The organism is Luoshenia tenuis (genome assembly GCF_014384745.1).
Classification (GTDB): Bacteria; Bacillota; Clostridia; order Christensenellales.
Genome location: NZ_JACRSO010000001.1, coordinates 688,595 through 746,265, shown reverse-complemented (window position 1 = coordinate 746,265; position 57,671 = coordinate 688,595). Strand labels below are relative to the sequence as shown.

General features: G+C 56.1%; 52 protein-coding genes and 1 riboswitch (1 of these 53 cut by a window edge). Of the genes, 48 read left to right on the top strand and 4 right to left on the bottom strand.

The window, feature by feature from the left end; all coding sequences use genetic code 11:
• The first annotated feature begins 31 nt into the window (after positions 1–31).
• The 17 genes from H8699_RS03575 to H8699_RS03495 all read left to right on the top strand — a co-directional run bounded on the left by H8699_RS03575 (position 32) and on the right by H8699_RS03495 (position 15,349).
• The gene (locus H8699_RS03575; RefSeq protein WP_249284511.1) at positions 32–763 is read left to right on the top strand and encodes a M48 family metallopeptidase; all 732 of its coding nucleotides are present in this window, start codon (positions 32–34) and stop codon (positions 761–763) included.
• A 178-nt stretch (positions 764–941) separates the two neighbouring features.
• Positions 942–1,727 (top strand): alpha/beta hydrolase, encoded by a 786-nt coding sequence (locus tag H8699_RS03570; protein WP_147518466.1) that lies wholly within the window; start codon positions 942–944, stop codon positions 1,725–1,727.
• A 3-nt stretch (positions 1,728–1,730) separates the two neighbouring features.
• Positions 1,731–2,270, top strand: coding sequence for a nitroreductase family protein (locus H8699_RS03565; RefSeq protein WP_249284510.1), 540 nt, complete (start codon positions 1,731–1,733; stop codon positions 2,268–2,270).
• 48 nt (positions 2,271–2,318) lie between these two features.
• The gene (locus H8699_RS03560) at positions 2,319–3,335 is read left to right on the top strand and encodes a zinc-binding alcohol dehydrogenase family protein (protein ID WP_249284509.1); all 1,017 of its coding nucleotides are present in this window, start codon (positions 2,319–2,321) and stop codon (positions 3,333–3,335) included.
• Between the two features lie 135 nt (positions 3,336–3,470).
• Positions 3,471–4,073 carry a helix-turn-helix domain-containing protein gene (locus H8699_RS03555; RefSeq protein ID WP_249284508.1) on the top strand — a complete coding sequence of 201 codons (603 nt, stop codon included), beginning with the start codon at positions 3,471–3,473 and terminating at the stop codon, positions 4,071–4,073.
• A 216-nt stretch (positions 4,074–4,289) separates the two neighbouring features.
• Positions 4,290–5,105 carry an amino acid ABC transporter substrate-binding protein gene (locus H8699_RS03550; protein WP_249284507.1) on the top strand — a complete coding sequence of 272 codons (816 nt, stop codon included), beginning with the start codon at positions 4,290–4,292 and terminating at the stop codon, positions 5,103–5,105.
• An 89-nt stretch (positions 5,106–5,194) separates the two neighbouring features.
• On the top strand, positions 5,195–5,836 hold the full coding sequence (locus H8699_RS03545) for an amino acid ABC transporter permease (protein WP_138295245.1): 642 nt from the start codon (positions 5,195–5,197) through the stop codon (positions 5,834–5,836).
• A gap of 10 nt (positions 5,837–5,846) precedes the next feature.
• On the top strand, positions 5,847–6,605 hold the full coding sequence (locus H8699_RS03540; protein ID WP_283244115.1) for an amino acid ABC transporter ATP-binding protein: 759 nt from the start codon (positions 5,847–5,849) through the stop codon (positions 6,603–6,605).
• A gap of 239 nt (positions 6,606–6,844) precedes the next feature.
• Complete coding sequence (locus H8699_RS03535; RefSeq protein ID WP_249284506.1) at positions 6,845–7,459, top strand: TetR/AcrR family transcriptional regulator; 615 nt, start codon at positions 6,845–6,847, stop codon at positions 7,457–7,459.
• A 171-nt stretch (positions 7,460–7,630) separates the two neighbouring features.
• Positions 7,631–9,418 (top strand): ABC transporter ATP-binding protein, encoded by a 1,788-nt coding sequence (locus H8699_RS03530; RefSeq protein ID WP_407943990.1) that lies wholly within the window; start codon positions 7,631–7,633, stop codon positions 9,416–9,418.
• Positions 9,415–11,175: an ABC transporter ATP-binding protein gene (locus H8699_RS03525; protein ID WP_249284504.1), complete on the top strand. Its 1,761-nt coding sequence runs from the start codon at positions 9,415–9,417 to the stop codon at positions 11,173–11,175. The genes H8699_RS03530 and H8699_RS03525 overlap by 4 nt, the downstream gene beginning before the upstream one ends.
• 206 nt (positions 11,176–11,381) lie before the next feature.
• Positions 11,382–12,689 carry a phosphopyruvate hydratase gene (gene eno / locus H8699_RS03520; protein WP_249284503.1) on the top strand — a complete coding sequence of 436 codons (1,308 nt, stop codon included), beginning with the start codon at positions 11,382–11,384 and terminating at the stop codon, positions 12,687–12,689.
• A 374-nt stretch (positions 12,690–13,063) separates the two neighbouring features.
• Entirely contained in the window at positions 13,064–13,480 is a 417-nt protein-coding gene (locus H8699_RS03515; protein ID WP_249284502.1) for a metal-dependent transcriptional regulator, read from the top strand.
• A 36-nt stretch (positions 13,481–13,516) separates the two neighbouring features.
• Positions 13,517–14,068 carry a DUF3793 family protein gene (locus H8699_RS03510; RefSeq protein WP_249284501.1) on the top strand — a complete coding sequence of 184 codons (552 nt, stop codon included), beginning with the start codon at positions 13,517–13,519 and terminating at the stop codon, positions 14,066–14,068.
• A 34-nt stretch (positions 14,069–14,102) separates the two neighbouring features.
• On the top strand, positions 14,103–14,525 hold the full coding sequence (locus H8699_RS03505; RefSeq protein WP_138295070.1) for a flavodoxin: 423 nt from the start codon (positions 14,103–14,105) through the stop codon (positions 14,523–14,525).
• 207 nt (positions 14,526–14,732) lie between these two features.
• Positions 14,733–14,945 carry a FeoA family protein gene (locus H8699_RS03500; protein ID WP_249284500.1) on the top strand — a complete coding sequence of 71 codons (213 nt, stop codon included), beginning with the start codon at positions 14,733–14,735 and terminating at the stop codon, positions 14,943–14,945.
• Positions 14,946–14,959: 14 nt separating this feature from the next.
• Positions 14,960–15,349, top strand: a complete 390-nt coding sequence (locus H8699_RS03495; protein ID WP_249284499.1) for a cation transporter — start codon at positions 14,960–14,962, stop codon at positions 15,347–15,349.
• 104 nt (positions 15,350–15,453) lie between these two features.
• Here H8699_RS03495 and dapB read toward each other — a convergent pair whose 3' ends face one another.
• Genes dapB through asd form a run of 3 tightly spaced genes read right to left on the bottom strand, consistent with a single transcriptional unit; the run spans position 15,454 to position 18,709 of the window.
• A complete protein-coding gene (gene dapB, locus H8699_RS03490) occupies positions 15,454–16,674 on the bottom strand; it encodes a 4-hydroxy-tetrahydrodipicolinate reductase (protein ID WP_249284498.1) in 1,221 nt (406 codons plus the stop codon).
• A 24-nt stretch (positions 16,675–16,698) separates the two neighbouring features.
• Positions 16,699–17,580, bottom strand: coding sequence for a 4-hydroxy-tetrahydrodipicolinate synthase (gene dapA / locus H8699_RS03485; protein ID WP_138295066.1), 882 nt, complete (start codon positions 17,578–17,580; stop codon positions 16,699–16,701).
• 46 nt (positions 17,581–17,626) lie between these two features.
• Positions 17,627–18,709: an aspartate-semialdehyde dehydrogenase gene (asd, locus tag H8699_RS03480; RefSeq protein ID WP_249284497.1), complete on the bottom strand. Its 1,083-nt coding sequence runs from the start codon at positions 18,707–18,709 to the stop codon at positions 17,627–17,629.
• Between the two features lie 201 nt (positions 18,710–18,910).
• Positions 18,911–19,098, bottom strand: a riboswitch (Lysine riboswitch).
• A 202-nt stretch (positions 19,099–19,300) separates the two neighbouring features.
• On the opposite strand from asd, the gene H8699_RS03475 reads away from it, so the two are divergent.
• From H8699_RS03475 to H8699_RS03410, 14 genes are all read left to right on the top strand, one after another.
• Positions 19,301–20,494, top strand: coding sequence for a M20 metallopeptidase family protein (locus H8699_RS03475; RefSeq protein ID WP_249284496.1), 1,194 nt, complete (start codon positions 19,301–19,303; stop codon positions 20,492–20,494).
• Positions 20,495–20,567: 73 nt separating this feature from the next.
• Positions 20,568–21,431, top strand: a complete 864-nt coding sequence (locus tag H8699_RS03470; RefSeq protein WP_249284495.1) for a YesL family protein — start codon at positions 20,568–20,570, stop codon at positions 21,429–21,431.
• A gap of 92 nt (positions 21,432–21,523) precedes the next feature.
• The gene (locus tag H8699_RS03465) at positions 21,524–21,727 is read left to right on the top strand and encodes a spore protein (RefSeq protein WP_138295062.1); all 204 of its coding nucleotides are present in this window, start codon (positions 21,524–21,526) and stop codon (positions 21,725–21,727) included.
• A 35-nt stretch (positions 21,728–21,762) separates the two neighbouring features.
• Positions 21,763–22,560, top strand: a complete 798-nt coding sequence (locus tag H8699_RS03460) for a class I SAM-dependent DNA methyltransferase (protein ID WP_249284494.1) — start codon at positions 21,763–21,765, stop codon at positions 22,558–22,560.
• Between the two features lie 54 nt (positions 22,561–22,614).
• The gene (hslO, locus tag H8699_RS03455; protein ID WP_249284721.1) at positions 22,615–23,508 is read left to right on the top strand and encodes an Hsp33 family molecular chaperone HslO; all 894 of its coding nucleotides are present in this window, start codon (positions 22,615–22,617) and stop codon (positions 23,506–23,508) included.
• Between the two features lie 11 nt (positions 23,509–23,519).
• Positions 23,520–25,271 carry a tetratricopeptide repeat protein gene (locus H8699_RS03450; RefSeq protein ID WP_249284493.1) on the top strand — a complete coding sequence of 584 codons (1,752 nt, stop codon included), beginning with the start codon at positions 23,520–23,522 and terminating at the stop codon, positions 25,269–25,271.
• Complete coding sequence (locus H8699_RS03445; RefSeq protein ID WP_249284492.1) at positions 25,255–26,088, top strand: hypothetical protein; 834 nt, start codon at positions 25,255–25,257, stop codon at positions 26,086–26,088. The genes H8699_RS03450 and H8699_RS03445 overlap by 17 nt, the downstream gene beginning before the upstream one ends.
• 33 nt (positions 26,089–26,121) lie before the next feature.
• A complete protein-coding gene (locus tag H8699_RS03440) occupies positions 26,122–26,856 on the top strand; it encodes an HD domain-containing protein (RefSeq protein ID WP_249284491.1) in 735 nt (244 codons plus the stop codon).
• Positions 26,853–28,022 (top strand): THUMP domain-containing class I SAM-dependent RNA methyltransferase, encoded by a 1,170-nt coding sequence (locus H8699_RS03435; protein WP_249284490.1) that lies wholly within the window; start codon positions 26,853–26,855, stop codon positions 28,020–28,022. The genes H8699_RS03440 and H8699_RS03435 overlap by 4 nt, the downstream gene beginning before the upstream one ends.
• A 200-nt stretch (positions 28,023–28,222) precedes the next feature.
• On the top strand, positions 28,223–29,296 hold the full coding sequence (locus H8699_RS03430) for a zinc ribbon domain-containing protein (protein ID WP_249284489.1): 1,074 nt from the start codon (positions 28,223–28,225) through the stop codon (positions 29,294–29,296).
• Positions 29,297–29,321: 25 nt separating this feature from the next.
• Entirely contained in the window at positions 29,322–29,777 is a 456-nt protein-coding gene (aac(6'), locus tag H8699_RS03425; protein WP_249284488.1) for an aminoglycoside 6'-N-acetyltransferase, read from the top strand.
• A gap of 18 nt (positions 29,778–29,795) precedes the next feature.
• On the top strand, positions 29,796–30,179 hold the full coding sequence (locus H8699_RS03420) for a VOC family protein (RefSeq protein WP_249284487.1): 384 nt from the start codon (positions 29,796–29,798) through the stop codon (positions 30,177–30,179).
• Between the two features lie 27 nt (positions 30,180–30,206).
• Entirely contained in the window at positions 30,207–31,211 is a 1,005-nt protein-coding gene (locus tag H8699_RS03415) for an alpha/beta hydrolase (protein ID WP_249284486.1), read from the top strand.
• A gap of 204 nt (positions 31,212–31,415) precedes the next feature.
• The gene (locus H8699_RS03410; RefSeq protein ID WP_249284485.1) at positions 31,416–32,243 is read left to right on the top strand and encodes a sugar phosphate isomerase/epimerase family protein; all 828 of its coding nucleotides are present in this window, start codon (positions 31,416–31,418) and stop codon (positions 32,241–32,243) included.
• Between the two features lie 50 nt (positions 32,244–32,293).
• Here the strand turns inward: H8699_RS03410 and H8699_RS03405 are convergent, their stop codons facing one another.
• On the bottom strand, positions 32,294–32,881 hold the full coding sequence (locus H8699_RS03405; protein ID WP_249284484.1) for a peptidylprolyl isomerase: 588 nt from the start codon (positions 32,879–32,881) through the stop codon (positions 32,294–32,296).
• 171 nt (positions 32,882–33,052) lie between these two features.
• On the opposite strand from H8699_RS03405, the gene H8699_RS03400 reads away from it, so the two are divergent.
• From H8699_RS03400 to xylB, 17 genes are all read left to right on the top strand, one after another.
• Positions 33,053–34,096 (top strand): NAD(P)H-dependent amine dehydrogenase family protein, encoded by a 1,044-nt coding sequence (locus H8699_RS03400; RefSeq protein WP_147518589.1) that lies wholly within the window; start codon positions 33,053–33,055, stop codon positions 34,094–34,096.
• Positions 34,097–34,313: 217 nt separating this feature from the next.
• Positions 34,314–35,090, top strand: coding sequence for a GolD/DthD family dehydrogenase (locus H8699_RS03395; RefSeq protein ID WP_407943993.1), 777 nt, complete (start codon positions 34,314–34,316; stop codon positions 35,088–35,090).
• Between the two features lie 189 nt (positions 35,091–35,279).
• Positions 35,280–35,873: a hypothetical protein gene (locus H8699_RS03390; protein WP_249284482.1), complete on the top strand. Its 594-nt coding sequence runs from the start codon at positions 35,280–35,282 to the stop codon at positions 35,871–35,873.
• A 70-nt stretch (positions 35,874–35,943) separates the two neighbouring features.
• Positions 35,944–36,915 (top strand): tRNA dihydrouridine synthase DusB, encoded by a 972-nt coding sequence (gene dusB, locus H8699_RS03385; protein ID WP_249284481.1) that lies wholly within the window; start codon positions 35,944–35,946, stop codon positions 36,913–36,915.
• A gap of 108 nt (positions 36,916–37,023) precedes the next feature.
• Positions 37,024–37,944: a hypothetical protein gene (locus tag H8699_RS03380; protein ID WP_249284480.1), complete on the top strand. Its 921-nt coding sequence runs from the start codon at positions 37,024–37,026 to the stop codon at positions 37,942–37,944.
• A gap of 156 nt (positions 37,945–38,100) precedes the next feature.
• Entirely contained in the window at positions 38,101–38,574 is a 474-nt protein-coding gene (gene greA, locus H8699_RS03375; RefSeq protein ID WP_138295046.1) for a transcription elongation factor GreA, read from the top strand.
• A 39-nt stretch (positions 38,575–38,613) separates the two neighbouring features.
• Entirely contained in the window at positions 38,614–40,110 is a 1,497-nt protein-coding gene (gene lysS, locus H8699_RS03370) for a lysine--tRNA ligase (protein ID WP_407943992.1), read from the top strand.
• 541 nt (positions 40,111–40,651) lie between these two features.
• On the top strand, positions 40,652–49,621 hold the full coding sequence (locus tag H8699_RS03365; protein ID WP_249284478.1) for an RHS repeat-associated core domain-containing protein: 8,970 nt from the start codon (positions 40,652–40,654) through the stop codon (positions 49,619–49,621).
• A 13-nt stretch (positions 49,622–49,634) separates the two neighbouring features.
• Entirely contained in the window at positions 49,635–50,003 is a 369-nt protein-coding gene (locus tag H8699_RS03360) for a hypothetical protein (protein WP_249284477.1), read from the top strand.
• Between the two features lie 156 nt (positions 50,004–50,159).
• Entirely contained in the window at positions 50,160–50,576 is a 417-nt protein-coding gene (locus H8699_RS03355) for a hypothetical protein (protein WP_249284476.1), read from the top strand.
• A 1-nt stretch (position 50,577) separates the two neighbouring features.
• A complete protein-coding gene (locus H8699_RS03350) occupies positions 50,578–50,817 on the top strand; it encodes a hypothetical protein (protein ID WP_249284475.1) in 240 nt (79 codons plus the stop codon).
• 82 nt (positions 50,818–50,899) lie between these two features.
• Entirely contained in the window at positions 50,900–52,027 is a 1,128-nt protein-coding gene (locus H8699_RS03345) for an RHS repeat-associated core domain-containing protein (protein ID WP_249284474.1), read from the top strand.
• A 21-nt stretch (positions 52,028–52,048) separates the two neighbouring features.
• Positions 52,049–52,504, top strand: a complete 456-nt coding sequence (locus tag H8699_RS03340) for a hypothetical protein (protein WP_249284473.1) — start codon at positions 52,049–52,051, stop codon at positions 52,502–52,504.
• A 190-nt stretch (positions 52,505–52,694) separates the two neighbouring features.
• Positions 52,695–53,699, top strand: coding sequence for a sugar ABC transporter substrate-binding protein (locus tag H8699_RS03335; RefSeq protein ID WP_249284472.1), 1,005 nt, complete (start codon positions 52,695–52,697; stop codon positions 53,697–53,699).
• A 393-nt stretch (positions 53,700–54,092) separates the two neighbouring features.
• Positions 54,093–54,833: a hypothetical protein gene (locus H8699_RS03330; RefSeq protein ID WP_249284471.1), complete on the top strand. Its 741-nt coding sequence runs from the start codon at positions 54,093–54,095 to the stop codon at positions 54,831–54,833.
• A 98-nt stretch (positions 54,834–54,931) separates the two neighbouring features.
• Positions 54,932–57,307, top strand: coding sequence for an endonuclease MutS2 (locus H8699_RS03325; RefSeq protein WP_249284470.1), 2,376 nt, complete (start codon positions 54,932–54,934; stop codon positions 57,305–57,307).
• Between the two features lie 112 nt (positions 57,308–57,419).
• On the top strand, positions 57,420–57,671 hold the 5' portion of the coding sequence (xylB, locus tag H8699_RS03320) for a xylulokinase (RefSeq protein ID WP_249284469.1). The gene runs 1,284 nt beyond the window's last position; the window shows 252 of its 1,536 coding nt (coding positions 1–252); its start codon is at positions 57,420–57,422; the stop codon falls past the right edge of the window.

Genomic DNA, 57,671 nt, shown 5'->3' with positions numbered 1-57,671 from the left:
AAAGGCAAATCCAGCAAGAGGGGGCGGGGGCTTGGCAGCAGGCAAGCGGGAAAGAGAAGTGGAACTGGCGCTGACAGAGCAGGTCATGGCGCAGGTGATCTGGCGCAAGCGCAGAACGATGACGCTGCGGGTGGAACCAGATGGCCGGGTGCGCATCCTGGTGCCCTGGCATGCCCGCAGCCAGGACGCCTTGCGGTTTGCCCAGGCCCATCTTGACTGGATCCTGCGTCACCGGGAGGGTGCGCTTGCGCGCCAAAGGGCGCGGCGTGGACTTATATCGCTCTCGGGCGGCGAAATTCCTGTTTTAGGGGAACTGACGCCTTACCGGGTAGAGGTGCTGCCGGGATATAAGGATGAAGTGCATACTGAAGCGGGCGGCCTTTGCGTTACCCTGGGCGCGGCCCAGGAACAGCAGCTGCGGGAGGCCCTGGAAGCTTATCTAAAGGCAGTGGCAAAAGAGACGATCGCCCGGCGGATAGGCGTTTACCAGCCCTATTTTACCTGTGCGCCCCGCTCTTGGCGGGTGGGCAGCGCCAAAACGCGCTGGGGCAGTTGCTCCGGGCAGAACCGGCTGAACTTTTGCTGGCGTATCGCCATGGCGCCGCTGCCGGTCTTAGATTATCTGGTGGTGCATGAGATGAGCCATATGGAGCACCACGACCATTCGCCGGCCTTTTGGGCGAAGGTGGCGCAGATCCTGCCGGATTACGCGCAGCGCCGCCGCATTTTGCGCGAGCAGGGCAGCATGTGGGGATTGAATTAGGAAAAGATGTCCAAGTAAGATCAAGGGGTTTAATATTGGTTCTTTGTAATTTAGTAAATAGGGAGGCGAGATTTCCCGTATCACGATGTGCAAAAGGCGCATTTGTGGTATGCTTTTGATGTGGTAAAACGTGTTTTTAGACGCGGCGGCGAATAAGACGGATAAAGGGGGAGAAAAAATGGCATTATTACACGTAAACTTTTTTTCGGATGTATTGGCGATCAGCGCGTCCATGGATGTGATCCTGCCGCAAAAGGTGAGCAGGCAGGTGGGTATGGGGTCGGCTGGATCGGATAAGCCGCTGCCGGTGCTCTATCTGCTCCACGGCATGAGCGACGATCATACCATCTGGCAGCGGCGCACCTCTATCGAGCGGTATGTGGCCGAGCTGCCGCTGATCGTGGTGATGCCCACCACGGGCCGAGGCGCCTATACGGATATGAAACATGGCTACCGTTACTGGACCTATATCAGCGAGGAACTGCCCCAGATCGTGCATGAATTCTTTCCGCAGGCCTCTTGGCGGCGGGAAGATACCTTTGCCGCCGGCCTCTCGATGGGGGGATATGGCGCCTTTAAGCTGGGGCTGCGCTGCCCGGATAAGTTCGCAGCTGTGGCGGCGCTTAGCGGCGGGTTGATTCGGGATTCGGAGCACATGCTGCAAAACCCGGTCTCGCAAAACGACTTTGCCATCACCTTTGGCACGTTGGAGGAGTACCGCGGCAGCGATAACGACCTTTTGGCCGTGGGCGAGCGCCAGCTGGCCGCAGGCGTACCGCTGCCCCGGCTGTTTATGTGCTGCGGTACGGAGGATGCGGCCTATCCGCCCAATGTACGGTTTTACGAGCAGTTTAAAGACCGGATGGATATCACCTGGTTTGAGGAGCCCGGCATCCACGAATGGGGCTTTTGGGACCGGAACATCCAAAAAGTGTTGGATTGGCTACCGATAGAAGGGAGATAGACCATGGAATTATTGGAAGGGATCTTGACGCGGCGCACGGTGCGCAAATTTACCGGCGAAAAGTTGAGCCATGAGCAGATCGAAAAACTGATCTACCACGCCTCGCACGCGCCCAGCTGGGCCAACAGCCAATGTGTGCGCTTTGTGGCGCTGACGGAGGATGCAGCCCGGGAGGCCATGGCCCGCCAGGCCTGCACGGGCAATAACGTCAATAACGTGCTGGGAGCGGCGGTGGTATTCGTCCTTTGCGGCGTAAAGGGAAAGAGCGGATACCTGGGCGGCAAGGTAGCCAGTCCCGACCCCGCGGGGTGGATGATGTTCGACTGCGGCGGTGCTGCGGAGGCGCTTTGCCTGGCGGCGCACGGGATGGGCCTGGGGACCGTGCAGATCGGGCATTTTGACCAGCAAAAGGCCGGAGAACTGATAGGGCTGCCGGAGGATATGCAGGTAGTGGAGCTGATCGCCTGCGGATACCCGGCCCAGACGCCCGAGAAGCCCAAGCGGCTGGAAGTGGGCGAGCTTTTGCGGTATAATCATTTTTAGAGCGCCAGGGCGCAATGCCCTGTGGAATTTTAAAGGGGGACTTGAAAAGTGTTGACGGTATTGATTCCAGAACCTAAGAAGCTTGAGGTAGCGGACCTGCCCAAGCCCCAGATCACCCAGCCGGACGAGGTACTGGTGCGGGTGCTGGCAGGCGGCATTTGCGGCAGCGATCTGCACATCTACCATGGTACTAATCCGCTGGCCACCTATCCGCGGGTGATCGGCCACGAGTTTGGCGGCGTGGTGGAAGAGGTGGGCAGCGCGGTATCGCCCGAGCGCATCGGCCAGCGCGTGGCGGTGGACCCGGTGGTTGCCTGCGGACAGTGCTATGCCTGCAAGATCGGGCGGCACAATGTGTGCTCTACCCTGGAGGTTATGGGCGTACACCGGGACGGCGGCTTTGGCGAGTACGTGGTGGTGCCCGAAAAGAACCTGTACACCTTCTCCAAAGAGGTGGACGATACCATGCTGGCGCTGGTAGAGCCCTATTCCATCGGCATGCAGATCAACGCGCGCGGGCAGATCGGCCAGGGCGACAAGGTGCTGATCATGGGCAGCGGCCCCATCAGCATTTGTGCGCTGCAAGTAGCGGTCAGCCGGGGCGCCCAGGTGATGGTAACCGACGTTTTGCCCCAGCGGCTGGAGCGGGCCAAGGCCAGCGGGGCCGCGCGGGTGGTTAACGTAAAGGAAGAGGACCTGGAAAAAGCGGTGATGGAATTTACCGATGGCGAAGGCATGCCGGTCATCATCGATACGGTATGCGCGGTGGGTACTTTTGAGCAGGCCGTGCGCCTGTCCTGCCCGGCGGGGCGGATCGTGGTCATCGGTTTAAACGCCAATCCTTCCGCCATTGCCCAATCCGAAATCACCAAAAAGGAGCTGACTATCGTAGGTTCCCGACTGAGCCGCGCGCGCTTTGGCGAGGTGATCGAGGCGCTGGAGGCGGGCAAGCTCAAGCCTGAGCTGCTGCGCTCGCATACCTACCCGGCGGCGGATATCAAGCGCGCTATCGAGCAGATCGAAAATCATCCTGAAGAGGTATGCAAGGTAACGCTGACGTTCTAAAAAGAAAAATAGCGGTAAAGGGCGCCCTATGCAGGGGCGCCTTTGCTTTTAGATGCCGGTCTACGGAGCGTGGATTGTTTGAGGGCGTCCGGGCCGTTATAATGGGAAAAAAGCCTTTTGGAAAGGGAGAGAAAAATGGATTGTGCAAAAATCGGGCGTCTGATCGCCCGTTTGCGAAAGGAAAAGGGGCTGACCCAGCAGGATATTGCCGATGCACTGGGCATCACCAATAAGACGGTATCTAAGTGGGAATGCGGCTTGGGCTGCCCGGATGTGGGGCTTTGGCCGGAGCTATCCGTCATACTGGGCGCGGAGGTGACCCAGCTGATGGAGGGAGAGATCACCCCCAACAAGCCGGACAGCGGGAATATCGAGCGGGTGCGCTTTTACGTATGCCCTACCTGTCATAATGTGCTGGTCAGCACCGGCAGCGCTTCGATCCACTGCTGTGGCCGGAAGTTGGAGCCGCTGAAGGTGATTGAGGAGCAGGAGTCCCCCAAGATCGAGGTGGAGACCGTAGATGTGGATTACTATATTACGATCGGCCACGAGATGACCCGGGAACACCACCTGCTGTTCGCCGCCTATATCAAGAGCGACAGGGTCTTTTTGACGCGGCTGTACCCAGAGCAGGAGGCGGCCGTGCGGGTTCCCAATTTGGGGGGCGGCAAGCTCTACCTTTACTGTACCCGGCACGGGCTTGCCCTTTACCGCCTCAGGCGCGGGGCAAAAGCTTGACAGCGCCAATTCCAAGGCCAGGGAATATTCCCTGGCTTTGTTGATACGAATAGATGCGCGCTTGAAGCATGTTTTGGAGAATTCTGGCGGCAGAAGGGGGAAAATTACGAGGCGGCAGGGCAGAAACGGCAGAAATTTGTAAAAAGGCGCTTTACTTCGCTAATGCAATAGTGTATAATGGGCCCGTAACACATCATGTGAGAGGGGTATTCAATTATGAAGGCAAAGGCAAGTAAGTTATTGTTGGTCGCGCTGGCGGCAGTTATGTTGCTGGGGTGCTTTGGCTGCCAAAGCGAGGCGGCGGACAATTCTCTGAACTATATCAAGGAAAACGGCAAGCTGATCATGGGCCTGGACGATTCCTTCCCGCCCATGGGCTTTAGGGATGAGAAGAACGAGATCGTAGGCTTTGACGTGGACATCGCCAAAGAGGTGACCAGCCGCATGGGCGTGGAGCTGGTGCTGCAGCCCATCGATTGGAAGGCCAAGGAGATGGAGCTGAAGAACAAGAACGTAGACGTGCTCTGGAACGGCTTCACCATCACCGAGGAGCGCAAGCAGGAGCTGACCTTCTCGGAGCCCTATATGTATAATGAGCAGATCATCGTGGTCAAGGCGGATTCTTCCATCGCCAGCAAGGCTGACCTGGCCGGCAAGGTCATAGCCCTGCAGGACGGTTCCTCCGCGGTAGACGCGCTGGATAAGGATGAAGCGCTGAAGAATTCTCTGAAGGATACGGTCGGCTTTGCCGATAATGTAAAGGCGCTGATGGATCTGGCTAACGGCCAGGTGGATGCGGTGCTGGTGGACTCGGTGGTAGGTAACTACTATGTGAGCCTGGAGAGCAACGCGGGCAAGTTCAAGGTGCTGGACGATGTGCTGGCGCAGGAGGAATACGGCATTGGCATGCGCAAGGGCGATACCGCGCTGAAGAACGAGATCGATAAGATCATCCAGGAAATGATTGACGACGGCACCTACAAGACCATCTCTGAGAAGTGGTTCGGCAAGGATGTTTCCATTAAGAAGTAATGTAAAATAATGGGCTATGAGGCAGGCCGCTCGGTTGACGCGGCCTGTTTTCGCCTTACCAGGAGAGAAAAATGATCTACTTTCAGGATATGTCCCGGTTGGGAGACCTTCTTCAATCCCTTTGTATGGGGTCGTTGACCACGATCGAACTCTTCGTGCTCACGATCCTGATCGCGCTGCCGGTGGGCTTTGTGTTGGCGCTGGGCAGTATCTCCAAGCGCAAGCCGCTTAAATGGGTCATCAACGTTTATATATTGGTGATGCGTGGCACGCCGCTGATGTTGCAGATTTTGTTCGTATATTTCGGCATCGGTATGCTGGGGATCAAGATCGACCGCTTTCTGGCGGCGGTACTGTCGATCACCATTAATTACGCGGCCTATTTCAGCGAGATCTTCCGTGGCGGTATCCAGTCGATTGAAAAGGGCCAGTTTGAGGCGGCGGATATGCTGGGCATGACCTATGGGCAGACCATGCGCAGGATCGTGCTTCCGCAGGTCTTTAAGCGCGTGCTCCCCAGCGTGGGCAACGAGGTGATCAACCTGGTCAAGGATACGGCGCTGGTGTACACCATCGGCCTTAGCGAGCTTCTGCACGCGGGCAACATCGCCATGATGCGGGACAGCAACATCATCCCCCTGGTCATCGCCGGCGTTTTCTATTTGGTGATGAACGCCCTGGTCACCAAGGGGCTGCACTGGACCGAGTCGAAATTCGACTATTACCGCTAGGAGGGCCGATATGCAGGGACAAGAAATGTTAAAGGTTGAGGGCCTGTGCAAGCGCTTTGGGCAGCTGGAAGTGCTGCGCGGCGTGGGCCTGGAGGTAGACCGGGGCGAAACGGTGGCGATCATCGGCCCCTCCGGTTCGGGTAAAAGTACGCTTTTGCGGTGTATCAATTATCAGGAAAGGATCGAGGCGGGCAGCATCATCGTTGAAGGCGCGCCCATGGTACAAGATGGGGTCTATGCCGGAGAGGCGGAGATACGCGCCATGCGGCGTAAGATGGGCATGGTCTTCCAAAGCTATAACCTGTTCCCGCACCTGAGCGTTAAGCGCAACCTGATGGAGGCGCAGATCGTGGTGCAAAAGGCGGAAAAGGCGGCTGCGGAGGCGGTAGCCATGGAGATGCTGCAAAAGGTGGGCCTGGCGGATAAGGCGAACAGCTACCCCTATGAACTTTCCGGCGGGCAGGCGCAGCGCGTAGCCATCGCCCGTGCGCTGGCTATGAAGCCGGACCTGATGAGTTTTGACGAGCCCACATCGGCACTGGACCCGGAGCTGACGGGCGAGGTGCTCGCCGTTATGCGCGATTTGGCGCGGGAGCATATGACCATGCTGGTGGTCACCCATGAGCTGGCCTTTGCCCGCGAGGTTGCAGACCGGGTGATCTTTATGGCCGATGGGCTGGTGGTGGAACAGGGCACGGCGCAGGATATTTTTTATAACCCGCAGCATGAGCGCACCAAAGCCTTTCTCAAACAGGTATTGGCGTTATAAAAGCGGCGGACAGGCGGATGGGGTAAGCCCATCCGCTTCTTTATTGTGTGTTGCAAAACTGGCCAAAACAGCGATAAAGATGGGATTTAAGATGGCATAAACGAAAGACTACATAAAAGGGACGGCCCTTTCGCGGATAGAAAACGCGCGCTACTTAAGGAAGACTTGACAGCGCAAAATCGGATGTGCTATGCTATTAACGGCGTTAGCTAACAATGTTCTCTAAAAACGGAGGAAATATGCCCAGGGATAAGACTGCGGCCCATGAGAAGATCGTGCGGGCCGCCAAACGGGAGTTTTTAGAAAAGGGATTTAAGCAGGCCTCGATGCGGAGCATCGCTGCCCGGGTAGGGATGAGCGCCGCAGGCCTTTACCGGCATTTCGCCGATAAGGAGGCGCTGTTTGCCGCGCTGGTGGCGCCGGCTTTGGCGGCTGCAGAGAGCTGGTATGCGGCCCATCGAGCGCGGGAATATGCCCGGCTGGATCAGAACGATCTGGATGCCATGTGGGAAGAGGGCGCGGATGCGGCGATGATGATGGAGGCCGTTTATCCGAACTTTGACGCGTTTAAGCTGCTGATCTGCCGCTCGGAAGGGACGCGGTATGCTAACTACTTGCACGAGCTGGTGATGCTGGAACAAAAGGAAACGCTTTCGTTTTTGGATGAAGCGCGAAAAAGAGGCTATGCCGTTAATGAGGTGCGCGAAGATGAGCTGCACCTGCTGCTGAGCGCTTATGTTACGGCGCTTTTTGAGGTAGTGGTGCATGACTTTGCCCCGGCGGATGCACAACATTATCTGCAGACCTTTCAAAGTTTCTTCTATCCCGGCTGGAGGGCTATACTGGGAATGTGATAGTGTAGCCTTTTCTTTTTGCACAATAGTTAGTTAGAACTAACTAAGGAGGTGACGACATGATTGCCGGACGTTTAGGAGGATTAACTCTGCCGCCCTAATGGGGGGATGAATCGGGAACCCTTCGCGGGTTTGTAGATCTTATGCCCTGAAGGAGAGGACAAAGGAGGTATGGACGTGAAAGATAAAAATAAGAACAGCATCGCCAGGCTTTTAACTTATGCCGGCGGCCATAAAAAGCTGACGGTATTGGGCTGCACGCTCTCAGGTATATCGGCTGTGTTAGCGCTGGCGCCCTACATCTGCATTTGGTTTGTGGCGCGGGGCGTATTCCAGGCGATGCCGGATTACGCGCAAGCCCAGGGCCTTGTTCGGTACGGGTGGGCTGCACTGTGGTTTGCGCTGGGCAGCGCGGCGGTATATTTCGCGGCCCTGATGTGTACCCACCTGGCAGCTTTCCGCACGGCTAAAAACATGCGCAAGGCGGCGGCCAGACACTTGGTAAACGTGCCGCTGGGCTACCTGAATGCCAGCCAATCCGGTAAACTGCGCAAGCAGATCGACGATAACGCCGGGATGACCGAGCAAATGCTAGCCCATGAATTGCCAGATCTGGTTGGGGCTGTAATAACGCCGGTAGCGGCTGTGGTGCTGCTTTTTGTCTTCGATTGGCGGATGGGGCTGGCTTGCCTGGTGCCGATGCTGATTTCGGTCTATCTGCTCACCCGGATGATGGGCGGTAATAACGCCAGGTTTTTCAGTACCTATCAAAAAGCCATTGAGGATCTAAGCGCGGAAGCTACAGAGTACGTGCGGGGCATCCCGGTCGTCAAAGTCTTCCAGCAGACGGTTTACTCCTTCAAGAGCTTTTATGCCTCCATCATGCGCTACAGTAAACTGGCTACGGATTACGCGCTGTCCTGTGGCAAACCCATGACGGGCTTTACCACCGTGCTAAACGGTACGTTTTTGTTACTGATCCCGCTTGGGATGCTGCTGTGCAGCGGTGGCGGCTGGACGGTACTGGTGGATTTAATATTCTATATCCTCTTTACGCCGCTGTGCGCCACGATGATGATGCGTATTATGTACGCAGGGCAGGCGACGATGGAGGCGGACGAGGCCGTGCGCAAGCTGGACGAGATATTGGCCGTGCAGCCTCTGCCGGAGAGCGGACGCCCGCAGCGGGCCAGGGGCGCGGAGGTTGAACTGAAAAACGTGACCTTTACCTATCCGCAAGCCAAAGCGCCGGCGCTGCGCCAGGTTTCCTTCCGCGTACGGGCAGGCCAAACAGTCGCGCTAGTTGGCCCATCCGGAGGCGGAAAGACCACTGCGGCCAGCCTGATCCCCCGATTTTGGGATGTACAGGAAGGACAGGTGCTGATCGGTGGCGCGGATGTACGCGAGCTGGCGACCCAAGAACTAATGGATCAGGTGGCGTTTGTATTTCAGGATACCCGTTTATTTAAAACCAGCCTATTGGAAAATATTCGGGCTGCCCGGCCCGAGGCCACGCGGGAACAAGTGTTAGAGGCCCTGCATCTGGCCCAGTGCGACGATATTTTGGCTAAACTGCCGCAGGGTTTGGATACCCGGATCGGTACCAAAGGCGTGTATCTTTCGGGCGGGGAGCAGCAGCGCGTGGCGCTGGCGCGCGCTATTTTAAAAGACGCACCCATCGTCGTGCTGGATGAAGCTACGGCCTTTGCAGACCCGGAAAACGAACTGCTGATCCAAAGGGCGTTTGAAACGCTGATCCGGGGAAAGACGGTGCTGATGATCGCCCACCGTCTGTCCACGATCCAGAACGCCGATGAAATCTTGGTTCTGAAGGATGGGGCCATTGCCGAGCGAGGCACCCACCGGGCGCTGCTTGAGGCGCATGGGCTGTATGATGCGATGTGGCAGGACTATCAAACTTCTGCACAGTGGAAAGTGGGAAAGGAGGCAGCGGTATGATCGCAAAGATCCAAAAGGCATATGCCTTGACTACACAGGGCGCAAAAGATTTGGTCAAGGCGACGTTGTGGACCGTGGCGGCCAATTTGAGCCTGATGATTCCGGTGGGCCTGCTGGTGATGGCGCTGGGCAATATCATTTCGGCTCTGATGACGGGCGGCGACCCGGCCCAGGGCGTGTGGGGGCTGACGGCCCTGAGCGCACTGCTGGTGGCTGTGATCTATATCGTCCACTGGTTCCAATACAAGGCGTTGTATATCGCAACCTATCAAGAGAGCGCCAACCGGCGTATCCGTTTGGGCGAAAAGCTGAGAGAACTGCCGCTATCCTTTTTCGGTAATCGGGATCTTTCTGATCTGACAGCGACCATGATGGCGGATTGCAGCGCCCTGGAGCAAGCCTTCTCCCACTATGTGCCCCAGCTATGGGGAACGGTGATCTTTACCGTACTGATCGCCATCGGTCTGCTGGCGATGGACTGGCGCATGGGGCTTGCGGTGCTTTGGGTGGTACCAGTAGCCTTTGCGCTGGTACTAGGCTCCCGCTTTTTGCAGGACCGGTTCAGTACCCGCAATTTTTTGGCCAAGCGCAGGGCGACCGATGGACTGCAGGAATTGCTGGAAACGGTGAAGGATATCAAAGCCTGCAACCAAAAGGAGCGGTATCTTCAGGGGTTGGAGGAGAAGCTGGACCAGGCTGAAAGGGCGACGATCCGTTCCGAGCTGGTTACGGGCAGCTTTATCACCTCTGCACAGGCATTTCTTAAATTGGGCTTGGCCACAACGGTACTGGTGGGCGTAAGCTTGCTGATCGAGGGCAGCTTGGATCTAACGGTATTTTTGATCTACCTGATCGCGGCGTCGCGCCTATACGACCCTATCAGCCTTATCTTTATGAATATGGCGGCGGTATTCAGTTCACAGATCCGGATCCAGCGTATGCGGGAGATTGAAGAGCAGGCGGTGCAGACCGGCACCAGGGAGTGCAAGCCCCGAAATTACGACATCGTATTTGAACACGTTAAGTTCGCCTATCATGAAGATGAGGGCGTGCTGGAGGATGTATCCTTTACCGCCCGGCAGGGCGAGGTTACGGCGCTGGTGGGCCCCTCCGGAGGAGGTAAATCCACTACGGCCAAGCTGGCAGCCCGCTTCTGGGATGTCAACGAAGGGCGCATTACCCTGGGCGGGATAGACATTTCCCGTGTGGAGCCTGAAACGCTGCTGCAGAGCTTCGCAATCGTCTTTCAGGACGTGGTCTTATTCCGGGATACCATTATGGAAAATATCCGCCTGGGGCGCCGGGACGCCACGGACGAGGAAGTTCTGGCGGCAGCCCATGCCGCACAATGCGATTCGTTTGTCCAAAAACTACCGGAGGGCTATGATACGTTGATTGGTGAAAACGGCGCGACGCTTTCGGGTGGGGAGCGTCAGCGCATCTCGATCGCCCGGGCGCTGCTCAAGGATGCGCCGGTGATCCTGCTGGACGAGGCCACGGCCTCGCTGGATGTAGAAAACGAAACGGCAGTACAGGCAGCGCTTTCAGGCCTGATACGGGATAAGACGGTATTGATCATCGCCCACCGCATGCGCACCGTTATGGGGGCGGACAAGGTCGTGGTGATTTCCGGTGGAAAGGTGGCCGAGATCGGCAGTCCAAGCCGGCTGTTGGAAAGGGACGGGCCCTTTAAGCATATGGTGGCATTGCAAACAGAAAGCCAGAGCTGGAGCTTGCCAGGTGATGAAAAGTGCTGATGGACCAGGTGGCGCTGTGCGGCGGACATGCGGCTTGCCCCCCTGGAGCCGCCCCCTTTTATACCCCTTTTGGGTGAGAACGCAGGCGTTTCTGCTTGTAGTGATGTTGGAGAAGTGCTATAATCAATATTAGTTAGTTGATACTAACCGATAATATGGAAAGATATGTCGCATACTAGTGTGATAAAGAACGTGGATAAGAAAGGATGAGTATATTGAAAAAGGGTTTAATGATTGAAAGTGTGAAGGGCCGAGAGATACTCGATTCCCGTGGCAACCCCACGGTAGAGGCGCAGGTGTGCCTGGCGGATGGCACCATTGCCCGGGGCGCTGCGCCCAGCGGCGCATCCACCGGGGAATTTGAGGCTTTGGAGCTGCGGGACGGCGACCCCGGGCGCTACGGCGGCAAGGGGGTACTAAAGGCGGTAAAGAACATTGATAACGTGATCGGCCAGGCGCTTCGGGGAATGGACGCTTCAGACATCTATGCGGTGGATCAGGCGATGATAAAGGCGGACGGTACAAAGGATAAATCCAACCTTGGGGCCAACGCGATTTTAGCGGTTTCCATTGCCTGCGCCCGGGCCGCAGCCAAAGCGCAGGGGCTGCCGCTATACCGGTTTTTAGGCGGCATCAACGGCAACCGGCTGCCGGTGCCTATGATGAACATTCTCAACGGTGGGGCGCACGCAGCCAATACCGTGGACGTGCAGGAGTTTATGATCATGCCAGTAGGTGCGGCCAGCTTTGCCGAAGGGCTGCGCTGGTGCGCGGAGGTTTTTCACGCGCTGGCGGCGCTGCTCAAGGCTCAGGGCCTGGCGACCTCTGTAGGCGACGAGGGCGGTTTTGCGCCGGACCTGGCGGGCGACGAGGAGGCCATCACCTATATTTTGCAGGCGGTAGAAAAGGCCGGCTACCGGCCGGGAACGGACTTTGTGCTGGCGATCGACGCGGCATCCAGCGAGTGGAAGAGCGGCAGGCCGGGTGAATATTGCCTGCCGAAAAGCGGCGTGCGGTATACTTCGGCTGAGCTCGTTGCACACTGGAAGGCGCTTTGTGAAAAGTTCCCCATCTATTCGATAGAAGATGGGCTAGACGAGGAGGACTGGGCGGGCTGGCAGCTGATGACCCGGGAACTGGGGAGCAAAGTACAGCTGGTAGGCGACGATCTGTTTGTGACCAATACCGAGCGCCTGGCCAAAGGCATCCAGCAAGGGTGCGGCAATGCGATTTTGATCAAGCTCAACCAGATCGGCTCAGTATCCGAGACGCTGGAGGCCATCAAGATGGCGCACAAAGCCGGATATACGGCGATATCCTCGCACCGCTCGGGGGAGACGGAGGACACGACCATTGCCGACCTGGCGGTTGCGCTGAATACCTGCCAGATCAAAACCGGCGCGCCCAGCCGTAGCGAGCGGGTAGCCAAGTATAACCGCTTGCTGCGCATCGAAGAAGAACTGGGAGAGAGCGCTGTCTATCCGGGTTTTGAGGCGTTTGCGATCTCCCGATGATGATTGGGATGGAGCAATGTTTGGGCGCTAAAGATGAGCTTAGCGGTTTGTGATAATGGGTGGGCAGGTCAGAACCTTCGGCGGGCACTTCATGTGCGCCCGCCGAAGGGGGGCCTGTGCGGGCTTTAGGCAGGTTTAGCGGCCTTTATTTTGATGATAATGAAAGGATGCTCTTGACCTGCAACAAAGAATATTGTACAATATCGATAGTTAGCATAAACTAACTAAAATGCTTTTGCTGTTTGCAATAGACTTTTTTATTACCCGGAGGTTAGTTATAACTAACTATTTGGACCGATGAACCAGACACATCACAATAGGAGAGAAGAGCGCCGTTTGCTAAACGGCCTAAAGGCGGGAAGGGAGGCGGAGAAATGAAAGTGCTTGAGTCCGGAGAGGACTATCTGGAAACGATCCTGATGCTGCAGCAGCGCGGCGGAACCGTACGGTCTGTGGATGTAGCCGCGAAGATGAAGGTATCTAAGGCCAGCGTCAGCGTAGCGATGAAGAATCTGCGCGCCGGGGGATACGTTAAGATGGGGAATAACCATGAGATCGTGTTAACGCCTCAGGGACGCCAGCTGGCAGAAACGATGTATGAACGCCACCAGTTGTTTTCCGACATTCTTGCAGGATTAGGCGTGGACGGCGAGGTCGCCCTGCGGGATGCCTGCCGGATCGAGCACGCCCTCAGCGCTGAGAGCTTTAAAGCGCTGAAAGGTTATTTTCTAAAAAACGGGGTAGACCCGCCGGAAAAGGAAAAATGGACTGGCGATGCACAAAAGACTTAAAGCGGCGGTGCGCTGCCCGGGTGAGGAGGAAGCCTGTTGTTAGAGAAGTACCTGATCGAGCACTGCGCCCCGACGCTGGCATCGATCAAGACGGCCAGTTTGTTCTGCCTGCCGCTCATAGCTGAGCGGGAGTTGGAACACCAGATCCAGCTCTGGAATGGCTGCTTTGCAGAAAAGGGATTGTTTTTGACTGTCCTGAGCCGGAAAGGCGGGCGGGCGCTGGTCTATGTATGCCGCCGCGCCCATCTGGAGCGAGACCTGCAAAAGCGGGGGGTGGCCAGCTTTTTGGCCCAATATGGCTATCCGTGCGTGGAACTGGATGCCGCGCTGGCCAGGTTGAAACAACGGCTGGGCGAGCAGGACGGCTTCCCCCATGAGATCGGCATCTTTTTGGGCTATCCGCTGGGCGACGTTATTGGATTTATTCAAAACGAGGGCCGGAATTGCAAGTGCGCTGGCTGCTGGAAGGTCTACTGCAATGCGCACGAGGCCGGCAAGATATTTGCCCGCTACCGGAAGTGCCGCGAGATCTATGCGCGGCTTTGGCGCGGGGGCAAATCCATCGTGCAGCTGACGGTAGCTGCCTAAACCATAGAAATTCAAGAGAAAAGAGGTAAGGTTGATGAGTAAAGTAGCGGTTGTATATTGGAGCGGCACCGGCAATACCGAGGCCATGGCCAATCTGGTGGCCACGGGCGCGAAGGAAGAAGGCGCGCAGGTTTCTCTGATGGTCGCATCCGAGTTTAGCGCCGAGCAGATGGACGATTATGACGCCATCGCCTTTGGTTGCCCATCCATGGGTGCCGAGCAGCTGGAAGAAACTGAGTTTGAGCCAATGTTTACGGCCTGCGAGGCAAAGCTGCAGGGGAAAAAGATCGCGCTGTTTGGCTCTTACGGCTGGGGAGATGGCGAATGGATGCGCACGTGGGAGGAGACCTGCCGGACGGACGGCGCGCTTTTGGCCTGTGATTGTGTAATCTGCAACGAAGCGCCGGACGAAGAGGCGCAGCTGGCCTGCGTGGCGCTGGGGAAAGCACTGGTATAAAAAAACTGCGGATTTGCTGCGGACATAGCATGCGTCTGTGCCCCAAATGGTGTGGATCAGCGCCCCTTAAATGGAAATGGACGCTGATCTACCGCTTTTTATCCAATATGCCTTCTCTCTGAGCATTGACAGGACGCGAATGCGATGTTATAGTAAAACCGATAGTTAGCAATTACTAACTACAGATGACGGCGTAGGAGCGGAAGCATGATGCCATTGATGATGGCCCCGATGGGACAGGAGCAGACGATTAAAAAAGTGAGCGGATCAGCACAGGTCAAATCCCACTTAGAGGATATGGGCTTTGTCGTGGGCGGGAAGATCACGGTAATCTCGGCCATTGGCGGGAACCTGATCGTTAATGTAAAGGATACCCGCATCGCCATCAACCGCGAAATGGCCCGGCGGATCCTGGTATAGGGAGGGAAAAGCCGATGGATGGCATGGGATCTACGATTTTAATTTGTGCCGTATTGGCGGTGATTTGTGTTTTTTCCGTGCGCAGTTATATAAAAAGGCTGAAAAATGGCTGTTGCGGCGCGGGAGGAGATGGGGTCAAGCGTATTCGTCCGGCAGACCGGGAGATTGCGCACTACCCTTATACATACCGGCTGAAGATCGAGGGGATGAGCTGTAAAAACTGTGCGATACGGATCGAGAACGCCTTTAATGAGCAGGAGGGCTTTTATGCCAAAGTCGATCTTGGAAAGAAAAGCGCGCTGATCCGCTTGAAAGTACCCGCGGCGGAGGAGATGCTGGAGCAGACCGTCAGCCGCGCCGGTTATCAGGTAACGGAATTAGAGCAGCTTACGCCTCGGAATTAGAGCAGCTTACGCCTTAAAGCAGATGCAGCAAATGAAGAACAACAAAAAAAGCAACCCGAATTCGGGTTGCTTTTTGAATGCCGTTTTTATTAAAACGGAGCGTTTTACAGCTCGAAAGCCTCCACCACGGCGGTGACGGCGCGGGTCAGATCTGCCTGGTCGATCACACAGGAGATCTTAGTCTCGCTGGTGGTGATGCCGCGGATGGGAATATCTCCGTCGCTAAGCACCTGGAAGATGTTGGCGGCTACGCCGCTGCGGTGGGCCATACCGGCGCCCTCCACGGTGAGAATGGCGATATCCGTGGCCACATGCACGTCGCCCGGCTTACCGGAGGAATCCCCCAGAGTGGCGATGGCATTAAGCGCCGCGTCCATGGATTCGCGCGGACAGGTAAAGCTTAAATCAAAGGCGCCATCCACCGGCGCGCTTTGGCTGATCAGGTCCACGTTAACGTGGGCGTCGGCCACTGCGCGGAAAAGCTGGGCAATCAACTTGGGCTGATGGGGGAGTTTGCATACCGTGATCATCGCGCTTTGCTCATCGGTATAAAGGGAAGTCATGGTCTCCTGCGCCATCAGGTCCTCCATGCTGTAAAAGCCGTTGGGCTGCCCGCACAAAAACTGGGCGGCACGCAGGGCGCCTTTGGCAAAGATACGCTTGGACAGGGCGGAGTGCTCGATCTTGACCACTTCATCCGTGCCGTAAAAGCCCACGCTGTGCTCGCCCACCACCGTGCCGCCGCGGATGGCGTGGATGCCGATCTCGCCGCGGGTGCGCCGGCCGCTTTCTTTATTGCGGCCCAGGCGGTAGGTCTTGGGCTGAGGATAGGTGGCGTTGAGCGCGTCCGCCAGGGCCAGCGCGGTGCCGCTGGGCGCGTCCACCTTTTTGTTGTGATGGGCCTCCACGATCTCACAGTCAAAATCGTCCCCGAAAAAGGCCGCGGCCTTTTGGATGAGGTTCATCATCAGGTTAATGCCCAGGGACATATTGGCCGCTTGGAAGATGGGGCAATCCTTTTGCGCGGCATGGATCATGCCCTTATCGGCATCGGTATAGCCCGTCGTGGCCAGCACCAGGCCGATGTTGTGCATCTTGCCGTAGGTCAAAAGCCCCTGCAAGGCCTCGGGCCTTGAAAAGTCGATCACCACATCGGCCTCCACGTCGCAGTCAAAAAGCGAGTGGAATACCGGAAAGGGGAAATCCTTGGGATCGGCCAGCTTATCTATGCCGGCCACAATCTCTATATCGCTGCCATCGGCTGCGGCCTGGGCCAATACGCGGCCCATGGCGCCATTGCAACCGTGGATGATGATTCGCGTCATATCTTCAGCACATCCTTAAGATTTTCAGTCGATCAGGCCGAAAGCCTGCATTTCTCTTTTGAGGCGCGCAAGGTTGGCGTCGCTCATCTCGGTCAGCGGCAGGCGCAACGGGCCCGCGTCGATGCCGATCAGCCGCAGCGCCGTCTTAGCCGGGATGGGGTTGACCTCGCAGAATAGGGCGGCCGCCAACGGATTGACCTTAAACTGCAGCTCCCGCGCGCCGGCGATATCGCCGGAGAGGAATTTTTCCACCATATCGTGCATGATCCGCGGGGCGATATTGCTTACCACCGAGATCACGCCCTTGCCGCCCACCGAGAGCAGCGGCACCACCAATCCATCCTCGCCGGAGTACAGGTCGCACTTGTCCCCGCACAGCCTTGCCATCTCGCTGACCTGGGCCAGGTTGCCGCTGGCCTCCTTCATCCCGGCGATGTTGGGATGCTCCGCCAGGGCTGCCAGGGTCTCGGGCAGCATGTTCAGCCCCGTGCGGCCGGGTACGTTATACACGATAATGGGGATATCTACCGCATCCGCCACGGCGGTATAATGGGCGATCAGCCCCTTTTGCGTGGCCTTGTTGTAGTAGGGGGTGACGATCAGCAGCGCATCGGCGCCCATCTTCTGGGCTTCGATGCTGGCGGCGATCACCTTTTTGGTATCGTTGCCGCCAGTGCCGGCGATCACGGGGATGCGCCCGGCCGTGCGCTCCAGGGCAAAGGAGAGCGCCGCGCGCTTTTCCTCCTCGCTCATGGTGGAAGGCTCGCCCGTGGTGCCGTTGACGATCAGGGCGTCCGTACCGCCATCGATCTGGAAATCGATCAGCTTGCCAAAGGCGTCAAAATTAACGCCGTCCTGGGTGAAAGGGGTACAAAGCGCGACGCCCGCGCCGGTAAAGATAGACATAAACGCTCCTCCTTTAGCCTTTCAAAGGCCAAACCGCTTTACTGTATTACTTATGCGGGATATAGCCTTTCGCGCACAAAAGCTCCGCGATCAATACCGCGCCGCCTGCGGCCCCCCGCAGCGTGTTGTGGGACAGGCATACGAACTTATAGTCGAAAATATTATCCTCGCGCAGCCGGCCGATGGAGATCCCCATGCCATTTTCCAGGTCTCGATCCAAATGGGCCTGCGGACGGTTATCCTCCTCAAAATAGGTCAAAAACTGACGTGGCGCGCTGGGCAGCTCCAACTCCTGGGGCAGGCCCTTACAGGCCGCCCAGCGGGAGAGAATCTCCTCTTTAGAAGGCTTCTTGTCAAAGCTGACCGAAACGGCAGCGGTATGTCCATCCGCCACGGCCACGCGCAGGCACTGGGCGCTGACGATGGGAGAGGCGGCCTTGACGATGGCGCCGTTTTCGATATGGCCCCAGATCTTGAGCGGCTCCTGCTCGCTCTTTTCCTCTTCGCCCCCGATGTAGGGGATCACGTTGTCCACCATCTCGGGCCAGGACTTAAAGGTCTTGCCCGCGCCGGAGATAGCCTGGTAGGTGCAGGCCACCACTTTGCTGGGCCCAAAATCCATCAGCGGGGCCAGGGCGGGCACGTAGCTCTGGATCGAGCAGTTGGGCTTGACGGCGATAAAGCCGGCCTTGGTGCCCAGACGCTTGCGCTGCGCCTCGATGATGGCGCAGTGGTCTGCGTTGATCTCGGGGATCATCATCGGCACATCCGGCGTCCAGCGGTTGGCCGAGTTATTGGAGATCACCGGCGTTTCGGTCTTGGCATAGGCCTCTTCCAGCGCCAGGATCTCATCCTTTTTCATATCCACCGCGCAAAAGACAAAGTCCAGCCCCTGGGCGACTTCTTCTACCTTGGAGGCATCCTGCACGATGAGGTTTGCCGCCTGCTCGGGGATGGGCCAGTCAAAAGCCCAACGCCCAGCCACGGCTTCGCTGTAAGGCTTGCCGGCCGAGCGGGCGCTGGCGGCCAGTTTGGTCAGCTTAAACCAGGGATGTTTATCTAAAAGGGTAATAAAGCGCTGGCCCACCATGCCGGTGGCGCCAATAACGCCGACGCGATACTGCTGCATAATCGACTCTCCTTTTTATGTTTCCATTTTTGGGCCCCATATCTATAGTGTAGCGCAAATGGCCCATGGGGTGACCCTAAGATTTTGTAAATTTTGCGGGATATAAAAAAACAGCGGCTCTTACGGCGCGCTGTAAACTACATGGAATACCCGCCCGCATGAAACGAACGCAATGCGCGCGCATTTAGCGGAGGAATTTCCAAACAGTTAAGCGCTTCGCCTGGAACTTTCGCCTGGCGACAGTCGGATGGCTCTTCGCCCGTCCGCCCAGGAAAGCCGGCCCGAATTTCCGCCCTTCCTTCGGCATACTGCCCCTTTGGCCGGCATTTTAGCGGGGAATACGGCCCCTTACACCGGTTAATGATGGCAGATGCGCCTCGAAACTGTCTTTATACCCGATTAAAAGTACAAAGTCTATGGCGTTAGGATACCATGGGGCCTTGTGCGGTGTCAATGCCTTTAGCGGGAAAAGCGCCCCGCGGCCGGCGAAAGCTCTTTGGCGGTGCTTGCGCGGGCGGCTAAATTCGCTTATGATGATAAAGATAAAGTTATGCAAGGCTTCATTATATAGGGACAGAGGAGATCGGCCATATGCAATCCGTAGAGAGAGAACGCTATACCCGGCTGTGGGAGGAGAATTTACGGTATATTACCCAGGTCCGAAGATCGCTGCACGCCCAGCCGGAGCTGGGGACGAAAGAGGAAAAGACCCACGATTTTCTGGCCCGGGAGCTGGAGCGCCTGGGCGTGGACGAGCTGCATACCTACTATGGCACGGGGCTGCGCGCGGTGATCCGGGGAAAGGCGCCGGCGCGTACGCTGGCCTTTCGGGCGGATATGGATGCGCTGCCCCTTTCTGAGCAGACCGGGCGGGATTTCGCCTCCCGGACGCCGGGTGTGATGCATGCCTGCGGGCACGACGGCCATATGGCTGCGCTGCTGGGATTGGCGCAGTTGATCCAGGCCCTGGGGCGGCCCCAAGATGCCAATGTGGTTTTGCTCTTTCAACCCGACGAAGAGGGGGAGGGAGGCGCCGCGCGCATGATCGCCCAGGGTGCGCTGAAAGACCCGGATGTAGATGAGGTCTATGGCTTTCACCTGATGCCCGATCTGCAAGAAGGGCTGGTGGCGGTTTCACAAGGGCCGATGATGGCGCTGACCAACGAGTTTGACATTCAGATCGCCGGCGCCTCGGCGCATGGGGCCACCCCCCACATGGGCAGCGACGCGCTGACGGCCGCGGCTTATCTGATCACCCAAATGCAGACCATCGTCAGCCGCCGGGTGGACCCGGGGCAGATGGCCGCGCTGACCATCGGGCGCATGGAAGCGGGTCAGGTGCGCAACGCCCTGGCGGCACAGGCGCATCTGGAGGGCATTATGCGCGCCTATGATGAGCGCACACACGACAAGATGCGCGCCACCATCCGGGAGATGCTCGCCGGGCTGGAAAAGAGCTTTGAGGTAAAGACGGCTTATATACAAAAATGCTACTACCCGCCGGTGATCAATCCCGCCCCCAATGCCCGCAAAGTCAGGGAGGCGGCGGGGAAACGCGCGGTGGAGGCCACACCCAAGCTGACGGCGGAGGACTTTTCCTTTTATCAGCAGGCTGTGCCCGGCGCGTACTTCTTTTTAGGCACCCGCAGCGGGGAAAAAGGGTTCCTCGCGCCGCTGCACGCGCCGCACTTTGACTTTGACGAGGCGGTGCTGCAGATCGCCCAGGCGGTATACCTGCGTCTGCTGGGCTATACGCAAGCAGCTACTTGTTTGTTAGAGCCTTAAATGTTAAAATATAGGGATGGAAAAAAGGGGCGGCGGATCGGCCCCTTGTTCAAGGCGAATAAAGGAGAAAAAGATGTTTAAAAAATTGCTTGGCAGATTTTATAACGGAAATCCCAATAAAGCGGATTTTACCGAAAAAGATCTGCCCAAAAACAGGATCATGCTGTTTTTCCACGTGCTGGGCACGCGGCTTTTTAAGCTGGTACAGCTGAACATGATCTATTTTATCGCGATCATCCCCACGCTGATCTGGACTGTGTGGACCTTTATGGCGGTAATGGAGGCGGCCGCGCCGGCGGAGGGCGTCGTTCCGCCGGACATCGGTATGGTGCTGCGGGATTATTTCTTGATTTTGATCCCCTGCATGGCGCTAGCCGGGCCGGGCACAGCGGGGGCAACCTACGTGCTGCGCCGCTGGGCGCAGGATGAGCACGCCTTTGTTTGGGGCGATTTTTGGGCCGCGCTTAAAGCTAACTTTACCCAGTCCATGGTGCTGAACCTTTTAAATGGGTTGGCGTTTTTTGTATTGTATTTTTGCTACTGGTATTATGGGACCATGGCCATCGACAACATCTATATGCGCCTTCCGCAGTACTTTATCATGTTCCTGGCGATCTTCGTGGTGATGATGAACCAGTACATGATGCCGCTGCTGGTCACCTATGATTTAAGCATCCGCAAGATCATCACCAACGCGGCGCGGCTGACCATATTGCGCCTGCCCCAGTCGGTAGGGATTTTGCTGTGTACGCTGATCCCGTTTTGCACCATCTTTTTGGGCACGCTGTTCTTATCGCTGTTTTATTCGTTCTTCGGCTTTATGCTCACAGGGCTGCTTTGGGTCTCCGGGGCGGTGGCGGCCTTTGATAAATTTATCAACCCCAATATCGAAGGGGTGGAGATCAACCGCGGGCTGCATCCCGATTATAAGGGGTAAAAAGCAGCCGGCTTACCAAGTGCTTTTCGTATAATTATGGGCTTGAAACAGGATACTAAGGCCTATCAGCAAGCGAAAAGAGGGTAAGAAAGATGGACGTGATTTTAAAGGCGAATAAACAACCCGTTGGCCCTGAGGATGCGATCAAGTACCGCGCAGCCGAGGAGCTGAACCTGCTGGACAGAGTGCTGGAGGTAGGCTGGGCTGGACTGACCACCCAGGAAAGCGGGCGCGTAGGCGGGCTGATCAGCCGGTGGCGCCGCATGGGCGGCGGGCCGGAGGGATGGATCGGCTGACGCGGGCGCGGCCCTGCAAGGACAAGGGGGCGTAGATGATTAAACCGATACCCGATACCTGGCGCGCGCTGCCTCGCATGGCGGCGCAGGTGAGTTATACTTTTTTGCCGGAGGTCTACGATCTGTTTAGCGAGGACATGGACTCGATCGCCTGGGCGGACGACCTGATCTCGCGCCTGCGGGAAGCGGGAATATCCCGCGGACGGGTGTTGGACCTGGGGTGCGGCACGGGCCGCATCTCCCTGCAACTGGCCAGGGCCGGATATGACGTGGTGGGGATCGACCGATCTGAAGAGATGCTGCGCGTGGCACAGGAACGGCTGTGGAGGGAAGGGCACAGGCTTCCCCTGAGCCGGCAGGACATGCGCAGCTTTTCGCTGCATAAAAGCGTGGATGCGGTGATCTGCGCCTGCGACGGGGTCAATTACCTGACCGACCTTGCGATGGTGGAAAGCTGCTTTGCCCGGGTGGCGCGGGCGTTGAGGCCGGGCGGGCTGTTTTTGTTTGATATCTCCAGCCGCTATAAGCTGGAAAAACGGCTGGGCAACGACTTTTTCGGCGAAGTGCGCGAGGAGGCCGCTTACCTGTGGCAGAGCAGCTTTGATAAAGCGCGCCGCCTGGCCCGCATGGATTTGACGTTGTTTATCCGGGGACAGGACGGCCGCTATGACCGGGGAGATGAGGTGCATCTCCAGCGCGCGCATGAGGTGGAAGAGCTGCGCGCCTGCCTGGCGGGCTGCGGCCTGGGGCTTTTAGCGGTGCAGGAGGCTTTTACACGTAAAGCGCCCCGGCCCGATGCGCTTCGCATTCAATTTACCGCGGTGCGGCAATAACCAGGGGCGCCCCTGCATAAGATAAGATTTGAATGAATGGAGTTTTATACCTTGATGCAACATGATGAGATTCTTCGCGCGATGCTGGCGGACGGCGAGGCCAGCCTGATGCTCAGCCGCACCACCTGCCTGGTAGAGCAGGCGCGCCAGATTCACGATTGTTCGCCGGTCTGCGCTGCTGCGCTGGGCAGACTTTTGACCATAACGGCGATGATGGGGTGCGCCCTCAAGGGCGAAAACGATACGCTGACTGCCACCCTTAAGGGCGACGGCCCTGCCGGCACGCTGGTAGCGGTGGGCCGCCCCGGCGGGCGGGTCAAAGGCTATATCGACCGGCCGCAGGTGGATTTGCCGCTGCGCGCGGATGGAAAGCTGGATGTGGGGAGCGCGGTAGGCCATCAGGGCCGACTGACCGTGATGAAGGATCTGGGGATGCGTGAACCCTACGTGGGGCAGGTGCGCCTGCAATCCGGCGAGATCGCGGATGACTTTGCCTTTTACTTTACCGTATCCGAGCAGCAGCCCTGTCTGGTCAGCCTGGGTGTGCTGGTGGACAGCGCCGCGGTACAGGCCGCGGGGGGAATACAGGTATCCCCTATGCCGGGCTGCAGTGAAGAAACGCTGCAAAAGCTGGAGCAAAAAGCAGGAGAGCTGTCCCATATCAGTACGTTGATTGCCGATGGAAAGCCGCTGCCCGAGATCGCCCAGGCGCTATTTGGCGATATGGAGCTGCGTATTTTAGAGCAGGTAGTTCCAGCCTACGAGTGCGATTGCAGCCGCGCGCGCATTGAGCGGGCGCTGCTCAGCATCGGCAGAGAGGAGCTGCAGGAGATTTTGCAACAGGATGGCCAGGCTGAGCTGACCTGCCATTTTTGCAATAAGCGTTATCATTTTGACCGGGCGCAGCTTGCCGCCCTGCTGGCCGAAGCCGGCGCAAGCAATACGTAAAAGGGGTGCGCATGGAGCAGTTGAAGCAGAAGCCAAAAATCGTGGCCTTCGACCAGTCGGCAGGCTTTTTTTCCAGGCAGGCGCAAAAGTATGCCGAGCAGAACCGCTTTGCCGATGCCCTGCGCTATAGCCGCATGGCTATGGAAAAGGAGCCGGATAACGCCCAATACCGCATGGAGCTGGCCCAGTTGTATACCGAGATGTGCTATTATGAGGCCTCCAATGAGATCCTCCTTTATATGGTGCAGCGCTATGGCGCCCAGATGCCGGAGTGCTTTTTCTCGGTAGGATGCAACTTTATGGGCATGGCTGAGTATGACCGGGCGCGCGAGAGCCTGATCCATTACCTCCAGGTAGACCCTTACGGGGAATACATGGAGGATGCCCAGGAGATGCTTGAGGCGATAGATGAATACCAGCGCATGATCTACGATGAGGACGGCGAGGAGGAAGACCCGGAGCGCCGCGCCCTGTTTTACAAGGCCGATAAGGCGCGCAGCCTGATGGAAAACGGCGATTTCCGCGGGGCGATCAAGCTGTTTGAAGAGGTGCTCAAACAGGATTCCAGCCTGATCTTTGTGAAAAACAACCTGGCCTTTGCGCTGCAAAGCCAGCATGAAGGCGAGCGGGCGATGCAGCTGTGCCGCGAGGTACTTGAACAGGACCCGGAAAACCTGCACGCGCTTTGCAACCTGGCCCTGTTTATGCGGGATGCGGACAGCCAGGCGGACCTTACGGCGTACACGCGGCGCATTGCCACCATGCCGCTGGAGGAAAACGACGATATCCTTAAAGCGGGGATGACGCTGTGCGAGCTGGGCTGCCACAGGGAGGCACAGGGGCGGCTAAAGGAGATGCTGGAGCGCCGGCCCTACGAGATGCGCGTGCTGCACGCCCTGGCCATGACCTATTATAACCTTGGCGACTATAAGACGGCTGTGCGGCTGTGGGGGGATATGCTGCGTCTGGAGGCGGGGGATACCATCGCGGCCTACTACCGGGGCAAGGCCCAGCAGGCGCTTGAGAGCGGACAGCCGGAGCGCAAGACCTATCCTTATCCCTATCAGGTGCCCTATGATGAGATCCTTACCCGTATCCGCACGCTGGGCGAGTGGATCTGGGCGCCCAAGAGCAGCCGGGCCAAGGAGCGGTGGAAGGAAGACCCGGAGTTTGTGAACCTGGTGCTGTGGGGGCTAAATCTGGGGGATATGACCATCCGCCGGGCGCTTTTGGGGATGCTGGGCAGTTTCGGGGATGAGCGGGCCCAGGGCATCCTGCGCGGATTCTTGCTGCGAAAGAGCGAGCCGGATAGCGTAAAGCGCGAGATCTTCGGCCTGCTGCGCCAGGCTGGCGCCAAGGAGCCTTATATTGCCTATATGGACGGGGAGATCGTGGAGGTGCACGTCAACCTGCTGCCGCCGGAAACTGCGGAGCTGACGCGCTCTGAGCGCGTGGTGCTGGAAAAGGCCATGGAGGTAGCCCAGCGCGAGGGCTGGGGCGAGGTATTAGAGCCTATGGCCATACTCTGGTGCCGGGCGGTGCGCAATTTGAATTGGACCAACCGCGAGGGGCTGCATGCCCAGCAGTGGGCGGCAGCACTGGCCTTTGAGGCCTCCCGGCAGGCGGGGATGGCGCCGGTACGCACGCGCGTTGCCAAGGTGTACCACACCACCCCCGGGACGCTTAAAAAATATCACGAGCGCCTGGTGCAGGCGTTGCAAACAAAAGAGGAAGGAGCGGGCGAGCATGAAGGAACTGATTAATTTTGACGAACAGTTTGGCCAATATATAGAAAAATGGATGGCGGAAAACGCGGATAAATACGAGAATGTAGACGAGATGGAGGCGGAGGTCCCCGAGCTTTACCTGAAGTGGATGAACGAGGGCGCCGCGTTTTTGGACGGGGCGGAGCCGGCCCATTACTTTGACCGGTACGACGACCCGGAGGAGCTGCTGGCGTTGATGCGCCGGTATCTGGCCGAGAACGTGCCCCTGCCCGACCCGTTGCTGGAACGGCTGACCGACCTGGGCGCCGCGGCGGAGCGGGCGCTGGTGGCCGCTTTGGAGCAGGAGCAAAACCCCGAGGCGCAGATGCTGGAGATCGGCCTGCTGGGCGAGTTGGAAAGCGAAGCCCCCATGGCGTTATACGTGGAATGGGCTGCCACCGGCGAGGAGGGCGACGACCGGGCCGAGGCTGCCGCGGAAGCGCTGGGCCGTATGAGCGAGCGGGTGGTCGCCCTGGCGCTGCCCAGGCTGATGCAGGCCAAAGCCCCGCATATCAAGGCGCGGCTGATCGACGTTTTGTGCAACTTCCCTGGGGATGACAGGATCTTTGAACAGCTTTTGGAGCTGTTTTGCCAGCGGCGGGATGAGCGCGCGCTTTTCGCCTCCTACCTGTGCAAATATGGAGATGAGCGCGCGCTTTCCGCCCTGAAAGAGGCGTTGGTAGACCCGGATATCAATTATCTGGACTACATCGAAATTTGCAACGCCATCGAGGCGCTGGGCGGCCAGGTGGAGGTGCAGCGGGACTTTACCGGCGACCCTTATTATGAATCTTTAAGGACGATGAACGATTAAAGGGCAAAACGTTCCCTTGAAACGGAGGGAGATATGGAAAATAAAATCATTACGATAGATGACGTGCGCAACGATCCGCAGATCAGCGCGCTGGTCCACTATGCCAACCACATCATGTCCGTCATGGGCTATACCGAGCACGGCCCGCGGCATGTGGGGGTGGTCAGCCGGGTGACGACGGATATCCTTCGGGAGCTGGATTACCCCAAGCGCACGCTGGAACTGGCGGAGATCGCCGGTTGGGTGCACGATGTGGGCAATATCGTCAACCGAACGGATCACGGACTCAACGGCGCGGTGATGCTGCTGCCGATCCTGCAGCAGATGGGCATGCCCATTGAGGAGGTGCTGCGCATCGTATCGGCCGTGGGCAACCATGAAGAGCAGCACGGCACCCCGGTCAGCGAGATCAGCGCGGCGCTGATCATCGCCGACAAGAGCGACGCGCACCGCTCCCGCGTGCGGCGCGGCCGCTATAACCCGGAGGATATCCACGACCGGGTAAATATGTCCATCAAGAAAAACTGGGTGGAGGTGGACAAGGCCAACCGGGTGATCCGCTTTGAGCTGATCATGGACGGGACCAGTTCCGTACTGGAATTTTTGCAGATATACATGTCCCGTATGGTGATGAGCGAGGACGCGGCCCACTTTTTGGGCTGCCGGCTGGAGATCGTGATCAACGGCATGATCATCAACAACCACATTAAAAACCTGGAGGCTGCCAAGGCGAATCTGGAGAAGAGGAACGATAATTTAGACAAATGAGAAAATTCCATTTGATCGCCACGGCGGCCTTTGGGCTGGAGGGCGTGGTAGCGGCGGAGTTGCGCCGCATGGGTTATGAGGTAGAAACAGAAAACGGACGCGTGCGCTTTTGCGGCACGATGGCGGATATCGCCCGGTGCAACCTGTGGCTGCGGGTAGCGGATCGGCTGCTTATCGAGGTGGGCAGCTTTAAAGCGACCAGTTTTGAAGAGCTGTTTGAAGGGGTCAGGGCCCTGCCTTGGGAGGAATATATCCCCAAAGAAGGCTGCTTTCCGGTGAGCGGCAAGGCCGTAGCCTCGCAGCTTATGAGCGTGCCGGATTGCCAGGCGATCACCAAAAAGGCGATCGTGGAGCGGCTCAAGCAAAAATACCCCGTCGCCTGGTTTGAAGAGGCCGGGGAGACCTATAAGCTGGAGGTGGGTCTGCTAAAAGATGTAGCGACTTTGACGCTGGACTGCTCGGGCGCGGGGCTGCACCGGCGGGGCTACCGGCCGCTGACGGCCCAGGCGCCTTTGCGCGAAACGCTGGCCGCGGCGCTGGTGCTGCTGTGCCGCTGGCATCCGGACCGGACGCTGTGGGACCCCATGTGCGGCTCGGGCACCATTCCCATTGAGGCCGCGCTGATCGGCCGCAATATCGCCCCGGGGTTGAACCGCACTTTTGCCGCGGAGGACTGGCGCTGGATGGATAAAGACGTGTTCCGTCAGGCCCGGGCTCAGGCGTTGGAGGCGATCGACCGGGAGCGGGAGCTGCATATCATCGGTACGGACATCGACGAGCGGGTATTGAGTACAGCGCGCTTTCACGCCAAGAGCGCCAAGGTGGAAAAAGACATCCATATCCAGTGCCAGCCGCTAAGTGAAATGCGTACCTCCCGGGAATACGGGTTTATCGTATGCAACCCGCCTTACGGCGAGCGGATGGGCCAGATACGGGAGGCGGAGCAGCTTTACCGGGAGATGGCCAAGGTGTTTGCCACCTTGCCCACCTGGGGCAAGAACGTAATCACCTCTTACCCCAATTTTGAGCGGGTATATGGCCGCAGAGCGGACCGGCGCCGCAAGCTGTATAACGGCAAGCTGCAATGCCAGTATTACCAGTACTTAGGGCCGCGCCCACCCTGGCTGGACCGGGCCAGGCAAGCGGCCGCACAATCGGACGATTAAATTTTTAAGACGGCTCCCTTGGATAAGGGGGGCCGCTTGTTTTATACCAAGCGCCCCTCCAATAAGACCCATAGACGCGGGTTTTGACAAATAACATACAAAGGAAGATGTGCAGCGCGGCTTTTTATGGTAAACTGAAAGAGACAATACACGGATATGCGGTGCTTAGGCGGCCGATCTTGGGATGAAGGGGTATCGATATGAAGAAAAAAATACTCAGTTTGTGTGCAGCGGTCATTTTACTGGCCGCCCTGTTTGCCGCGCCGGGCCTGGCGGCGGCGGACACCCGTACCTATGAGTTGGAGGATTTGGAGCTAAGCATCGAGATCCCCAACAGTTATGGCGTAACGGCGCAGGGGGTGGTGGGCAACCGGGCCGTATTTGCCTTGCTGGGCGTGGACCCGGAGGAATTTTGGGCGGATTACGAGGGGACCGATATCTACCTAAGCGCCGTAGGGATAGACCCGCTGCGCGAGGTCAATATCGCGACCTTTGAGGTGGAGGACGTATTTACCATAGACGTAGATACCCTGAAAAACGCGCCTTCCTACCTGATTGACCAGCAGATAGATTATTTTTTAGAGGACAGCGAGGTCACCGATTGCCGGACGTATGAGACCGATCAGGCGCTGTACATCGTAGCGGATCTTGAGCAGCGGCAAAGCGGCGGCTATGTGCATATGTATTTTACGGTGATCGGCGGCCAGGGCTACAACATCGGCCTGTATACTTACGGGCAGCAGGCCGGTTTTACCCAGGAGCAGGAGCTGGAGGCGATGGTGGATAGCATCGACTATCATAACCTGCCGCTGGGCGGATTAGGATATGATTCTTCTTATGATACCGCCTATCGGGCGGGGGAGACCATCGGCAGGATCACGGCGATCACCGCGATACCGGGCTTTTTGTTGTCCATTGCCGCGCTGGTGATCACGCTTTGCATGGCCAATAAGCGTAAAAAGCAGCGGGAATACCAGCGCGCACAGGAGATGGCCGCGCTTGGGCAGCAAGAGGCGGTACAGCCCGTCGTTACCTGGGAAGCGCCCCAGCAGGCGCCGGAGGAGCCGGTTGAGGCAGCTGCCCAGCCGGAGAAAGATAAAATGGATACGGAGCAGGAAAGCGGCGGGGTCGTGCTCCCCACAGAGGGCAGCCAGCCAGCGCCCGAGGCGGAACCGCGTCCGGCGGTAAAGCCGCGCTTTTGCACGGAGTGTGGTAAACCCCTGCCGGAGAACGCGGCTTTCTGCCCGGAATGCGGCAAGAAGGTGCAAAAATAATATCCCGATAAAGGGGAGAGCAAACGTGTGCGGAGGGGAAAAGGTAAGCATTCGCCGCGCCGGGCGGGAGGATAGCGCCCGGCTTGCGGCCTTAGCCAAGGCGCTGTGGCCGCAGCAGGATCAAGAGGCGCTACGGCAGGAGCTGGAGGGACTGTGCACCCAGCGGGAGGCCGCGCTGTTTCTGGCGGAATGCGGCGCCCAAGCAGTAGGCTTTGCCCAGTGCCAGCTGCGGCGCGACTATGTGGAAGGGACGCATACCAGTCCCGTGGGCTACTTGGAAGGGCTCTACGTATGCCCTGCTTTGCGCGGCAGGCATGTGGGGCTGCAACTGCTCAAGGCCTGTGAGAACTGGGCCAGAACCATGGGATGCCTGGAATTTGCCAGCGATTGTACCATCGAGAACGCCGGCAGCCAGGCCTTCCACCAGAAGGCGGATTTTACTCAGGCGGCGCGCATCGTATGTTATACCAAAAGGCTGTAGTGATAAGGGGGAATGACGATGGAGAATTTCAGCGTTTTAGGCTTTGGGCATGTGGGCATCAGCGTGCGGGACATTGCCCGCTCGCGGCGGTTTTATGAGGAGATGCTGGGCTTTAAAGTGGTGTGGGAATATCACTTTCCGGATCGGGAACTGCTGTTTATGGGCAACGGATCGGTGGTGGTGGAATTTTTGCAGACGGACAGCGCGCTTGCGGATGGACCGCTCAATCACCTCTCCATTTTGGTAGACGATGTGGAGCGGGCGAAGGCGGAGCTGGAGAGCAAGGGCGTTAAGTTTGAAACGGAGCTGCTGCTGGATGCGGACCTTTACCCGCGCGGAGAAAAATTTGCGATCTTCCGCGGGCCGGATAATGAGCGGTTACAGTTAGAACAAATACTTTGAGGTAAAGATAGCAAAAGGAGGAGCGAGATGCGACTTGAAAAGGTAACGCTTAAAGGGAACGAGCATGTAACGGTGACGGCTTATCTGCTGGACCATCCCACCCAGTTCCCCAATGTGACGCGGCGGCCGGCGGTCCTGGTTTTTCCGGGCGTGATGACCAATGGCGGAAAGGTGCTGACCTCTCAGCGGGAGGCGGAGTGCATCGCTATGGCCTACCTGGCTGAAGGCTATCAGGCCTTTTTGCTGAATTATTCCATGCCCGCCTGGCCGGTGTTCCCCGGCCCGATCGACGATGTGCAGGAAGTGATGGATATCCTGTACGAAAAGAGCGCGGATTGGGAGATCGACACCAACCGGATCGCCGCGGTGGCCTTCTCCGAGGGCGCGTATGTGGCCGTAGCGCAGGCGATGACGGCGCAGCGGCACCGCCCCAATGCGCTGATTTTGGGCTATCCCCAGATCCCGGAGCCCGAGGAGGTACGCCCTTATAACGCCCCGGTCCTGCAGGAGATCGCCGATGAAAAGACGCCGCCGGTCTTTTTATTCTCTACGCATGAGGATACCGGCCGCCCGGCTAAAAGCTGCCTGAGCCTGCTGTTGGCGTTGGATAAGGTGGGCGTACCCTACGAGATCCACCTGTTCCAAAAGGGCGCACATGGCCTTTCCCTGGGAAAATCGCTGTGTTCTTCCGGCATGGGCTTTTATGTAGACGCCAACTGGGCCAAGTGGTTTGAACTGAGCATGCACTGGCTTACCGCCAACTGGGGCGAACCCTTCCCCTATGAGGGCGAGTTCTTAAACGCTGCGGACATCGGCGGCTATAATATCGATACGTATATCCGCGACCTGGCCCAAAACCCGGCGTGTATGGCGGTGGTTACCGAGTTTTGGCCGGAATATGGGGATGCACAGTTTGTGGCGGAACGGATGGATTCCACGCTTCGCTTTTCAAACGTATGGTTCCCCCAGCCCTTAAAGCCGGATGAACTGGAACGCCTCAATCAGCGGCTCAAAGCGATCCCGCTGGCATAAAACGATGAAAAGCCGTGCTTTTGCGCGGCTTTTTTTATTTTCGGCTATTTGACAAATGAATTGCGATAAAGATATACTATATATAAATAGATGTGATGATTTTGCGATATTACAAAATAAATAGACATAAATAAGCGGAAATATAAATGAATGGAGCTCATCCAGACGGTGGCCTGGATTTATAGACAAAGGAGTGAAGAGAAAATGGGAAAGTTGCAGCTGGGGTGGATCTTGTTTCCCCGGTATGACGAGGACTATTGGAGCAGCCTGGAGGCGTATAAAAAGATCGGCTATTCCGGGATGGAGAGCGGCGAGCAGCTGCTGACGCTGAAAGAGGGCACGCCGGAGGAGAACCTGGCACGATTCAGGGAGATCGGCCTTAAAGTCATCGCGGTGGGCGCCAATGAGGTGACGCGGTATGATGAAAAGCTGATCGACGAGAAGATCGCCCAGGTCAAGCTGCTGGGGGCGGACTTTGCCTGCTGCTATATTTCCAGCATCATCCGCCCGATGATGGGGGAAGCCCCCTGCACGGATGATGAATTTTTGCAGGAGATCGAAAACCTGGAGCGCTCGGCCGAGCGTTTTGCCGCTGCTGGCGTTAAGCTGGCCTACCATAACCACAACTATGAGTTTATCCGCAAGATCCATGGCATCAGCGCCTATGACCAGATGGTCTCGCGCACGTCCACGCTGTGCTTTGAGCCGGATGTGGGATGGGTGACCTATGCCGGAGAGGACCCGATAGCGCTGCTGGAGCGGCTGGAAGGGCGGCTGGTGGCAGTGCATTTTAAAGATTTTATCCCGGGCCGGATGCGCACAGCCACCTTGGCCCCCGGAGTAAGTTATACCATCCCTGATTTTACTGCTGTGGGCTCAGGCGTGGTAAATACCTTTGGCGTAGCCCAGTGGGCGGCGGAGCATGGGCTCACATGGGGCGTCGTAGAACAGGACGGTAACCGCAACCTTTGCAGTGTGGATACGCTGCACTGCGCCTACCTGAATCTGAAAGAATCGGGCTTTGCCGGCTAATAAGAAAAGCCGCCCCATAGGGGTGGCTTTTCTTGATTAATAACTTTGACTTACTGTTCCTCCAACTTATCGGGCTCGGGCAGCTCCGGCCCCTCGATGGTGACGGTCTTGATCACCGGCGCGTCACCCTTGCCATCGGTTTCGGCAATTTTGTCCACCACGTCCATGCCGCTGATCACCTTGCCAAAGGCGGCATACTTGCCGTCGAGATAGGTGCTATCCTTATGCACGATGAAAAACTGCGAACCGGCGGAATCCATACTGACGTTGTTGCGGGCAAAGGAGATCACGCCCCGCACATGGGAAATGTCGTTTTGCACGCCGTTTTCCTTAAACTCGCCCTTGATGCAATATCCCGGGCCGCCGGTGCCGTTCCCTAAAGGATCGCCGCCCTGGATCATAAAGTCCTTAATAATGCGGTGGAAGGTCAGCCCATCGTAAAAACCTTCCCGGGCGAGGTAGACAAAGTTGCGTACGGACTGGGGCGCCTTGTCGGGATACAGCTCTAAAACGATGTTTCCGCCATCCTCCATCTGGATGGTGGCCGTTACGCCCGAGGTGGCTTGTACCGGTTCTTCGCTGGCACAGCCCGGCGCGAACAGGGCCAGGCAGATCAGCAGTGCGACTAGCTTTTTCATGCGATTGATCGTCCCCCTTATACGAAAATCATGGCGATAAAGCCATACAGCAATTAGGATACCCTGCGCAGCCCGGCTTGTCAAACCCCAGGCTGCGCGGCCACATGCAGGTATGAAACGCCGTGCAGATGCACATGATAGTACAAAACATTTGAAAAAGAGGTGCAACAGATGTTCAATGAAAAGATTCGTGTCGTTCAGTATGGCTGCGGGAAAATGGCCAAGTATACCCTGCGCTACCTGTACGAAAAAGGTGCGGAGATCGTGGGCGCTATCGACGTGGACCCGGCAGTAGTAGGCATGGACGTGGGCGAGTATGCGGGCCTGGGCTTCAAGCTGGGCGTGCCCATCCGCTCGGATGCAGACGCGGTGCTGGACGAGTGCGACGCCGATATCGCGATACTGACGCTATTCAGCTTTATGGATGACGTATATCCGCATTTTGAAAAGTGCGCACGGCGGGGGATCAACGTGGTCACCACCTGTGAAGAGGCGATCTACCCCTGGACGACGGCGGCATCGGACACCAACCGGCTGGACAAACTGGCCAAGGAAACCGGCTGCACCATCGTGGGCAGCGGGATGCAGGACATCTTCTGGGTCAACCTCATCGCCACGGTGGCGGGCGGATGCCATAAGATCGATAAGATCGAAGGCGCGGTCAGCTACAACGTAGAGGACTACGGCCTGGCGCTGGCCAAGGCCCACGGCGCGGGCTTTACCCCCGAGCAGTTTGAGGCCCAGCTGGCCCACCCGGAGACGCTGGAGCCGGCTTATGTGTGGAACTCCAACGAGGCGCTTTGCGCGAAGATGGGATGGACCATCAAATCTCAAACGCAAAAGTGCGTGCCCTATTTCTACGATAAGGACCTGTACTCGGAGACGCTGGGCGAGACCATCCCCAAAGGGAATTGCATTGGGATGAGCGCCGTGGTCACCACCGAAACCTACCAGGGCCCCGTGATCGAGACCCAGTGCATCGGCAAGGTCTACGGCCCGGACGACGGGGATATGTGCGACTGGAAAATCACCGGCGAGCCGGATACCACTTTTTACGTGCAAAAGCCGGCCACGGTGGAGCACACCTGCGCTACTATCGTCAACCGTATCCCCAGCGTGCTGACGGCCCCGGCGGGATATGTGACCATGGATAAGCTGCCCGAGGCGGAGTATATGACCTATCCCATGGCGGTTTATGTGGATTTAATGTGCTGATGGACCTTTAACGGCCGGGATGCCGCGAGGCGGCGCTGCCCATAGGGTAGCGCCGTTTTTCTATTCGTTTTTTGAACAACTAAATATATTTATGATTGACAGCCTGTTAAGACGGAGAGAAAATAGAAAAGGAGCCTTGGGCGCTTAGAAAAGGGCTAAACGGGGCTTTTTAAGGATTGCTTGAAATGGACGACTGTTAAGGGGGTAAAGAAAAATGATCGATTACAAAAAGGTGGACGGCAGCTTTTCTCTGGTGGGCAAGACCTGCCTGGTGACCGGCGCGGCCAACGGCATCGGCAAGGCTTCGGCTACTCTGTATGCTTCCAAGGGGGCCAATGTGGCGCTGGTGGATCTGCAGGAAAGCGTGCACGATGTAGCGCAGGCGCTGGCTAAGGAGTACGGGGTCAAGACCATCTCGATTATCGGGGATATCACCAATAAAGAGAGCATTGCCAATATGATTGATAAGACCAAGGCGGCTTTTGGCGGGATCGACGTGCTGGCTAACATCGCCGGCGCGGTGGAGCTGGAGGATGCGGAAAAACTGCCCGAGGAGTACTGGGACAAGATGATGGCCGTCAACGCCAAGGGTACTTTCTTGATGTGCCAGCTGGTAGGCTGCGAGATGATCGCCCAGGGCCGCGGCGGCAAGATCGTCAACATTGCCTCTCAGGCGGGCTTTATCGCGCTAGACAAGCATGTGGCTTATACCGCTTCCAAGGCCGCGATCATCGGCATGACCAAGGTGCTGGGCTTTGAATGGGCCGAGTTTGGCATCAACGTCAACGCTGTTTCGCCCACGGTGGTGCTCACGGAGATGGGCGAGAAGGCCTGGCAGGGCGAGGTGGCCGAGAACATGAAAAAGCGCATCCCCGCCAACCGTTTTGCATATCCGGACGAGATCGCCGCGGCGGTTTTGTTCCTCTCGTGCAACGAGTCCAACATGATCACCGGCGAGAACCTGGTGGTGGACGGCGGATTCACCATTAAATAATTAAATTTCTGTAAATCATGTAGCCGGGTGGCCAAGATATGATAGAATAGGAAAAAGGCTTTTTCATAAAGCCTTTTTCTTTTATTATAAATACCGGCCGCGGAGGGGCTTTTGCAATCTCCAAGCGGCTATGGTATGATATTTACGATGAATTGACGCCTGTTTGCGGGCGAAAGCGAGGAAACGATTTTGGAGTATTTGCTGCGGTTTTTAACTTTTTGGCTGAAACTGCTCGCGATATTGCTGGCCCTGGCGCTGGTGGGGGCCTTTGTATTTCTGTTTTCCATGGATTCGACCAATATTAACACCATCTTATCCGAAGGGATGAAGACCCGGGCCGAATCGGTCATTATCGGCGGAGAGCAGGAGGAGATCACCGATACCCTATCCAAGTTCTTTACCTGGGATTTTCTCTCCAGCGACGAGATGATCCAAAATACGGATTACAACCGCTTTGTAGTCCGCTCGATCCAGCACCGGCTCAAGGTGGAATGGGTGTGCGCCATGCCATGGGATACGGTGACCGAAGCCACGGTGGTCGAGCAGGTGCCGGCGATCGACGGGGAGCTGCCCAAAAACAACTATACGGAAGAGGAAGAGGCCTCCGGGGAAAAGGTACTGCCGCCCGACTGGCCGCACGCGCGCTACAAGGTGCGCCTGGTGCGCAGCGAGGAGCGCTGGAAGATCGATAAGGTGGAGCTGATCGAAACCATCGAGGATGCCGTGGCTACCCCCTTACCCAGTCAGACGCCCGAGGCGCAGCAGACCCCGGCGGCAGAATAATGGCCTAAAGGCGCGCCCTCTTGCAAAGCAGGAGGGCGCTTTTTAACCGCGGAAAATGAGGAGGAAGGATATGCGGATCGGCAATTTGGAGATCGAAAACCGCGGGCTGCTGGCGCCCATGGCCGGGGTGACGGATTCGGCCTTCCGCCGCATCTGCATGCAGATGGGCGCGGGGCTATGCTATACGGAGATGGTCAGCGCCAAGGGGCTGCTCTATGGCGGGGACGGCTCGGCGGCGCTGCTCAAATACGCGCCGGAGGAGCGCCCCATCGGCGTACAGCTTTTCGGCCGCGAGCCCCAGCGGATCGCCCAGGCGGTGGAGCGCGTGGGGGAGCTGGGTTTTGCGCTGATCGACCTGAATATGGGCTGCCCGGCTAAAAAAATCGTAGGCAACGGCGAGGGCAGCGCGCTGATGCGGGAGATGGATGTGGCGCATGCGGTATTGCAGGCGGCGGTACGCGCTGCAGGCGAGCTGCCTGTAACGGTTAAATTTCGCGCGGGCTGGGATGAGGAAAACCGAAACGCCGTTGCTTTTGCGCGCATGGCCGAGCAGGCGGGCGTGGCCGCGGTCTGTATCCACGGCCGCACGCGGGAGCAGTTCTACGCGGGCCATGCCGATTGGGAGATGATCGCCCGCGTCAAGGCCGCGGTAGGGATCCCGGTGATCGGCAATGGCGATGTGACCGATGGGGAGAGCGCCAGGGCCATGCTGGCGCAAACGGGGTGCGATGCGGTGATGGTGGGCCGCGGCGCGCAGGGGAACCCCTGGATCTTCCGGCAGATCGCCTGCGCGCTGAGCGGACAGCCGGCCCCGGTGCTGCCCAGCGCAGGGGAGCGGATAGAAAAGTGTATGGAGCAGGCGGCCGTCATGGTGCGTGAAAAGGGCGAGCGCACGGCTTTGCGAGAGATGCGTAAGCACGCCGCCTGGTATATCAAAGGACTGCGGGGCGCAGCGGCGGTGCGGGGAAAGATCAACGCTGTGGAAACGCTGGCGCAGTTAGACGGTATCCTGCGCCAATGCCTTGCTGCAGGGGATAAATAGCGCTTTTGGGGTGCATGAACAGAGCCCGTCCCGAATAGGATAACGCGTAGGCTGCACGGTTTGTGCCGGGGCAGCCTGCACAATCCATTTGGGGGAGATGAATATACTGTGGATACGGGCAGGTGGATCCTTTACCGCCCCGGCCAGGCGGCAGCGCGCCGGAGGGGACTGTTTTCTCGCGGCGGACGGGCGCGCCAGCTGGCCTTAAACGGCATGATTATGGATGGAGAGCGCCCGGGCGGCTATGTGCTCAGCGGCGAGCTGGCCCCGCCTGCAGCAAAAGACCCGGTCCGGCGGGTGGAGCCGCTGCTGCGCGCAATGGATCAGCTGGACGGGCGGGTGCTGTGCGTCGAGCATGGAGAGCACTTTTTCAGCCCTGGAGAACGGATGGCACTGGCGCGGGAAGGGGTGCGTCTGGCGCAGAGCGAGCCGCTGCGCCAGATCAGCCTGTTTCCCGCGGCGATGCAGGCGGCACGGGAGATGCAGCTGCGCCTGGTACTCTCGCCCGCGCTGATCGTGGGTGCCGATACGCCCGAGGGGCGGGAGTGGGCCATGCTGCTGGGAGATAGAATGAATTTCATGGGACTTTGCGGCAGCAATCCTTATGTGTTAGAGCGCCTGTCGGACCGGCTGATGGATAGCTTTGGCCTGGCCGCGCCAATATACCGAAACCTGGAGCGCGCGGCTGCCGCCAGCCGCATCGTGATCTTTGCCGATGCCGCGCCCAAGCCGGTGCTGGGCGCCCTGCAGCCCGGGACGCTGGCCATCCTTACCCACCCGGATGACCAGCGGGCTTTGCCGGCGCCGCGGGGGGTTCAACTGCTGGGAGGCGGTAGGGTCGCGATGCCGGAAACGGTGGCCGCGCCCCTGGGGCTGTCCTCTAGCGAGCAACATCTGGTGGCGCAGGGCTGGCTATATGGCGCAAGCGCGCTGGCTGGGGACGCACGAAGATTGCCGCTGCGCGCGCGCATCCGGCTGTGGCGGGAAATGGAAGCGGACGGTTTTTTTCTAAAGGGCGGCGGCGCTTGACAAGCGAAGGACCTTGCACTATAATCATTAGGTCTATAATAAGGCGTAATGGACAAAATAGCTGCTCATCCGGCCCGTGGGGAGGGCCTGGATAGGCGGATATTTTTATATAGGCTGGCGATGTAAAAATCGCCGATTAACAAGGGGGAATTTTTCATGGCTAAAGAAGTTATGCTCACGCCTGAAGGCGTGGCGAAATTAGAGGAAAAGCTGGATTACCTTAAAACGGTCAAACGGCCCGAGGTGACCGAGCGTATCAAACAGGCGCTGGCCTTTGGCGACCTGAGTGAAAATGCGGAATACGACGAGGCGAAAAACGAACAGGCCTTTGTGGAAGGCGAGATCATCAGCATCGAAAATATGCTGCGCTCAGCCAAACTGATCGATGAGGACGACCTGAATACCGACGTGGTCAACGTGGGCAATACCGTGCGGGTGTTGGATAAGGAGTTCGACGAGGAGATCGATTATGTGCTCTGCGGCTCCACGGAGAGCGACCCCAATGAGAACCGGATCAGCAATGAATCCCCCATTGGGGCGGCGCTGATGGGCAGCCACGTGGGCGATACCGTGCAGGTGGAGACCCCGGGCGGCATTGTAGAGCTTGAGGTGCTTTCCATCAGCAAATAAGGATGTAAGCAAAAGAGAGAGGATAGTATGCAGGATCAAATGAAGAACCCGCCCCAGGCGCAGGAGAGTGTACAGGAGAACTTAAACGAGATATTGCGGGTTCGCCGCCAGAAGCTGCAAGCGCTTAAAGACGAGGGGAAGGATCCCTTTGCCCTTACGCATTATGAGCGTACCCATGAAAGCGAAGAGATCATCTCGCACTATGACGAGCTGGAGGGCCAGCAGGTATCCATCGCCGGGCGCATGACCTCGCGGCGCATCATGGGCAAGGCGTCTTTTGCGCACGTGCTGGACCGGGCTGGTACCATCCAGATCTATGTGAAGCGGGACGATGTAGGCCAGGAGGCCTATACAGCCTTTAAGCAGCTGGATATCGGCGATATCCTGGGCGTAAAGGGCACGGTATTTAAGACGCGCACGGGGGAGATCTCCCTGCACGTGACCGAATATGTGCTGCTATCCAAATCGCTCCAGCCGCTGCCGGAGAAGTTCCACGGCTTAAGCGATCCGGATCTGCGGTACCGCCAGCGGTATGTGGATATGATCGTCAACCCCGAGGTGCGCAAGACCTTTATGGCCCGCAGCCAGATCATCAAGATTATCCGCAGGATTTTGGATGAGCGGGGCTTTATCGAGGTGGAAACGCCGGTACTGCATACGCTGGCCACGGGCGCCGCGGCCAAGCCCTTTATCACCCACCATAATTCGCTGGATATCGATATGTACCTGCGCATCGAGACCGAGCTGCACTTAAAGCGCCTGATTGTCGGGGGCTTGGAGCGGGTGTATGAGATCGGCCGCATCTTCCGCAACGAGGGCATGGATATCAAGCACAACCCGGAGTTTACCACCATTGAGCTCTACCAGGCCTATACCAACCTGGAAGGGATGATGGAGGTAGCCGAGACCGTGTTTATCGAGGCGGCCAAGGCGGTTTGCGGCGGCACCCAGATCACCTATCAGGGTACGCCTGTGGACCTGACCGGGCCCTGGCGCCGGCTGCCGATGATCGACGCGGTCAAGGAGTACGCGGGCATCGACTTTACCGATATTCTGGACGACGAAGGCGCGCGCGCCGCTACCAAGGCCGCAGGGCTGGAGGTAGAGGCGGATATGACCCGCGGACAGTGCATCTACCTGTGCTTTGACGAGCTGGTGGAGGAAAAGCTGGTGCAGCCCACCTTTATTACCGATTATCCGGTGGAGGTTTCTCCCCTTGCCAAGCGCAAGGTGGACGACCCCGCCTTTACCGAGCGGTTTGAGTTCTTTATCACCGGCCGGGAGATGGGCAACGCCTTTTCCGAGCTGAATGACCCCATCGACCAGAAGGCACGCTTTGTAGAGCAGGCCCAAAAGAAGATGGCCGGCGAGGGCGAGGCGCAGATCGACGACGACTTTGTCAACGCCCTGGAGGTGGGGATGCCCCCCACGGGCGGCATGGGCATCGGTATTGACCGGATGGTGATGCTTTTGACGGATTCCTATTCCATCAGGGACGTGATCCTGTTCCCCACCATGAAATTGATTAAAAACTAGGATCGCGGTTTATGAATAGATTGTTCACTAACAGGCCTTTTTGGCCTGTTTTCTTTTTGCGTATCTTGTTTACCTTGATGGACTGAAATCCAGCAATACCAGCGGTTCTAGCATTTTGCCTTGCGTATATCGTCGCAAGTTCGCTTTCCTTAAAAATCTTGTTTTCTGATGCCGGTGTGGGGTTCGGTGTGGGTTTTTGCAGACTCCACACGAGTAAGACTGGGAATAACCGGCTGCGCCGTCTCAAGATTAGCATAGCACTCAGGTAGCATATTTACACGGGGGATATTAAGCACAGCGGGCTATCTTTTTCAGATTTAGCTGATGCTATAATTGTCGGATTTTTGCGTCATATATAGAAAAACATAAATTAAATATATTTACAAACCACATTTTAAACTGTTATACTCGAAATAGAATTGTGTATAATTTGTGAATAAACTTTGTAATTTATGTGAATACATTTGATTTCGACAGCATCTCACTGCAATTACTGCCGCTTTATCCCTTACAAAAGAAAAACATGTTGGAGGAGAATTTCATGTCTGCCAATGGAAAGCGCCGCTTTATAGCCTTCGCCCTGTCTTTTGTCATGTCTTTTACCTTTTTGCAGAGCGGTATTTCTGCCCTGGCTGAGGGTATACAAGACGCTAATATGCCTCCTGCCGAAGAAGCACAGGAACCGTCCGTGGAGCTGGTAGAGGAACGCGAACCCGGCGTAGCCGTTTATCAAAATGCTGACGGTACCAAAACCGCGCGTTGGTATGGCGAGGTGATCCACTACCAGGATGAAGAAGGCGATTGGCAAAAGATTGATAACACGATTCAGGAGGTACCCAAAGCGCGCACCTTCAGCGCCAACAGCCAGGAAGCCGGCATGCGGTATGAGAACAAGGCCAATAGCATCAAGGTCTATATGGGAGAAAGTGTAGAAGATCAGCTTGGTGTGACCGTATCCGAAGATAATGGTCCGTCCATCAGTTTTGGTATTTTAACGCAGGAGGGGATTGCCCAAGCCAAAGCTGAACAGAAACTGTTAAAACCTTTGGAAAAAGAGCAGGCGCTGCGCCAGGAAGCCGAGCAGGCTGCCAAGGTCGAACTCCAACAGGAGCATATTCAAAAACTAGAAGCGCAGGCGCATGAGCAAGCTTTAGCAGTACCCTCCACTTCCTCGGAAGTGTTGCAAAACGATACGTCTGGATTGAACGCAGCTACATCCTCCGCTGAACCAGAACCGCAGATAACCCTGGAGCAGCAAGCCGATGCGCAGGCGCAGCTTGACGCACTTCAGCCCTCTGGAGCGCAAGTGGAGGCAAAGCTTGAAACATTGGAACAGGAAAAACTGCAACGCCAAGGGCGCGAGTTAATGCCCCAGCTGGTGGAGGAATACATCGAAAATGAAGAATTGCCGCCAAATGAGCATTCTTTAGTGGTTGAAGAACCTCAAACGGAAGCGCAGGCGGCCCAAGAAACTGAACCAGAGATCGGCAGCATCCTCTATCAAAACGCGGGGCAGGATGAGGTGGACCTGCGGATCATCCCTGTGGGCAACGGCGTGAAGGAAGAACTGATCTTTAACAGCAAACCTTCTACCTTTCGCTATGCCTTCGCGCTGACACTGCCTGGTCTAAAACCCGTAATGGATGAATATGGTCAGATCAATTTATACGACGAGGATGTAGATTTAGAGCAAAACCCGGATGCCAAGTACCGGGCGTATATCCCCGCGTCATTTATGTATGACGCCAATGAGGAGCCTTTCTATTCTGATCAAATCGTGACCACATTAGAGCGCATCGGCAATACCGATCAGTATATCCTATACCTCGTTCTCGATGAAGAATACTTTGAGAATGTCCATCTGCGATATCCCGTAACGGTGGATCCGTCTGTAGAGTGGAGCATCGAGACGCCGTTTGGAACAAAAGAGGTTTATTCCCAATCTGATACGAATGTAGTGGGGCATTTATGTGTAGGTCAAAATACCAATGGCACAAAATACCGCACGTTAATTTGGATAACCGACGACTATCTGGCTGATTTTCAGAATTATTACTATTTACTATTAGATGCAAACTTTTTAGCCTATCAGGACTATACGGGGTCCACTAGCCCCACGCACGACATCCATCGTGTAACTGAGAACTGGTACTTTGCAGGCGAGACAGCCTGGAATGACCTACACTATGATCCTACGGTTTATGATTCTAAATATATCTATCCCAATCAAGCAAGGTGGTATTCTTACAGTATTTTCGCACTGTTTGCCGGCTGGGCAAATCAAGATTATCCTAACTATGGATTTGTAATTAAATCGCGCCAGGAGAACTACCAATGGTATAAACGTTATTGCAGTCTGCATTATTCCGATCCAAATTTCCGCCCTTATATGGAGCTTAAATACATCGGTGAAAACGTGGCTCCCACCATCACAACCCATTCAGGCGGTCGCAACAGCGGCACTGGCTGGTTAGATATTTCCTGGCCGGTAAAGGATGACTCGCTTAATTACCTGGTGGGTTTCTGGACGGGGAACCAATATGAGTTTATTGATGTAAAAAATGAAAATTCATTTTCTACCCGAACTGAAGGTGTTTGGCCTACGGCAAGCCAGGGTCCGCATATTCGCACGGACGGCAGCGGCACTGATCTGCCCAATAGTCCACTTTCTCTCTACCATGCAAACAATCCTGGCTATGATTATCAACATTATCGCGTGATTTATTATCCATATAATCCGGCATATGGCGCAGTTCAGAGTATCGACGCGAACTGGAGCACATGGGTCTATATTGAGGACTGCACCCCGCCCGAAGCTGTAGGCGGCGTAACGGCTGCGCTTGAGGAGAGCGACGGCCTGATACACCTGCGCTTCAACGCCACACAGGATGGGCCTGATCCCCATTCGTCCTGGAACGACGTAGCTACTGGAATCAAAGAATATACCATCAGCTACAACAAACAAAATGCTGCTGGCGTAGATGAGAACCAAACTTATACGGTGGCCGCTACAGGAGAGGCTCAGTATGAGGTGACCTTCTCACCCCAGGATTTCCCTATGGGGCAACAGAGCGTGACATTCTCTGTCAGCGCCGTGGATAATTCCGATTTGGCCAATTTTTCCGATCCCACCTATTCTTCTGCCGTAGAACTGCCGGACCGTTCCATTCCCAACGCGCCGGGGCAGTTCAGCGTGGCCAATGTGCCTGAAAGCGGGATTATGAACGAAAATCCCGAGATGAGCTGGGGCCAAATTACTGACCCCAAGGGTGACGATAACCGCAAGGGGCTGGAATATAAAATTACCGGGCCGAATAATTACGATTCAGGCTATCGTACCATAACCCTGAACGACTGCCTGAATAAGGAGTCCGGCGCTACCCTGTGGACCAATTCGGCATACGCTGATTTTTCCGGCCTGCCGGAAGGAACGTATACCATCCACCTGCGCGCGGTAAATCAGTCCGACCGCCCGGGAACCGACGCAACGGTGCAGGTAAACTGGGACGCCACCGCGCCCCGGTATACACTAACCACAACGCTGGCGTGGAAGGTGCTCAGCGGCTTTGTGCCGATTTACGGTACGATTGAAGACCCCAACTTTGAATATTACCGCTGGTATTATCAAAAAGGTATAAACGGCGAGCCTAATCCTCGCATCATGTTTCATGAATCGAGCACTTTGCCCGCCGCGGGAGAGCCGCTGTGTACGCTGGATTCGACGCAACTAGAGAATAACAGCTATTACCGTATAGCCCTTGAAATCGTCGATAAGGCGGGCAACAAAAAAACCGGCGGCGCCTGGTATGCCTATGTGGGCCAGGAGGGTATCTCTACCCCGCCCAAACTTCAGATCACCCAGGCGCCAGACCCAGACCTAACGGTGACGGAACCGGAAATATCCTTCCAATATAAACAGGTGATCGACGATAGCAACCTGCAGCCGGCTAGCCTGTATCTCGGCGGCAAAAAAGTGGCTACTGAATCCACCGTGGGCGAGGGCTTTGATATCGACGCCATCACGGAGAACCTTGCCGAAGGTGGGGATTATTCCTATTTCGTACGGGCGCAGGGTTCCAATGGCGAAGATAAGTATACCGTCAGCTCTTACCTCTCGCCCAATAATGTGCAAGGTTTTACCGCCGATTCGGACATCGACGCTGCTTCTACCAACGTACAGGTCACTGCACAGGGCGCTAAACAGGCGTCTGATGGTCCATCGGTCCTCTATGGCCCGGAGCTGCCGGCCAATAACGTATCCAAAATCAAGCTGATCCCCACGCTGGCGGACGCCTCCCTGGCTGCGCAGGTGAGCTATGAGGCCAGCTTTGATGGCGGTGAAACCTGGCAGCCCATTGCCGCTAACCAGGAGTATCTCGTGCAAGACGAGCTGGGGCAAAGCGTACAGATACGCGCTACCTTTAATAGCGCCGGTGTAGCCATTAAAAGCTGGAATGTTCAGATCACCTCATTGAATTTGAACGACAGCTTTATCGTGCAGTTGGTGACGCAGGCACAGCGGCCCACAGCTATGAGTATGGTCAACTACTCGATATGGCTGCGTTGGGACGGCATTTTAGGAGATGATGAAACCTATTCTATTTACCGTGGCACCACGCCCGACTTTGAGCCGGATCTGGTCAACCACAGCAATCGCGTTATCTCGGGCTTAACGCAGAATTACACATACGATATAGATGTGACCAAAGACCAAACTCACTATTACTATGTCGTTGCGGAACGCACCTTTGGCGAGCGGACGCGCATTGGCCTTCCTTCCGACCAAACCTATGCCACCGTTGTACCGGAAGGCGAGCTGGAAAAAGCACTGGGGTTAAATGGAACCTCAAGCTACAGCAGTATTGACCTTGGCCAGGGCACGGCATACGTCAATGTGGCCAGCGGCAATTTGGTCTACCAAGTTACGGATTTCAGCAAGGCCGAGCACATGCTCTCGATGCCGATGAGCCGCACCTTCAACTCTCAGGCCCGTGCGGAAACAGCGCTGGGCCGTGGTTGGGATTTCAGCTTCAACACCAGTCTACTGCGCCTATATGACGATGATCTTAACGAAATCGGCCTGATCCTCAAGGATGGAGATGGTTCGGTCCATAAAATCTTAAAGGATCCGGATTCCGGAGCGTTTATTCCCCCTGCCGACGACTATATGGAAGTTTCCATCAGCGAGCAGGGTGGATATAGTATCACGCGCAAAAATAACATCACCTATACATTCCAGCCTAATACGTTACAGCTGGATAGCTACCGCGAGCCCAATGGCGTGGCCTTATTTATGAACTACGATAGCCGCGGGCGTCTGATCTCCGTAGAACATATCATGTCCGAAGGTGAGATCACCTTCCTGTACAACGGCACAGACAAAATGGTGGGGGCTTACAACCATTTTAACTTGGATGAATCGCTGGAGGTTCAGTACGATTATGGCGAATACGGCTGGGTAGAAGAAGCCTACACGTACCGGGATGGCGGGGAAAAGATCTACGAGCGCTATTCTTATTACGAATACTCCTGGCCGGGCAATGAGGAGCATGACCCAACCGTTACCGGTGGCTTTGTCCTTTATACGCCTACCAATGGGGCGAGCGGTACCGCTGAACGGTTGCAGGATGTGCGCATTCAGGATTCCAAAGTGCAAATGGTGATCGATTCAGATTTTACGACCTACTGGTTCACCTACGCTTCTCAGGGCCAGGGAGATGCGCTGACCAATACGACGACATTGCAGCAGCTGGTCAACGATGGCAGCGGCGGCGATGGGCCGGTTCCCTTTTCTACCAGCACATTTGTTACCAACGCACAGGGCCTGCTCACCAGCTTTACGGATGCGAAAGGCAATACCACCACTATCGGCGGCTACGCGCCTTGCATGAAGCCTACCTCGATCTCATATTATCAAGACGCGGCGCACACCAAGCTGTTGACCACCAGCATGACCTACGACGCCAAGGGCAATATGCTGTCCAGCACCGATCCGCAGGGCGCGGTGACCAGCTATACCTACCACGAAAAGTGGAACCTGCCGCTCACCATGACCACGCAAAAGGATGCGTCTACCACCCTGACCACCACCTACACCTACGATAATTACGGCAACCTGCTCACCACTACCGACCCGATGGGCAAGGTGACCAGCAATACCTACGATAACGATGGTCTGCTGACCCGTACTACCGGCTGGAACGACAGCGAAGTGCGCTATGTGTACGATGCGCACGGCCGATTGACCGAACAATGGAACAAGGTAGGCGCAGCTGGCGACGCCATCCAAAACGCTATTGCTTACCAGGGCGGCCTGTACGATAAGCAGGTCTACACCTATGACGAGCGGGATAACCTGGCCACGGTCACCGACGCGCTGGGTAACACTATTTACTATACCTACAACAATCTGGGCAATAAAACCGCAGCCACCTACCCCAACGGATATAAGGAGACCTGGCAATACAACCGCAACGGCTTGCTTACACAGGCGGCGCACAACAACTCCGCCAACCCCGGCGGGCAGACCGTAGCGACGCAGTATACCTATGATGATCTAAACCGCATCACCCAGACCCAGTTTGCCGACGGCACGCAGGAGGGGACCAGCTACGGTTATGAAACCGTGGGCGGCGCGCTTTGCTTTGTGGTGACTGCTACCGACGCCAACGGCGTTTCCAGCCGCACGGTCAGCAATAACCTGGGCCAGACCGTGGAGACCGTTTCCGGCGGCCTGTCCGTGCAGTACGCCTACGACGCGGCCGGCAACATGACCCAGGTGACCAACCCCGGCAACCGCGTGCAGCAGGCGCAGTACGACCTGATGAACCGCGTGGTCAAGACCAGTATTCCGGATACCAGCCTGGGGACCATCGAAAGCACGGCCACTTACGATTACCTGGGCAACAAGCTGACTGAGACCGACGCGCTGGGCAACACCACCCGCTACACCTACGACGCCTACAGCCGCCCGCTGACGGTGACCCAGACCGTGGACGGCGTGGACCAGACCACCAGCTATACTTATGATGAGATCGTCTCCACCGGCATCACCAAAAACACGGTGACCGACGCCGAGGGCATGGTCTCCGAGACCCACTACAACCGTCCGGGTTGGGTGGTCAAGACCCAGAACATGGGCAAGGGCACTACCCCCCTGCCCGCCCAGGTGACCCATTACAACGTACTGGGCCAGGCCCTCACCCTCAAGGTGAACGACGAGCTGCGCGTGACCAATACTTACGACCCGGTCACCGGCCTGCTGACCAAAAAGCAGTACAGCGAGCAGTATTATACCGATTACACCTACGACCTGGAGGGCCGCCAGCAGACCATGACCGACCACTGGCCCGACCAGCCCCAGGCGGTGACCAGCTACACCTACGACATCATGGGCCAGGTCACCCAGTCCCACCAGGACGGCAACAACATCAACTATACCTACGACAATGTGGGCACCATCACAAAGGTGGATTACACCATCGTGGGGGCCTCGCGCAGTGTGGAATACAACTACGACAGCCGCTACAACCTCACCTCCATCGTGCAGGACGGCAAGACCGTGGCGGAATACAGCTACGATGAGAGCAATAACGACCTGCTGAGCATCGACGAGTATCTCCAGTTCGATACCCAGGCCGACAAGGCGGGGCTGAAGCTGCAGCAGACCTTCGATTACGAGGATAAGCTGGGGCTGATGCTGAGCAACACCATCAAAGAAGGGACCGCCCAGCGGGAGAGCTATGCCTATACCTACAACAAGCTGGGCTTCGTCACCCAGGAGACGGTGAGCGGCAGCTATCCCGACAAGACCAACAGCGTGACCAAGACGCATACTTATGACGAGATCGGCCGGCTGACCCAGACCCTAAGCGACAACAATGGGACGGAAAAGACCCAGAGCTACACCTACGACAAGGTGGGCAACCGCCTGAGCATGGTAGACGGTGAGGACGAATACCGCTATACTTATAATGATTACAACCAGATGACCCAGTCCGAGAAGAAGCAGGACGGTACCTTCTACCTGGATAAGGAATATACCTACGATACCTATGGTAACCAGACCCAGAAGAAGGTGTACAAGACCGAGGATGGAGTCAACACGCTGGAATCCACCCTGGAATATACCTATGACCAGGCCAACCAGTTGAGCACCACCCGCGAAGTGTTTACCGACGAGAGCAAGGACGAGGTGACCACGGGGAACCTGTACAACGGAAACGGCCAGCGCATCCGGTTGACCTGGAACGGGAGCCTGTACCAGAAGTACTATTACATGGGCACTGCCCTGTTCTTCACCACAGATGCCAACAACCTGAGGGATTCGGAGAATATCCTGAATCCTGGCGGGAAGATCGTGGCCAGCCGTCGGCAGGACAGCAGCGACGCGAACAAATATTACTTCTACCACACGGATATCCGCGGCAGCGTGACCAACATCGTGGGGATGAAGGAAAACGCCATCTATCTGGCGCAGGGGTACAACTACGATAACTTCGGCAAGGAGGAGGCGCTTAAGAGCGAGAGCAGCTTCAAGAACGACGTAACCTTCACCGGGGCGGTCAGCGATTCCATGACGGGCTTGTTCTACATGAATGCGCGGCACTACGACCCGGACACCGGCCGCTTCTTGCAGCAGGATACCTACAAGGGCAGCGCGGCGGTGCCCTGGACGCAGCACCTGTACGCCTACACGGGGAACAATCCGGTGAATATGGTAGACCCGACAGGGCACTCGGCCACGATGTACGATCAGTATCCGGATTCTTCGTATTCTGGAATTTATGTGCCGACGGTTACCAAGGATAATCCGTATGGTGATCCGCGCATGGCTGGCCGTGCGCCAAAGAGCAGCATGCACGATCAGTATGCAGATGCTAAGAATGCGGGACGAAGCAGACCCAAGTCGGTAAACGACGCATCCAATCAGTATGTTGAACCCGGCATGGGCGGCGCATATGTAGCGCCTATACGGAATCCTTTAGAAACACCGTTACCCTACGATCCACCTGCACTAGAATTCGCAAGCGAAGGCATAAAGATCCCCAAGTGGGTATCTGATGCGGAGATGATTTTTGCCGGTGTTGTGGGCTTGGGGACTATAGCGTATTTTGGAGCTCCAGTGATAGCAGCTGGGGTCGGCAAATTAGCCACTGGTGCTTCGTCTACGATAGCCGCTACTAAGGTAACTTTAACTACGGGCGCTGGCTTTGAAACCTTCAATCAGTTAAAAACGGCGTTAGGATCTGCGGGTTCGGGTAGGCAATGGCATCATATTGTTGAACAATGCCAAATTGCTAAATCTGGATTTGATGCTAAAATTATTCATAATGTATATAATATTGTCTCACTTACTGAGGCAGATCATCGATTGATTAGCAATTATTACAGCAGTAAGGTTGCTTGGACAGGCGGACAGACTGTACGTGATTGGCTGACTGGACAAGATTTTCAAACGCAATACAATAAAGGGATAGAAATTATGAAATTATTAGGAATAATCGATTGAGGAGGATACCATCATGGAGCAGAAAGGACAAAATATGTTGGATAAGTACATAAAATACTCGCAGGCGCGGGTTGATATGTTTAATGCACAGGAAATTCCAGCTGCCAATTTAGCAGCTACAAAATTGTATAAAATAAACGAAGAATTAAAAAAGGATATTAACATGGGCAAGTTAATCATAGACGCGCTACTTGACACAAAGCCACAACAGCCTGAAGCAATGCTATGGATATTAGAAGTAGCTTTACCTTTGGGATATCGAACGAATGAAGTCGTATCCGCTGTAAAAAAAATATCTCAAAATAAAGATTTAGGCGTTACATCCGTGGATGCACAAATGTCATTAAGGGTTAAGGGGTATATACGTTCTGATGGCATATAATAAAGTATAGATTTAATAATTCGTTTTATCGGCATGGGCGGTGCATATGTAGCGCCTATACGGAATCCTTTAGAAACACCGTTACCCTACGATCCACCTGCGCTAGAATTCGCAAGCGAAGGCATAAAGATCCCCAAGTGGGTATCTGATGCGGAGATGATTTTTGCCGGTGTTGTGGGCTTGGGGACTATAGCGTATTTTGGCGGTGCTGCGGTTAGCGGATGGTTTGCAACACATGCAGGGACGGTTGCTGCTACCGGTGGCGGCGGTGTAGTCACAACGGAGGTGGTGAAATCCGCCCCGAAAGTCGCTAAATCTTTTGAAACAGTTGGTGTTAAGATTACTGGATATAGGTTCCATGGACTCGCGCAGGCTATGAGTCGAGATGGAGTAGGCGTATCTCCACAGGCCATTCTAGACACTTTGCGCGATCCTTTAAAAGTAATAAATCAAATGGATAAATTGGGCCCCAAGTTTGAATATGTTGGTGAAAACGCTGTTGTAGTATTAAATGAAGCTAGGGAGGTTGTAACAACGTATGCTAAAAATCATGAAGCTTGGAGGTTAAAATGATATGGCTAGATTGACCAAAAAAGAATTAGAGTTATTGGCAAATTGTTTAGAAGGAACCAAAACTAATAGAGATATTCTAGAAAATATAAACTCTTTGAGAACGGAACAATATGAAAAACTGATAGATTTAGTCAGTGATGAGCTAATGAGAAATGGAATTGAAGATGGTGATATCAATGCATATGGCATTGAACTAGATAATTTAATAAGTTCTCTTTTAAGATTAACAATGGATTATTAGAATACAGGCGTCCCTGTGATAATGCTAAATTTTCATCCTCTTGGAGAGGGAAGCAAATATCCTGAACCCGGGTGGCAGTATCTTGGCCAGCCGTCGACAGGACAGCAGCGACGCGAACAAGTACTACTTCTACCACACGGATATCCGCGGCAGCGTGACCAACATCGTGGGGATGAAGGAAAACGCGATCTATCTGGCGCAGGGGTACAACTACGATAACTTCGGCAAAGAGGAGGAACTCAAGAGCGAGAGCAGCTTCAAGAACGGCGTAACCTTCACCGGGGCGGTCAGCGATTCCATGACGGGCTTGTTCTACATGAACGCGCGGCATTACGACCCGGACACCGGCCGTTTCCTGCAGCAGGATACCTACAAGGGCAGCGTGGCGGTGCCGTGGACACAGCACCGCCACGCCTACACGGGGAACAACCCGGTCAATATGGTGGACCCGACGGGACACTCGGCCAACTCGGCATCGGATCAGTATGCGAACTATACTTATGATTGGTCCAGCAAGACGCTGGTGCCGATCGTGAATTATTCCAATACCATGACCGATCAGTACCAGGGCTATTATGGCAGAACGACCTCTACGATCAGTAAAAATGGTATCCAGAAAAAGGCCGTCAATCTGCCTAAATCGAGTACCAATTCCAAAGCTGATGTAGTAAGCAAGTTGAGAAAGGAAGCAATATCAAGTCAGAGTTATGAACGATTAGCAAATGATTATTCCGCTATCAGAACATATGCAAGTGATGGTATAGGTTATATGAGTGCAGATGAGGCCGCACAAGCCTGGGCGGACAGATTCGCAAAACAGAGCTACTATAACGAAAAAAGCTCGATTATATATAGCCTGACGGATCCTAGGAGCAACGAAACTCGATATTATTATGGTGTCACCTATGAGGGAAATCAATTTGATACAATACCTGGTACGGTTATTGGATATATAGGTGAAAGCGTTAAAGCCTTTATCTATCCAATGCGTGACCCTGTGGCGCATATCCACAGCCATCCATATCCGGGAGATGGTGATTGGCATAATGATGTTCCTTCTGTAACGGATGAAATTTTACCAGGGTTGCCCGGCATCGAGGAGGCATATTTAGTTCCAAATAAAGCATTATGCGATGATATGCCAAAGATTATTAAGATATTAGACCGAGATTCGTGGTATCCACACAGGTTCAAAGGTTGGGGATATTAATATAGGAGGGTTAACAAAGGAATGAAAAAACTAGTACTTCTATTTCTGATTATGATAGTTTCCTTTTTGTCCGCTTGTACAGGTTGCCACTATGAAGGTAAGGCACCTTTGGATTATGAGAATTCTGTGTGGGTGTGTAATGAAGTAGATATAATCTATGATGTAGATAACAAAGAGAATAATAGAATTGTTTTTAATGGACACTCTATCAAATTCTATTTTATGTATGGATGGAAAAGTGATAGACTAGCTGCCAATGAAATTGTCACTAGTGAACCTGAAACAGAAAGCAATGCGAAAACAATTAAAGAGTTATTAAGTACAGAAGAGAGTGCTCCGACTGGTGAAAGCATAGTTTTATTCAATGGTCAGTTCATTATGCATGGGGATGATACATTCGATGTTAATGTCAATGATATTTTTGACGAAAGACTAAGTGGTCTACCACAGAAATTAACTTTTTGCCGTAAAAGATAATGATTGACGCAAAGAGCGAAAAGATAATTTGGATATAATTTATTTGTAGGGAGCCCTCATGCAAAAGAATATACTCTGCGGTATCGCAGTTGGATTGGCCATCGTTATTCATATAGTGATTGACCGTAAAAAGCGCTATCGTGTGTATGAGGACAAACAGAATACTTGAAGACAAAATGAAGGAGTCCCTATGCAAAAGAAAAAACTCATTCTCATTACCGGCGCTATAGCGCTGGCCGCCATCCTCGCGGTCATACTCATCTTCTGTGTCCCCTGGGGGAAGGAGGAGCCCGCTCCCCCTCCCTCCAACGAGGCGCTGGTAAGCCCCGATGCGGTGGTCGGCCTAGTGTGCGACCTACAGAAAGAGGACGCTGCGCAGTTTAAAAGCGCGCTCGAGACGGCATGCACCCAGCGCAACTGGCGCCTGCAGGCCCTAGACGCGGACGGCAGCAGCGGCATGGCCATCGCCCAGGCCGAGACGCTGATCGCCGCTAAAGTGGGGGCCATCGTGGTGCGCTTTAACGATGAACCTACGCTTCAAAAGATCGTATCTCTGGCCCAAGAGGCGGGAATACCCGTCCTCACCGTTGACCGGCAGATCGATGGCGCAGCCTACCTAGGGCCGGACTGGGAAAAGGCCGACGCCCAAGCGGCGGAGTATCTGGCCCAGCAGGTGCAGGCACGTCTGGGCGGCATGGATATGTTGATTCGCCTGGAGGATAAGGAAAATCCCTATCCCGCGCTGGGCCAGTGGGCATCTGTGGCTGAAGGGTTGCAAGCCAAGCTGCCCATGCCGGACGATGCCTATACCTTCCAGGCCGACGCTCGCGGCACCCAGCAGAACGCTCAGGACGAGATAACGCAATATTTTACCGACTATCCCGATCGGGAGCAAGTCGTGATCCTCTGCCAGAACGAATCTTATGCACAGGCCGCTCTTGCCGCAGCGGAAGAAGCTGGCAAAGCGGATCAGTGCGTGATCGTCAGCGCCGGAGTTTCTCACCTATCAGGAGATATGCTGGCCGCCGACGGACAGCCGGGCTGGATCGCCAACCGCACCATCGAGCAGGAACCCTACGGCGAACAGGCCGCCGCGATGCTGGAAAGGTTATTGATGGGAGAAACGCCAACGGATACCTTCCGTCAGCCTGTGATGATTAATGCATCAAATAAATCGCAATATACTGTGCAATAGTTCGTACACTAAAGCCCGCAAAATGCGGGCTTATCAAAACAGATAACAACCTCTGCACTAGCTACATGGGGTATTATTTATAAGGCAAATGAGGGAATGCAGATTAAGCCAAAGCCGGGAAAAAATGCGCCTTTTCCGGCCATTTTTTAGGGGTGGTGTGGGGTTTGCGTTTTTAAAAGCAATAAAATCAACCTGATTTTGAGAATCAAAAGCCGTATATCCAGCATGAATAGGCGGTTATACGAATTTAATTGGCATCAAATGCAGCGAAAACAGTTTATGAATAGATTGTAAATAATCTCGCAGGTGCGCAGGGCCAAGGCTCTGCGCACCTTGTTTAACGGGTAAAAATCCCGTATAATAAAGCCATTAAGCCCAGAAGAAGGTGCATCCATGAAACAGGGGAAACTGACAAAGGCCAAACTCGTATGGCATCTTAAACACGAGTATTGGAAATATATCTGCGCAATTTTAATCGTAGTGGTCGGGTGCCATATGACGGTGCTGCTCACCCGCCCGCGGGTGCCGGACGAGCAGCAGCTAAACGTTTACTACGCCGGCCCTTCGGAGGCGTACGATCAGGTGATCATGTTCGGCGAGGAGATCAAAAGCGCCTTCCCGCAATTGCAGGAGGTTAATGTCAACGTGATCCTGTATTCGGGCGCCAACGACTTTAGAGGCCACCAGCAGGGCGGCATTTACCTGGGCGCGGGGATGGGAGACGTATATATCGTCCATCAAGACTTCTTTAATTCCTTTGCCTCATCCAGCCAGCAGGATTTCTGGAAGCCGCTGAACGACGCGATCCACTCCGGGCAGATAGCCCTGCCCGAGGGGATGGATCTGGACAAAGGGCATGTGGGCGCCAACGCGGTGCTGGAGATGGGCCTCTCCCTGGATGAGGCTACCGAGCAGCAGAAGGCGGGCAAGGATCCGGATGAGACCACGCTTTCTCCCGGCATTCCGGCCTTTGAGGAGGATACGGTACGGGGTATCCCGCTGGACAGCCTGACGGGGCTGAAGGCCGCCGCGGGGATCGATCCAGCGGATATGGTGGTGGTGATCCCGTACTTCGCCGAAAAGGACGAGATGGTGTACGAATTTATCAGTTACCTGTTTGAGAATTACCGTTAAAAGGGCATTGCCTTATGGCCGCGGCTTTTAAAAGTGAAGGCCGCGGCCTTTATTCACGAAGGGGAAAGGCCCCAATAGGATAGGGAGGATATCAGGCCATGTTGGACCGGGAAAGCCGCGTGCTGGAATTTGGCCATGTGCTGGAGCGCCTGGCGGCGCAGGCGCGCTCAGCGCCGGGCAAAGCGCTGTGCCAGGCGCTAAGGCCCCATACAAATTATGCGCAGGTAGCCCATGCGCAGGAAGAAACGGCCCAGGCGGAAGCGATCTTTTATAAACTGGGGTACCATCCGGTGCCCGAGTTTCAGGATATTTTGCCGCTGCTGGCCCGGGCACAGGTGGGCAGCATCCTTTCGGCCGGCGATCTGCTGACGGTGGGGGATGCGCTGGCCTGTGCAAGGCAGGTCAAAGCGCTATTGCGCCGGGAGGAAGAAGATGAAACCCCCAACGGCGTGCGGGATATGGGTGCGGCGCTGTACGAGAACCGGGACCTGGAAGAGGATATCCGCCGGTGCATCCTTTCCCCGGAGGAGATCAGCGATTTTGCCAGCCCTGAGCTGGCCAAGATCCGCCGCCAGATCCGCTCCGGCGGCGAGCGGGTGACCCAGAAGCTGAACAGTTATCTGCACAACCCCCAGCTGCAAAAGTATCTGCAAGAGCCTATCATCACCATCCGGGCGGACCGGTACGTGCTGCCCGTGCGGCAGGAATACCGCAGCCAGGTGCCGGGCCTGATTCACGATCAGTCCTCCAGCGGCGCCACGCTGTTTATCGAGCCTATGGCCGTGGTCGAGATCAACAACGAGATCAGGCAGCTGCGCGGACAGGAGCGCGGCGAGATCGAGCGGATACTGGGCGAGTTTTCAGCGCGTACGGCGGGTTCGTCTGAGGCGCTGCGGCAAAACCAGCAGATATTGACCGAGCTGGACTTTATCTTCGCCAAGGCGGCACTCAGCCGCGAGATGCGGGGCGTGGCGCCCCGGCTCAACCAAAAGGGGATCCTGAATATCAAAAAGGGCCGCCACCCCATGATCGACCGGGAAAAAGTGGTGCCGCTGGATATCCACCTGGGGCGGGAGTTTACCACGCTGATTATCACCGGGCCTAATACCGGCGGTAAGACCGTGGCGCTAAAGACCTGCGGATTGTTTGCGCTGATGACCCAGGCCGGGCTGCATATCCCAGCCGAGCTGGGCAGCGAGATGCCGGTATTTGAGGCGATCTATGCCGATATTGGGGATGAGCAGTCCATCGCCCAGTCGCTTTCCACCTTCTCCTCGCACATGACGCACATTGTGGAGATACTGGAAAGTGCGGGGAAGGATTGCCTGGTGCTGCTGGATGAACTGGGCGCGGGCACCGACCCCACCGAGGGTGCGGCGCTGGCCATGGCGATTTTGCAGACGCTGCAAAACCGCGGCGCGCTGACCATGGCGACCACCCACTACAGCGAGCTGAAGGCCTATGCGCTGACCCAGCCGGGGATGGAGAACGGATCGGTCGAATTCAACGTAGAGACCTTAAGCCCCACCTACCGGCTCTCCATCGGGGTACCGGGGCGCAGCAACGCCTTTGAGATTTCCAGGCGTTTGGGGCTGACAGGGGATATCATTGAAAAGGCGCGGGAGTTCCTCTCGGCTGAAGATATCCGCTTTGAGGACGTGATCTCTTCCGCTGAGGAAAACCGCTTGATGGCGGAAAAGGAGCGCCAGGTGGCCCAGCTGGCCCGGCAAGAGGCCCAGCAGGCACGGTTGCAGGCCCAGCAGCTGGAACGGGAACTGGCCGCACAGCGCGAAAAGATGTTGGCTAAGGCACGCGAACAGGCCAGAAGTATCATCACCCGGGCACAGGCCCAGGCTGAGGAGGCCGTAAGGGAGCTCAAACGGGTAAAAAACGCCCAGGATCAGGCGGAGCGCGATAAGGTGATCGCCCAGCAGCGCAGCCGCCTGCGCGGAGAACTGGGCAAGGTGTTGGAAACCGTAGGCGGCCCTGTGGCCGGTTCCGGCCAGCCGCCCAAGGATCTAAAGCCGGGGGAAACGGTCAAAGTGCTGGATCTGGATACCCGGGGTACGGTGCTCACCCGGCCGGACGCCAAGGGCGAGGTGCAGCTGCAGGTAGGGATCATGAAGCTTTCCAGTCCGATCAGCAACCTGCGGCGGGTGGAGGTGCAGCAAACGGCCCAGCCGGCAAAGCGGGGCGGGGGCAAAAGCGTTAAGCTGAACAACGCCCGCAGCGTGAACCTGGAGCTGGACGTGCGCGGGCAAAACGTGGAAGAGGCGCTTTTAGAGGTGGAGAAGTTCTTGGACAACGCGCTGATCAGCGGCCTGAGCGAGGTCAATATCATCCACGGCAAAGGCACCGGCGTACTGCGCAGCGGCATCCAGAGCCATTTAAGGCACCACCCGCACGTAGCCGAATTCCGCCTGGGACGCTACGGCGAGGGCGAGGGCGGCGTAACGGTGGTAAAGCTGAAATAAACCGGCTTTGCGGCAGGATTTTGGCGCGCGGCGCAGAAAATATACAGGGTGGATTCAATGGCGCCTGTAGAGATTGGCGCTTGGTGAATAAGAACATGAGGGGGAAGCAAAAATGGCATATTTATTGGGCGTAGATATCGGTACTTCGGGCACTAAAACGGTGATGTTTGATACGCAGGGGCATACGGTAGCCAGCGCTACGGTGGAGTATCCGCTCTATCAGCCCCAGATGGGCTGGGCCGAGCAGGACCCGGAGGATTGGTGGCAGGCTACGGCTGAGACCATCCGCCAGGTCATCGCCAAGAGCGGTGCGAACCCGGAGGACATCAAGGGCATCGGCCTTTCCGGGCAGATGCACGGCATG

What these genes read in the sequence shown, in the direction of transcription:
- H8699_RS03570 (WP_147518466.1), top strand. Translation starts at nt 942, where the DNA reads ATGGCATTATTACACGTAAACTTTTTTTCGGATGTATTGGCGATCAGC.
- H8699_RS03565 (WP_249284510.1), top strand. Translation starts at nt 1,731, where the DNA reads ATGGAATTATTGGAAGGGATCTTGACGCGGCGCACGGTGCGCAAATTT.
- H8699_RS03555 (WP_249284508.1), top strand. Translation starts at nt 3,471, where the DNA reads ATGGATTGTGCAAAAATCGGGCGTCTGATCGCCCGTTTGCGAAAGGAA.
- H8699_RS03550 (WP_249284507.1), top strand. Translation starts at nt 4,290, where the DNA reads ATGAAGGCAAAGGCAAGTAAGTTATTGTTGGTCGCGCTGGCGGCAGTT.
- H8699_RS03545 (WP_138295245.1), top strand. Translation starts at nt 5,195, where the DNA reads ATGTCCCGGTTGGGAGACCTTCTTCAATCCCTTTGTATGGGGTCGTTG.
- H8699_RS03540 (WP_283244115.1), top strand. Translation starts at nt 5,847, where the DNA reads ATGCAGGGACAAGAAATGTTAAAGGTTGAGGGCCTGTGCAAGCGCTTT.
- H8699_RS03535 (WP_249284506.1), top strand. Translation starts at nt 6,845, where the DNA reads ATGCCCAGGGATAAGACTGCGGCCCATGAGAAGATCGTGCGGGCCGCC.
- H8699_RS03530 (WP_407943990.1), top strand. Translation starts at nt 7,631, where the DNA reads ATGGACGTGAAAGATAAAAATAAGAACAGCATCGCCAGGCTTTTAACT.
- H8699_RS03525 (WP_249284504.1), top strand. Translation starts at nt 9,415, where the DNA reads ATGATCGCAAAGATCCAAAAGGCATATGCCTTGACTACACAGGGCGCA.
- eno (WP_249284503.1), top strand. Translation starts at nt 11,382, where the DNA reads ATGAGTATATTGAAAAAGGGTTTAATGATTGAAAGTGTGAAGGGCCGA.
- H8699_RS03515 (WP_249284502.1), top strand. Translation starts at nt 13,064, where the DNA reads ATGAAAGTGCTTGAGTCCGGAGAGGACTATCTGGAAACGATCCTGATG.
- H8699_RS03505 (WP_138295070.1), top strand. Translation starts at nt 14,103, where the DNA reads ATGAGTAAAGTAGCGGTTGTATATTGGAGCGGCACCGGCAATACCGAG.
- H8699_RS03500 (WP_249284500.1), top strand. Translation starts at nt 14,733, where the DNA reads ATGATGCCATTGATGATGGCCCCGATGGGACAGGAGCAGACGATTAAA.
- H8699_RS03495 (WP_249284499.1), top strand. Translation starts at nt 14,960, where the DNA reads ATGGATGGCATGGGATCTACGATTTTAATTTGTGCCGTATTGGCGGTG.
- dapB (WP_249284498.1), bottom strand. Translation starts at nt 16,674, where the DNA reads ATGACGCGAATCATCATCCACGGTTGCAATGGCGCCATGGGCCGCGTA.
- dapA (WP_138295066.1), bottom strand. Translation starts at nt 17,580, where the DNA reads ATGTCTATCTTTACCGGCGCGGGCGTCGCGCTTTGTACCCCTTTCACC.
- asd (WP_249284497.1), bottom strand. Translation starts at nt 18,709, where the DNA reads ATGCAGCAGTATCGCGTCGGCGTTATTGGCGCCACCGGCATGGTGGGC.
- H8699_RS03475 (WP_249284496.1), top strand. Translation starts at nt 19,301, where the DNA reads ATGCAATCCGTAGAGAGAGAACGCTATACCCGGCTGTGGGAGGAGAAT.
- H8699_RS03470 (WP_249284495.1), top strand. Translation starts at nt 20,568, where the DNA reads ATGTTTAAAAAATTGCTTGGCAGATTTTATAACGGAAATCCCAATAAA.
- H8699_RS03465 (WP_138295062.1), top strand. Translation starts at nt 21,524, where the DNA reads ATGGACGTGATTTTAAAGGCGAATAAACAACCCGTTGGCCCTGAGGAT.
- H8699_RS03460 (WP_249284494.1), top strand. Translation starts at nt 21,763, where the DNA reads ATGATTAAACCGATACCCGATACCTGGCGCGCGCTGCCTCGCATGGCG.
- hslO (WP_249284721.1), top strand. Translation starts at nt 22,615, where the DNA reads ATGCAACATGATGAGATTCTTCGCGCGATGCTGGCGGACGGCGAGGCC.
- H8699_RS03450 (WP_249284493.1), top strand. Translation starts at nt 23,520, where the DNA reads ATGGAGCAGTTGAAGCAGAAGCCAAAAATCGTGGCCTTCGACCAGTCG.
- H8699_RS03445 (WP_249284492.1), top strand. Translation starts at nt 25,255, where the DNA reads ATGAAGGAACTGATTAATTTTGACGAACAGTTTGGCCAATATATAGAA.
- H8699_RS03440 (WP_249284491.1), top strand. Translation starts at nt 26,122, where the DNA reads ATGGAAAATAAAATCATTACGATAGATGACGTGCGCAACGATCCGCAG.
- H8699_RS03435 (WP_249284490.1), top strand. Translation starts at nt 26,853, where the DNA reads ATGAGAAAATTCCATTTGATCGCCACGGCGGCCTTTGGGCTGGAGGGC.
- H8699_RS03430 (WP_249284489.1), top strand. Translation starts at nt 28,223, where the DNA reads ATGAAGAAAAAAATACTCAGTTTGTGTGCAGCGGTCATTTTACTGGCC.
- H8699_RS03420 (WP_249284487.1), top strand. Translation starts at nt 29,796, where the DNA reads ATGGAGAATTTCAGCGTTTTAGGCTTTGGGCATGTGGGCATCAGCGTG.
- H8699_RS03415 (WP_249284486.1), top strand. Translation starts at nt 30,207, where the DNA reads ATGCGACTTGAAAAGGTAACGCTTAAAGGGAACGAGCATGTAACGGTG.
- H8699_RS03410 (WP_249284485.1), top strand. Translation starts at nt 31,416, where the DNA reads ATGGGAAAGTTGCAGCTGGGGTGGATCTTGTTTCCCCGGTATGACGAG.
- H8699_RS03405 (WP_249284484.1), bottom strand. Translation starts at nt 32,881, where the DNA reads ATGAAAAAGCTAGTCGCACTGCTGATCTGCCTGGCCCTGTTCGCGCCG.
- H8699_RS03400 (WP_147518589.1), top strand. Translation starts at nt 33,053, where the DNA reads ATGTTCAATGAAAAGATTCGTGTCGTTCAGTATGGCTGCGGGAAAATG.
- dusB (WP_249284481.1), top strand. Translation starts at nt 35,944, where the DNA reads ATGCGGATCGGCAATTTGGAGATCGAAAACCGCGGGCTGCTGGCGCCC.
- greA (WP_138295046.1), top strand. Translation starts at nt 38,101, where the DNA reads ATGGCTAAAGAAGTTATGCTCACGCCTGAAGGCGTGGCGAAATTAGAG.
- lysS (WP_407943992.1), top strand. Translation starts at nt 38,614, where the DNA reads ATGAAGAACCCGCCCCAGGCGCAGGAGAGTGTACAGGAGAACTTAAAC.
- H8699_RS03365 (WP_249284478.1), top strand. Translation starts at nt 40,652, where the DNA reads ATGTCTGCCAATGGAAAGCGCCGCTTTATAGCCTTCGCCCTGTCTTTT.
- H8699_RS03360 (WP_249284477.1), top strand. Translation starts at nt 49,635, where the DNA reads ATGGAGCAGAAAGGACAAAATATGTTGGATAAGTACATAAAATACTCG.
- H8699_RS03355 (WP_249284476.1), top strand. Translation starts at nt 50,160, where the DNA reads ATGATTTTTGCCGGTGTTGTGGGCTTGGGGACTATAGCGTATTTTGGC.
- H8699_RS03350 (WP_249284475.1), top strand. Translation starts at nt 50,578, where the DNA reads ATGGCTAGATTGACCAAAAAAGAATTAGAGTTATTGGCAAATTGTTTA.
- H8699_RS03340 (WP_249284473.1), top strand. Translation starts at nt 52,049, where the DNA reads ATGAAAAAACTAGTACTTCTATTTCTGATTATGATAGTTTCCTTTTTG.
- H8699_RS03335 (WP_249284472.1), top strand. Translation starts at nt 52,695, where the DNA reads ATGCAAAAGAAAAAACTCATTCTCATTACCGGCGCTATAGCGCTGGCC.
- H8699_RS03330 (WP_249284471.1), top strand. Translation starts at nt 54,093, where the DNA reads ATGAAACAGGGGAAACTGACAAAGGCCAAACTCGTATGGCATCTTAAA.
- H8699_RS03325 (WP_249284470.1), top strand. Translation starts at nt 54,932, where the DNA reads ATGTTGGACCGGGAAAGCCGCGTGCTGGAATTTGGCCATGTGCTGGAG.